Source organism: Geobacillus thermocatenulatus, assembly GCF_002217655.1.
GTDB lineage: Bacteria > Bacillota > Bacilli > Bacillales > Anoxybacillaceae > Geobacillus > Geobacillus thermocatenulatus.
In genome coordinates, this window is record NZ_NEWK01000001.1 from 67672 (window position 1) to 124655 (window position 56984).

At 50.8% G+C, this 56984-nt stretch carries 57 protein-coding genes and 1 pseudogene (1 of these 58 running past the window's edge); 34 read left to right on the plus strand and 24 right to left on the minus strand.

The genetic code is table 11. The annotated features are described in order from the left end of the window. On the minus strand, positions 1-118 hold the 5' portion of the coding sequence (locus B9L19_RS00390; protein ID WP_025949209.1) for an amino acid ABC transporter permease. 539 nt of this gene lie to the left of the window's left edge; the window shows 118 of its 657 coding nt (coding positions 1-118); the start codon lies at positions 116-118; the stop codon falls past the left edge of the window. 71 nt (positions 119-189) lie between these two features. Next, a complete protein-coding gene (locus B9L19_RS00395; RefSeq protein ID WP_025949208.1) occupies positions 190-1014 on the minus strand; it encodes a basic amino acid ABC transporter substrate-binding protein in 825 nt (274 codons plus the stop codon). Between the two features lie 388 nt (positions 1015-1402). Between B9L19_RS00395 and putP the strand changes: the two genes are divergently transcribed. Beyond that, complete coding sequence (putP, locus tag B9L19_RS00400; protein ID WP_047752465.1) at positions 1403-2860, plus strand: sodium/proline symporter PutP; 1458 nt, start codon at positions 1403-1405, stop codon at positions 2858-2860. A gap of 319 nt (positions 2861-3179) precedes the next feature. Here putP and B9L19_RS00405 read toward each other — a convergent pair whose 3' ends face one another. From B9L19_RS00405 to B9L19_RS00425, 5 genes are all read right to left on the minus strand, one after another. Beyond that, positions 3180-4040, minus strand: a complete 861-nt coding sequence (locus tag B9L19_RS00405) for a carbon-nitrogen hydrolase family protein (RefSeq protein ID WP_025949206.1) — start codon at positions 4038-4040, stop codon at positions 3180-3182. A 183-nt stretch (positions 4041-4223) separates the two neighbouring features. Continuing rightward, positions 4224-5039: a pyridoxine/pyridoxal/pyridoxamine kinase gene (gene pdxK / locus B9L19_RS00410; RefSeq protein ID WP_025949205.1), complete on the minus strand. Its 816-nt coding sequence runs from the start codon at positions 5037-5039 to the stop codon at positions 4224-4226. A gap of 45 nt (positions 5040-5084) precedes the next feature. Then, entirely contained in the window at positions 5085-5684 is a 600-nt protein-coding gene (locus B9L19_RS00415; protein WP_047752466.1) for a Uma2 family endonuclease, read from the minus strand. A 207-nt stretch (positions 5685-5891) separates the two neighbouring features. Continuing rightward, positions 5892-7025: an alanine dehydrogenase gene (gene ald / locus B9L19_RS00420; protein WP_047752467.1), complete on the minus strand. Its 1134-nt coding sequence runs from the start codon at positions 7023-7025 to the stop codon at positions 5892-5894. Positions 7026-7142: 117 nt separating this feature from the next. Next, positions 7143-8378, minus strand: a complete 1236-nt coding sequence (locus B9L19_RS00425; RefSeq protein ID WP_047752468.1) for a PucR family transcriptional regulator — start codon at positions 8376-8378, stop codon at positions 7143-7145. A 154-nt stretch (positions 8379-8532) separates the two neighbouring features. On the opposite strand from B9L19_RS00425, the gene B9L19_RS00430 reads away from it, so the two are divergent. From B9L19_RS00430 to B9L19_RS00465, 8 genes are all read left to right on the plus strand, one after another. Beyond that, positions 8533-9594 carry a tartrate dehydrogenase gene (locus B9L19_RS00430; protein WP_047752469.1) on the plus strand — a complete coding sequence of 354 codons (1062 nt, stop codon included), beginning with the start codon at positions 8533-8535 and terminating at the stop codon, positions 9592-9594. Between the two features lie 90 nt (positions 9595-9684). Next, entirely contained in the window at positions 9685-10179 is a 495-nt protein-coding gene (locus B9L19_RS00435; RefSeq protein ID WP_047752470.1) for a PTS sugar transporter subunit IIA, read from the plus strand. 19 nt (positions 10180-10198) lie between these two features. Beyond that, the gene (locus B9L19_RS00440) at positions 10199-12148 is read left to right on the plus strand and encodes a BglG family transcription antiterminator (RefSeq protein ID WP_089113810.1); all 1950 of its coding nucleotides are present in this window, start codon (positions 10199-10201) and stop codon (positions 12146-12148) included. A gap of 401 nt (positions 12149-12549) precedes the next feature. Then, positions 12550-12855: a PTS lactose/cellobiose transporter subunit IIA gene (locus tag B9L19_RS00445; RefSeq protein ID WP_198527149.1), complete on the plus strand. Its 306-nt coding sequence runs from the start codon at positions 12550-12552 to the stop codon at positions 12853-12855. A gap of 248 nt (positions 12856-13103) precedes the next feature. After that, complete coding sequence (locus tag B9L19_RS00450; protein WP_241771930.1) at positions 13104-13544, plus strand: PTS cellobiose transporter subunit IIB; 441 nt, start codon at positions 13104-13106, stop codon at positions 13542-13544. 24 nt (positions 13545-13568) lie between these two features. Then, the gene (locus B9L19_RS00455; RefSeq protein ID WP_025950163.1) at positions 13569-14090 is read left to right on the plus strand and encodes a hypothetical protein; all 522 of its coding nucleotides are present in this window, start codon (positions 13569-13571) and stop codon (positions 14088-14090) included. Next, a complete protein-coding gene (celB, locus tag B9L19_RS00460; protein WP_033024242.1) occupies positions 14090-15445 on the plus strand; it encodes a PTS cellobiose transporter subunit IIC in 1356 nt (451 codons plus the stop codon). Before B9L19_RS00455 ends, celB begins: the two co-directional genes overlap by 1 nt. Before the next feature lie 140 nt (positions 15446-15585). Further along, entirely contained in the window at positions 15586-17022 is a 1437-nt protein-coding gene (locus tag B9L19_RS00465; RefSeq protein WP_025950165.1) for a 6-phospho-beta-glucosidase, read from the plus strand. A 462-nt stretch (positions 17023-17484) separates the two neighbouring features. Here the strand turns inward: B9L19_RS00465 and pstA are convergent, their stop codons facing one another. The 5 genes from pstA to B9L19_RS00495 all read right to left on the minus strand — a co-directional run bounded on the left by pstA (position 17485) and on the right by B9L19_RS00495 (position 22617). After that, on the minus strand, positions 17485-18381 hold the full coding sequence (pstA, locus tag B9L19_RS00475) for a phosphate ABC transporter permease PstA (RefSeq protein WP_025948323.1): 897 nt from the start codon (positions 18379-18381) through the stop codon (positions 17485-17487). Next, complete coding sequence (gene pstC / locus B9L19_RS00480) at positions 18378-19313, minus strand: phosphate ABC transporter permease subunit PstC (RefSeq protein WP_025948324.1); 936 nt, start codon at positions 19311-19313, stop codon at positions 18378-18380. The genes pstA and pstC overlap by 4 nt, the downstream gene beginning before the upstream one ends. Before the next feature lie 73 nt (positions 19314-19386). Continuing rightward, the gene (locus B9L19_RS00485; protein ID WP_025948325.1) at positions 19387-20247 is read right to left on the minus strand and encodes a phosphate ABC transporter substrate-binding protein; all 861 of its coding nucleotides are present in this window, start codon (positions 20245-20247) and stop codon (positions 19387-19389) included. 16 nt (positions 20248-20263) lie between these two features. Beyond that, positions 20264-22021, minus strand: a complete 1758-nt coding sequence (locus tag B9L19_RS00490; protein WP_047752474.1) for a stalk domain-containing protein — start codon at positions 22019-22021, stop codon at positions 20264-20266. A 278-nt stretch (positions 22022-22299) separates the two neighbouring features. Next, complete coding sequence (locus B9L19_RS00495) at positions 22300-22617, minus strand: hypothetical protein (RefSeq protein WP_025948327.1); 318 nt, start codon at positions 22615-22617, stop codon at positions 22300-22302. A gap of 121 nt (positions 22618-22738) precedes the next feature. On the opposite strand from B9L19_RS00495, the gene B9L19_RS00500 reads away from it, so the two are divergent. The 6 genes from B9L19_RS00500 to B9L19_RS18875 all read left to right on the plus strand — a co-directional run bounded on the left by B9L19_RS00500 (position 22739) and on the right by B9L19_RS18875 (position 28332). Beyond that, the gene (locus tag B9L19_RS00500) at positions 22739-23935 is read left to right on the plus strand and encodes an MFS transporter (protein ID WP_047752475.1); all 1197 of its coding nucleotides are present in this window, start codon (positions 22739-22741) and stop codon (positions 23933-23935) included. A gap of 361 nt (positions 23936-24296) precedes the next feature. Continuing rightward, positions 24297-25127 (plus strand): glycosyltransferase family 2 protein, encoded by an 831-nt coding sequence (locus tag B9L19_RS00505; RefSeq protein ID WP_025948329.1) that lies wholly within the window; start codon positions 24297-24299, stop codon positions 25125-25127. 290 nt (positions 25128-25417) lie between these two features. Beyond that, positions 25418-26800: a glycine--tRNA ligase gene (locus B9L19_RS00510; protein ID WP_047752476.1), complete on the plus strand. Its 1383-nt coding sequence runs from the start codon at positions 25418-25420 to the stop codon at positions 26798-26800. 167 nt (positions 26801-26967) lie between these two features. Continuing rightward, on the plus strand, positions 26968-27117 hold the full coding sequence (locus tag B9L19_RS18870) for a hypothetical protein (RefSeq protein ID WP_167372758.1): 150 nt from the start codon (positions 26968-26970) through the stop codon (positions 27115-27117). Positions 27118-27290: 173 nt separating this feature from the next. Further along, complete coding sequence (locus B9L19_RS00515) at positions 27291-27926, plus strand: FMN-dependent NADH-azoreductase (RefSeq protein ID WP_015376094.1); 636 nt, start codon at positions 27291-27293, stop codon at positions 27924-27926. Positions 27927-28095: 169 nt separating this feature from the next. Continuing rightward, positions 28096-28332, plus strand: coding sequence for a hypothetical protein (locus B9L19_RS18875; RefSeq protein ID WP_053915478.1), 237 nt, complete (start codon positions 28096-28098; stop codon positions 28330-28332). A 434-nt stretch (positions 28333-28766) separates the two neighbouring features. Here the strand turns inward: B9L19_RS18875 and B9L19_RS00525 are convergent, their stop codons facing one another. After that, the gene (locus B9L19_RS00525; RefSeq protein WP_011232893.1) at positions 28767-29285 is read right to left on the minus strand and encodes a type II toxin-antitoxin system PemK/MazF family toxin; all 519 of its coding nucleotides are present in this window, start codon (positions 29283-29285) and stop codon (positions 28767-28769) included. 150 nt (positions 29286-29435) lie between these two features. Here B9L19_RS00525 and B9L19_RS00530 point away from each other — a divergent pair. After that, a pseudogene (locus tag B9L19_RS00530) lies at positions 29436-29531 on the plus strand (FMN-dependent NADH-azoreductase); the annotation flags it as partial. Between the two features lie 173 nt (positions 29532-29704). Next, the gene (locus B9L19_RS00535; protein WP_089113902.1) at positions 29705-31615 is read left to right on the plus strand and encodes a SpoIIE family protein phosphatase; all 1911 of its coding nucleotides are present in this window, start codon (positions 29705-29707) and stop codon (positions 31613-31615) included. A gap of 37 nt (positions 31616-31652) precedes the next feature. Here the strand turns inward: B9L19_RS00535 and B9L19_RS00540 are convergent, their stop codons facing one another. Genes B9L19_RS00540 through B9L19_RS00550 form a run of 3 tightly spaced genes read right to left on the minus strand, consistent with a single transcriptional unit; the run spans position 31653 to position 33221 of the window. Further along, the gene (locus B9L19_RS00540) at positions 31653-32426 is read right to left on the minus strand and encodes a sigma-70 family RNA polymerase sigma factor (protein WP_025948333.1); all 774 of its coding nucleotides are present in this window, start codon (positions 32424-32426) and stop codon (positions 31653-31655) included. After that, positions 32386-32874, minus strand: coding sequence for an anti-sigma B factor RsbW (gene rsbW, locus B9L19_RS00545; protein WP_025948334.1), 489 nt, complete (start codon positions 32872-32874; stop codon positions 32386-32388). The genes B9L19_RS00540 and rsbW overlap by 41 nt, the downstream gene beginning before the upstream one ends. Beyond that, complete coding sequence (locus B9L19_RS00550; protein WP_025948335.1) at positions 32871-33221, minus strand: STAS domain-containing protein; 351 nt, start codon at positions 33219-33221, stop codon at positions 32871-32873. The genes rsbW and B9L19_RS00550 overlap by 4 nt, the downstream gene beginning before the upstream one ends. Positions 33222-33368: 147 nt before the next feature. On the opposite strand from B9L19_RS00550, the gene B9L19_RS00555 reads away from it, so the two are divergent. From B9L19_RS00555 to B9L19_RS00570, 4 genes are all read left to right on the plus strand, one after another. After that, positions 33369-33764 (plus strand): YkvA family protein, encoded by a 396-nt coding sequence (locus tag B9L19_RS00555; RefSeq protein ID WP_025948336.1) that lies wholly within the window; start codon positions 33369-33371, stop codon positions 33762-33764. Positions 33765-33798: 34 nt separating this feature from the next. Further along, positions 33799-34488 carry a uracil-DNA glycosylase gene (locus tag B9L19_RS00560; RefSeq protein WP_025948337.1) on the plus strand — a complete coding sequence of 230 codons (690 nt, stop codon included), beginning with the start codon at positions 33799-33801 and terminating at the stop codon, positions 34486-34488. Positions 34489-34508: 20 nt separating this feature from the next. Further along, positions 34509-34808, plus strand: a complete 300-nt coding sequence (locus B9L19_RS00565; RefSeq protein ID WP_053915098.1) for a YwdI family protein — start codon at positions 34509-34511, stop codon at positions 34806-34808. 263 nt (positions 34809-35071) lie between these two features. After that, a complete protein-coding gene (locus B9L19_RS00570; RefSeq protein WP_047752478.1) occupies positions 35072-35443 on the plus strand; it encodes a DUF423 domain-containing protein in 372 nt (123 codons plus the stop codon). Between the two features lie 300 nt (positions 35444-35743). On the opposite strand, the gene gerQ is transcribed toward B9L19_RS00570, so the two are convergent. From gerQ to hemQ, 3 genes are all read right to left on the minus strand, one after another. Further along, a complete protein-coding gene (gerQ, locus tag B9L19_RS00575) occupies positions 35744-36319 on the minus strand; it encodes a spore coat protein GerQ (RefSeq protein ID WP_047752479.1) in 576 nt (191 codons plus the stop codon). A gap of 24 nt (positions 36320-36343) precedes the next feature. Then, the gene (locus B9L19_RS00580; RefSeq protein ID WP_025948341.1) at positions 36344-36772 is read right to left on the minus strand and encodes a cell wall hydrolase; all 429 of its coding nucleotides are present in this window, start codon (positions 36770-36772) and stop codon (positions 36344-36346) included. 318 nt (positions 36773-37090) lie between these two features. Continuing rightward, the gene (hemQ, locus tag B9L19_RS00590; RefSeq protein WP_025948342.1) at positions 37091-37837 is read right to left on the minus strand and encodes a hydrogen peroxide-dependent heme synthase; all 747 of its coding nucleotides are present in this window, start codon (positions 37835-37837) and stop codon (positions 37091-37093) included. 228 nt (positions 37838-38065) lie between these two features. Between hemQ and pta the strand changes: the two genes are divergently transcribed. Further along, positions 38066-39046 (plus strand): phosphate acetyltransferase, encoded by a 981-nt coding sequence (pta, locus tag B9L19_RS00595; RefSeq protein ID WP_089113811.1) that lies wholly within the window; start codon positions 38066-38068, stop codon positions 39044-39046. A 200-nt stretch (positions 39047-39246) separates the two neighbouring features. After that, a complete protein-coding gene (lipL, locus tag B9L19_RS00600; protein WP_047752480.1) occupies positions 39247-40098 on the plus strand; it encodes an octanoyl-[GcvH]:protein N-octanoyltransferase in 852 nt (283 codons plus the stop codon). A 142-nt stretch (positions 40099-40240) separates the two neighbouring features. On the opposite strand, the gene B9L19_RS00605 is transcribed toward lipL, so the two are convergent. Next, positions 40241-40894, minus strand: a complete 654-nt coding sequence (locus B9L19_RS00605) for an RsfA family transcriptional regulator (RefSeq protein ID WP_025948347.1) — start codon at positions 40892-40894, stop codon at positions 40241-40243. Positions 40895-41069: 175 nt separating this feature from the next. Between B9L19_RS00605 and B9L19_RS00610 the strand changes: the two genes are divergently transcribed. From B9L19_RS00610 to B9L19_RS00620, 3 genes are all read left to right on the plus strand, one after another. After that, positions 41070-41297, plus strand: a complete 228-nt coding sequence (locus B9L19_RS00610) for a YuzB family protein (protein ID WP_025948348.1) — start codon at positions 41070-41072, stop codon at positions 41295-41297. Between the two features lie 144 nt (positions 41298-41441). Next, entirely contained in the window at positions 41442-42740 is a 1299-nt protein-coding gene (locus B9L19_RS00615; RefSeq protein ID WP_025948349.1) for an HD domain-containing protein, read from the plus strand. Positions 42741-42753: 13 nt separating this feature from the next. Further along, positions 42754-43272 (plus strand): YwgA family protein, encoded by a 519-nt coding sequence (locus B9L19_RS00620; protein ID WP_025948350.1) that lies wholly within the window; start codon positions 42754-42756, stop codon positions 43270-43272. A 183-nt stretch (positions 43273-43455) separates the two neighbouring features. Here the strand turns inward: B9L19_RS00620 and B9L19_RS00625 are convergent, their stop codons facing one another. Then, positions 43456-44757 (minus strand): NCS2 family permease, encoded by a 1302-nt coding sequence (locus B9L19_RS00625; RefSeq protein ID WP_047752481.1) that lies wholly within the window; start codon positions 44755-44757, stop codon positions 43456-43458. A gap of 100 nt (positions 44758-44857) precedes the next feature. Beyond that, on the minus strand, positions 44858-45046 hold the full coding sequence (locus B9L19_RS00630; protein ID WP_025949649.1) for a 2-hydroxymuconate tautomerase: 189 nt from the start codon (positions 45044-45046) through the stop codon (positions 44858-44860). A 131-nt stretch (positions 45047-45177) separates the two neighbouring features. Here B9L19_RS00630 and B9L19_RS00635 point away from each other — a divergent pair, with 131 nt between their 5' ends. Next, positions 45178-45846 carry a site-2 protease family protein gene (locus B9L19_RS00635; RefSeq protein WP_047752482.1) on the plus strand — a complete coding sequence of 223 codons (669 nt, stop codon included), beginning with the start codon at positions 45178-45180 and terminating at the stop codon, positions 45844-45846. An 18-nt stretch (positions 45847-45864) separates the two neighbouring features. Continuing rightward, complete coding sequence (locus B9L19_RS00640; RefSeq protein ID WP_025949647.1) at positions 45865-46380, plus strand: YwhD family protein; 516 nt, start codon at positions 45865-45867, stop codon at positions 46378-46380. A gap of 131 nt (positions 46381-46511) precedes the next feature. On the opposite strand, the gene B9L19_RS00645 is transcribed toward B9L19_RS00640, so the two are convergent. Then, entirely contained in the window at positions 46512-48557 is a 2046-nt protein-coding gene (locus B9L19_RS00645; RefSeq protein WP_025949646.1) for a transglycosylase domain-containing protein, read from the minus strand. A 226-nt stretch (positions 48558-48783) separates the two neighbouring features. On the opposite strand from B9L19_RS00645, the gene speE reads away from it, so the two are divergent. The 5 genes from speE (at position 48784) to B9L19_RS00670 (ending at position 53046) form a co-directional block, all read left to right on the plus strand. Further along, on the plus strand, positions 48784-49611 hold the full coding sequence (gene speE / locus B9L19_RS00650; protein ID WP_025949645.1) for a polyamine aminopropyltransferase: 828 nt from the start codon (positions 48784-48786) through the stop codon (positions 49609-49611). 13 nt (positions 49612-49624) lie between these two features. After that, positions 49625-50500 (plus strand): agmatinase, encoded by an 876-nt coding sequence (speB, locus tag B9L19_RS00655; RefSeq protein ID WP_025949644.1) that lies wholly within the window; start codon positions 49625-49627, stop codon positions 50498-50500. Between the two features lie 195 nt (positions 50501-50695). Next, positions 50696-51127, plus strand: coding sequence for a YwiB family protein (locus B9L19_RS00660; RefSeq protein WP_025949643.1), 432 nt, complete (start codon positions 50696-50698; stop codon positions 51125-51127). A gap of 3 nt (positions 51128-51130) precedes the next feature. Continuing rightward, positions 51131-52804: an arginine--tRNA ligase gene (gene argS, locus B9L19_RS00665; protein WP_025949642.1), complete on the plus strand. Its 1674-nt coding sequence runs from the start codon at positions 51131-51133 to the stop codon at positions 52802-52804. A gap of 74 nt (positions 52805-52878) precedes the next feature. Further along, positions 52879-53046, plus strand: a complete 168-nt coding sequence (locus B9L19_RS00670; protein ID WP_013146634.1) for a XapX domain-containing protein — start codon at positions 52879-52881, stop codon at positions 53044-53046. A 128-nt stretch (positions 53047-53174) separates the two neighbouring features. On the opposite strand, the gene cls is transcribed toward B9L19_RS00670, so the two are convergent. Beyond that, a complete protein-coding gene (gene cls / locus B9L19_RS00675) occupies positions 53175-54365 on the minus strand; it encodes a cardiolipin synthase (RefSeq protein WP_089113812.1) in 1191 nt (396 codons plus the stop codon). Positions 54366-54835: 470 nt separating this feature from the next. On the opposite strand from cls, the gene B9L19_RS00680 reads away from it, so the two are divergent. Then, entirely contained in the window at positions 54836-56932 is a 2097-nt protein-coding gene (locus B9L19_RS00680; protein WP_089113813.1) for a heterodisulfide reductase-related iron-sulfur binding cluster, read from the plus strand. Positions 56933-56984 lie beyond the last annotated feature (52 nt).

Genomic DNA, 56984 nt, shown 5'->3' on the forward strand with positions numbered 1-56984 from the left:
TGAACAGCCCTAAAATGAGGCCGAAAATGATGCCGGCCAATGAAACGCCGATTGTCGCCAGCAAACCTTGGAAAAAGTAAGGGGCGTATTCCGCAATAATATCAAAACGAAAATCCATCGCTCTCAACACCTTTCTCTACGAAAAATGCGTAACTTGCGGGTAGTTACGCATTTTCTTGGTTTGCACGCCTATTGTTGTTTTAAACGGTCAAGCTTCGGTTCTTTTCCAAACCATTTTTGATAAATTTGGGTGTATTTGCCGCTGTTGATGACGTTTTTTAATGCTTCGTCCACTTTGGCTTTCAATTCGCTGTTTTTTGGGAAAATCATACCATAATATTCTGAAGCGAAGTTTTTCGAGTCCTCAATGACTTGCAGTTTTTTATTAGGATTGTTTTTGACGTATTCGTTCGCCACTGCATTGTCGGTGATCACAGCATCAACGCCGCCGTTTAAAAGCTCCATAATGGCAACGACCGTCGTTTCGAATTTTTTAATATGAGGGCCTTTCCCAAAAAGTTTTTCCGCTGCTTCTTGACCGGTTGTCGCATTTTGCACGCCGATCGTTTTCCCTTTTAAATCAAGAGCTGTTTTCACGGGGCTGCCTTGTTTAACTAAGATGACTTGCGTTGCTTCAAAATATGGATCAGAAAAGTCATACGATTGCTTCCGTTCATCTGTAATCGTAATTCCAGAAATCCCCATATCAACCTCTTTGCTTTGCAGCGAAGCGAACAGCGGATCCCAGCCGATGTTTTTTAATTCATAATCCAAACCGGCTTCTTTCATGACCGCATCCAAAAGGTCGACGTCAAACCCAACAATTTTCCCTTTTTGCATATATTCAAATGGCGCAAACGCCGCATCGGTTCCGACAACCACTTTTTTCTTTGTTGCTTCCCCACCGCCGCTCGACGACGAGCTTGTTTCCGTTGACTTGCCGCCGCAGGCAGCGAGCGCCATCAGCAATGCGGCAACAACAGCCACGAATAAACCTTTCTTCATGTTAAGCATGTGCAAATCCCCCTTTGAAATCATTGTCGATGAACGATTATCATACTATCAATATTTTTCTGGTTATGCAATAGATTTTATAAAAATAATGGTTTGAACATTTTGGCATTCACTCCTTAATAGGAAAATGTGTATTTTATCAATGGATTGATCCTAATAAAGAAAAGGGCATTGAATTTTTATGAAATAATGTTTATGAAAGGGAGTTTCGGTTATTGATCATTCTGAATTTACTAAATATTATATCAGAAAGGGGGTGTGTTGTACATCTTTATTTTCAATTCTTTTATTTTATCGGATTTGGAAAAAAATAAATACTATTGTAATTATTTGTTCCGTTATGATAATAGTGTCAGGTGACAAGACAACAAAGGAAGGGGAATATGACATGGTTTTATTTTCTGTCATTGTCTACTTAGTTGGCATGCTTTGGATTGGCTATTGGGCGTATAAACGGACGTCGAATTTGTCCGATTATATGCTTGGCGGCCGGACGCTCGGCCCGGCGGTGACGGCGCTCAGCGCCGGGGCTTCCGACATGAGCGGCTGGCTGCTCATGGGGCTGCCGGGGGCGATGTATGTCGATGGGGTGAGCGCCGCATGGATCGTCATCGGCTTGACGCTTGGCGCTTATGCAAACTGGTTGTTCGTTGCGCCGCGCTTGCGCGTCTATACAGAAGTGGCAAACGACTCGATTACGATTCCAGAGTTCTTCGAAAACCGCTTCGGCGATGCGTCGAAATTGTTGCGGATGGCATCCGGCATTGTCATTATGGTCTTTTTCACGTTTTATGTATCGTCCGGCCTTGTTTCAGGGGGCGTTCTGTTTGAAAACTCGTTTGGTGTCAGCTACCATACGGGATTGTGGATCGTCGGCGGCGTTGTCGTCGCTTACACGCTGTTTGGCGGCTTTTTGGCCGTCAGCTGGACGGACTTTGTCCAAGGGACGATTATGTTCATCGCGTTGATTCTGGTGCCGGTGGTGACGCTGTTCCATACAGGCGGGCCAGTGGATACGATGGAGACGATCCGCGACATCGATCCCAACTTGTTGAACTTATGGAAAGGAACAAGTTTTCTTGGCCTCATTTCGTTATTCGCCTGGGGGCTTGGGTATTTCGGCCAGCCGCACATTATTGTCCGCTTTATGGCGATTAAGTCGGTCAAAGAAATGAAAAGCGCCCGTCGCATCGGCATGGGTTGGATGATTTTCTCCGTTGTCGGGGCGATGTTGACCGGTCTTTTTGGAATCGCTTACTTTTCGCAACGCGGCATGAAGCTTGATGATCCGGAAACGGTGTTTATTCAACTCGGGCACATTTTGTTCCATCCGATTATTACCGGGTTTTTGCTGGCGGCGATTTTAGCGGCGATTATGAGCACCATTTCATCCCAGCTGCTCGTCACCTCGAGCTCGCTGACCGAAGATTTGTATAAAGTCGTGTTCCGCCGCGCGGCTTCGGATAAGGAGCTTGTCTTCGTCGGGCGTTTGTCGGTGCTCCTTGTCGCCATTGTCGCGACAGCGCTGGCGTATACGAAAAACGACACCATTTTAAACTTGGTCGGCTATGCGTGGGCTGGGTTTGGCGCATCGTTTGGCCCCGTCATTTTGCTTAGCTTATGCTGGCGGCGGATGACGAAATGGGGGGCGCTCGCCGGCATGGTCGCCGGGGCGGCAACGGTCATTTTGTGGACGCAGTCGGAGTATTTGAAAGGGCTGTTGTATGAGATGATCCCGGGCTTCGCTGCGAGCCTCGCCGCTATTGTCGTTGTAAGCTTGTTGACAAAAGCGCCGGAAGGGAAAGTGGCGGAACAGTTTGATCAGTTTAAGAAGTCGCTGTCATAAGCGAAATGAACAGGGTGTTCCTCGGTGGGGACACCCTGTTGTCATGATCGGCATGTTGTCCTTCATTAATATAGGCGTTGTTGCGGCTTCGCAATCTGCCCGACCGCCTCACCGTGTCGTCGCGTCGCCGTGCTGTTTCGGCTGGGCGATGGCAGTGTTGTGGCGGTGCCGCCATGATCAGCTTTAAGCCGGGACAAAGGGGTGCTGCACCCCGCTTTGGTCTGGATGCCAACACATGTCGCGGCGCCGCGCCCTTTTAGTCCGGCCGCAGACATCCCTCGGCGCCCCCGCCCGGGGTTGGGGCAAAGGGCCGCCGATGTTACGCCATCGTGTTCCAGTCCGGATACAGATCAGTGCGCCGGTCGCGCCATGTCGCGACCGATCCTTTTTCCCGCACTTTGCGAAGAAGCGACAAGTCAAGGTCAGCGGTAATGGCCATGTCGCTGTTGATCTCGCCCGCCGCAAGGACGCCGCCTTGCGGGAACGGGATGTCGTTTGGCGTGATGACGGCCGCCTGTCCGAAGTTGGCGCGCATAAAGTCGACCGTCGGAAGCGAGCCGACCGTGCCGGTTGTGACGACATACACTTCGTTTTCGACCGCCCGCGCGTGGCAGCAATACCGTACGCGGTAAAACCCGTGCCGATCGTCGGTGCACGACGGACAGAAGATGACGTCTGCCCCTTTGGCGCGCGCCAGGCGAACGATTTCCGGAAACTCGATGTCATAGCACGTCAAAATGGCGATCGTCGCTTTGTCCGTTTCAAAGACGTGCAGTCTGTCGCCCGGGGCGATGTTCCATTCGTTGGCCTCGGTCGGGGTGATGTGCAGCTTCGCCTGGCGATGGATCGTTCCGTCCGGCGCAAACAAGTGGGCGACATTGTACAGCTTGCCGTTTTCGCGGATGACATGCGTGCCGCCGATCAAATACATGCCCGTGTCTTTGGCGAGCGACACAAACAGCTCGGTGTATTTTTCGGTATAATTCGCCAAGTCATCAATCGTCGCTTGCCGTCCGTCATCAAGTGGAATGGAAAGCAATTGGGTCGTGAAAAATTCTGGGAACAAGACAAACTCGGCGTCAAACTCTTGTGCCGTTTTGACGTAATGCGTCACTTGCGCGGCAAATTCGTCAAACGAACGGATCGTATGCAAATGATATTGGACAGCGGATACGCGCAATGGCGGCACTCTCCTTTCTCCATGTTGTCGGGGCGCATAATGCCTATTTGATTATGGCCAAGCCCGTCCTGTGCATCCATTTTTTAGGCATGGGCACGCCGTTCTGTGTCTTGCAAGAGAAGCTAGCGCTATTGCTCCGGGAGCGGGCTGTCTTGTGAAAAAAGACAAGGATTGAAACGTTGCTTACTTTCCTTCATAGCGTCGGTATGCGCCGTGATGCGTCGGGCCGACGTATTCGTTTAACGGGAACGAATGGCGAATGGCGGCGGTGATGAACGCTTTGGCCGTCGCAATGGCGTCTTTCACCAGCCGGCCTTTCGCCAGTTCAGCGGCGATGGCGGCTGAGAATGTGCAGCCGGCGCCATGCGTATACGTCGTGTCAATCCGTTCCGACTCAAGCAGCTCGAACGTTTTGCCGTCATAAAGGACGTCAACTGCATAGTCGTGCGGAATTTTCCGCCCGCCTTTGACGATCACATATTGAGCTCCGAGCTCATGAATGCGCCCGGCCGCTTCTTTCATGTCTTCAACCGTTTCAATGCGCGGCAGGCCGGCTAGCTGCGCCGCCTCAAACAAGTTCGGCGTCACGACGGTTGCTTTGGGCACAAGCGTTTCCCGGTAGCACACCGTATTTTCCGGGTGGAGCGGCTCATCTGTCCCTTTGCACACCATAACCGGATCGACGACCGCATTTTTCAAACCATGTTTTTCAATCATCCGCGCGGTCAGTTCAATGATGTCCGTCGTCGGCAGCATCCCCGTTTTGAAGGCGTCGATGCCAACGCCGACGATGATCGTCTCAAGCTGGGCTTCGATCGTCGCGAGGTCGACAGGAAACACTTGATGCGCCCAACGGTTGTGCGGATCCATGGCGACGATCGTCGTGATCGCCGTCATGCCGTATACGCCAAGCTCTTGGAATGTTTTCAAGTCCGCCTGCAGCCCGGCGCCGCCGCTGCTGTCCGAGCCAGCGATCGTTAATGCTTTGGGCATCGTCATTGTCATCACTCCTTTGTTCCACAAGATGATATCATGAAGCCGCCCTCAAGGACGAAATAGTTGTTCCACATCAACAGAAAAGCCATCCAGCACACGTGAACAGGCCATGCCGGTTTCTTTCCAGACACCGGCCTGTTCATATTGTCCATCGTCATTGAGCGAGTAGACTTGCACAACAGAGTGCATCGGGTTCACGATCCAATATTCACGGACTCCGTATTGCATATATAGGTTCAATTTGAACACGAGATCATACGCCTGGTTGGAAGGACTTAAAATTTCCATGATCAACGTTGGGACGCCGACAAATTTGCTGTCTGTTAATCCGCTTCGATCGCAGATCACAGTTAAATCAGGGACGACAATTTTCTTGCCTTCGATTCGTTCGTTCTTTAGTTCGATATCAAAAGGGGCATGAAACACTTCGCACGGCTTTCCTTCTAAAAAATGGAACAGTTGGACGTGCAGCCGTCCCGATAGGCGTTGGTGCTGGGTCGAAGGGGAGGGAGACATCAACACAGCGCCATCAATATATTCTAAAATACGATCGGTTGTTTCCCGCATGCGATAAAATTCTTCAAGCGATACCGCCTGTTTTCCCGGAACGTTCACGAAATCACCTTCTTTCCAGGTTTCTATTTTCATTATACACTGGCCGCTTTGCCGAACGAAAATGATTTGGCATAACGCAATGGGTGACATACTCCCGCCGCCTACGCTCACTTGTAGAAATGGCGGCCTTGTCGGTTTAGGACGATAAAAAAAGCCGCCCGCTATGAGCGGGCGATCATGGCAATGGACAATGATGAACAGGCGGCCGGCAGCGCGCGTTGTCGGTCGTGTCCCTCATGGTTAGTTGGCGGCCAACGTTTTCCCGAGCGCTTCGCGGGCCGGGACGTAGCGGTAGCCGAGGTCGCGGGCGACGGCTTCGTACGTGATTTCGCCGTTGGCGACGTTGACGCCAAGCTCAAGCGCTGGGGTGTCTGTAATGGCTTGGATGACGCCTTTGTTGGCGATTTGCAAGGCGTATGGCATCGTGACGTTCGTCAAGGCGATCGTCGAGGTGCGCGGAACGGCTCCAGGCATGTTGGCGACCGCATAATGGACGACGCCGTGTTTGACATACGTCGGGTCGTCGTGCGTCGTGACGTGGTCGCTTGTCTCGACGATGCCCCCTTGGTCGATGGCGACATCGACGATGACCGAACCCGGTTTCATCGCTTTCACCATGTCCTCGGTGACGAGTTTCGGCGCCCGCGCTCCCGGGATGAGGACGGCGCCGATGACAAGGTCGGCTTCTGCGACTGCTTCGGCGATGTTCATTGGGTTGGACATGAGCGTCGTAATTTGGTTGCCGAAAATGTCGTCAAGCTCGCGCAGGCGATCCGCGTTCAAGTCGATAATCGTGACATCTGCCCCGAGGCCGACCGCGACTTTCGCTGCGTTCGTGCCGACGACCCCGCCGCCGATGATCGTCACTTTGCCGCGGGCGACGCCAGGGACGCCGCCAAGCAAAATGCCTTTGCCGCCGTACGGCTTTTCCAAAAATTGCGCCCCGATTTGCGCCGCCATCCGTCCGGCGACTTCGCTCATCGGCGTCAACAGCGGCAGCGTGCGGCCGACTTGCACGGTTTCATAGGCGATAGCGATAACGCCGCTTTCTTTTAAGGCGCGCGTCAACTCCGGGTCGGCGGCCAAATGCAAATAGGTGAACAAAATGAGACCTGGGCGGAAATAGCCGTATTCGCTTGGCAGCGGCTCTTTCACTTTCATCACCATATCGGCTTGCGCCCACACATCTTCCGCCCGCTCGATGATTTGTGCTCCGGCGCGGGCGTAATCGCTGTCGTTGAAACCGCTTCCAACCCCTGCCTCTTTCTCAATGAGCACCGTATGTCCTGCCTGAACGAATGACAAAACGCCAGCCGGCGTAATGGCGACACGGTTTTCGTTATTTTTGATTTCCTTTGGCACTCCAATGATCATGAATATGGTTCCTCCTCATCAAAAGTGGCCTTACTTATAGTATAAAAGAGACGGAACGGGCCGGGCATTGTTCAAAAAAGAGAAAGAAGCGCCCGGTTTTTGTGGATTTCCACAAATTCAACCGCGCGCTTCGTATTTCGCTAATTTAATATCAATGTATAATTTGATTTTTTGATTCATGTCATTGAGATCAAGCTCGGCAATGTCGGCAATCCGCTTGAGCCGATAAGCAAGTGTGTTCGGGTGAACGTTGAGGACGTCGGCGGTTTCTTGCACATTTTCGTTATGGTCAAAAAACGTTTCAAACGTTTTCACCAAGTCGCTGTGATGTTTGCGGTCATAGGCTTGCAATTTCTCGAGCGCCAGGTTGGTCCAGTCTCCTTGCCGTTTTTTTTCAAGCAAAAAGTCGAAAAACTGGTAAATGCCAAGCTGGGCATAGCCGTAGACGCCGTTGATGTCATCCCCAAGCTTCTCCTTCAACGCCAGCACGGCGAGCGCTTCGCGGTAGCTTTTTTCAATGAGGCGATAGACGCTGTACACGCCGCCAAACCCGCACTGCACATCGTGGATGTGAAATCGTTCTTTCATTTTGGCGGCGAACGATTCGATGAACGCATTCAGCTCTTTCAGCGGCTGATCAGTTTTGGGCGCCCCAAGCAAAATCACATCGCGGCCGTCGGTCGTATAAAGAAGGAGCGGGAGTTGTTGGGTTGTTTGCAGCAGGTAGGAAATTTGCCGCTCCATTTCAGCGGTCAAATCGGCGGCAAAGCGAAAGACGACAATGGCAAACTGCGGCGCGGTCGGGATTTGCATGGCAGCGAGATGGGCGCGAATCTCGTCTTCAGCCGCGATATGGCTCGTCAGCAACTTCCAAAACAGCTCCTGCACCCGCTCTTCTTTTTTGTTTTTGCGCATATACAGCTGCAACACTTTGTTTTTCGCTGCCTTGGCGGCGAGCTTGAGCCATTCCATCTCCTCAGGCGACAGCGTCCGGTTCGTTTCCAGCACCCAGATGAAACCGATCACCTCATCGTTTTTCCAGATCGAGACAGCGACGCGGCTGCCGAGGCCGACGTCATGAATCGGCGGCACGCGCACCGGCTCGCGGCTTTTGAGCAGCGCCGGGATGGCGCCTTGTTTCCATAAGCTGTTGATCACTTTTTCCGGGACGCGCCGGCTGATGATCGTCGCCGTCCGCGCCGGATCGGTGTAATCGTCATGAGCGCTGTAGGCGATGAGCCGATGATTGGCGTCTTCGATCGTCACCGGGCATTTCAGCACGTCGCTGACGCGGTCGGCAAACTCTTCAAGGCTGTCAAATTCGCCGCGGAACGGGTCGGTATAGTGAGACATATTTGTTTCCCCCGCATCGTTCATCAGATTGTAGTTTGATTTTACCACAAATAAGGGCTGCCATCGTGTATTCTATAATAGATGGAGAGGATTAGGTGCGCTTTCTGTCGAACATATAAGGATAAGGAAATGTTTCATCAGGGAGGAGACTGTTGTGAAAAAATGGGAAATCGCCGTCATCCCTGGCGACGGCATCGGCAAGGAAGTTGTACCAGCGGCGTTGGATGTGTTGAAAGCGGTTGCGGACGTCCATGGAGGGATTTCTTTTTCTTTCACTGAATTTCCATGGAGCTGCGACTATTATATGGAGCATGGAAAAATGATGCCGGATGATGGGCTTGAGACGTTGCGGAACTTTGACGCCATTTTCCTTGGAGCGGTCGGCAATCCGAAGCTTGTCCCTGACCATATTTCATTGTGGGGATTGCTTCTGAAAATCCGCCGCGAATTTGAACAAGTGATCAACATTCGCCCGGCGAAATATTTTCGCGGATTGTCGTCGCCGCTTGCCGAACCGCGCGAGTTTGATTTCATCGTCGTCCGCGAAAACAGCGAAGGGGAATACAGTGAAATCGGCGGGCGCATCCACCGCGGAGAAGACGAAATCGCCATTCAAAACGCTGTCTTTACCCGCAAAGGGACGGAGCGGGCGATGCGCTATGCATTCGAACTGGCGCGGAAGCGGAAACGGCATGTGACGAGCGCGACGAAATCGAACGGCATTTTCCATACGATGCCGTTTTGGGATGAAGTGTTCGCCGACGTCAAGCGCGACTACCCGGATGTCGCGACCGCGTCGTACCATATTGACGCGTTGGCCGCCTTTTTCGTGACAAGGCCGCATACGTTTGACGTCGTTGTCGCGAGCAACTTGTTCGGCGACATTTTGACGGACCTTGGCGGCGCCATTATGGGCAGCATCGGCATCGCCCCCGCAGCGAACATCAACGTCAACGGCAAGTATCCGTCCATGTTTGAGCCGGTGCACGGCTCGGCGCCTGATATTTACGGTCAAGGCATCGCCAACCCGATCGGGCAAATTTGGACGGCGAAACTGATGCTTGACCATTTCGGCGAAGAAGAGATTGGCGCCCTTTTGTTGCAAACGATCGAGGATGTCGCCGCTGACGGCATCAAAACGCCGGATCTCGGCGGCACGGCGACGACGAAGGAAGTGACGGAAGAAATTTGCCGGCGGTTGCGCAAACGCGGCTGATGAAGACGGGTTGGGGCGGCGCGGTTGGCACTGTCCTTTTGTTTCAGTATACTTGTTGTCAGACAAATCGAATAGAAAGGATGACGCCCGTTGTTCAAAAAATGGTTTGGCAAGCAACAGCCAAAGGAAGAGACGATCACCGCGCCGCTTGACGGGACGATTGTGCCGCTTGACGACGTGCCGGATCCGGTGTTTGCGCAAAACATGATGGGCGATGGCATCGCCATCGATCCAGCGGATGGGGATGTCGTCGCTCCGGTCGATGGCGAAATCATTCAGCTCTTTCCGACGAAACACGCCATCGGCTTGCGTTCGGAAGCGGGTGTGGAGCTGCTCATCCATGTCGGCATCGACACCGTGTCGATGAATGGGGAAGGATTCACCGCCTATGTCAAAGCCGGCGACCGAGTGAAACGGGGCGATCGGCTTCTTTCTGTCGACTTGCCGCTTGTGCGCGAGAAAGCGAAAAGCGCGGTGACGCCCATCATCATTACGAACGGGGATGCCCTCAAAAGCCTTGAGAGAAAGGCCGAGGCATCAGCCAAAAAAGGCGAGACGGTCTTATTTCATGTGAAAATGAAATAAGGGTGGGGAGGGGAAGGATATGTTTACAAAACGTCAAAAAGCAATCCTATCGTTTTTAGTTCAGAATAAAGATCCCATTCCAGCTGATTGGATGGCAAAGCAATTAGGAGTAAGCGATCGCACAGTTCGAGATGAATTAAAAGAACTCCGAATGCAAAGTCATATACTTGGTGCCACAATTGAATCTATAAGAGGAAAAGGGTACAAACTGGAGATTCAAGATGTCGAACGATTTCAGAAAATGGGGCTTCTTTGTGATAAAAAAAACCTCCATGTTGAAAATCAAACCTATCTTTTGGAACAAAATGATCGTGTTATATATATACTAAAAAAATTTTTGTTAGAGAAAAGGCCGATTAAGTTGGAAAGCTTAGAGGAAGAGCTATTTGTATCGAAGCCCACTATTCAGAGCGATCTAAAAATAGTGCGTGAAATTTTGCAAAAGTACAAACTAAAATTAACGGTTCGTCCTCGTCATGGTATGGTTGTAGAAGGAGAAGAGTACATGAAGAGGCTTTGCCTCTCCAATTATATTCTTCATCGTCATCATGATCATAATGGCGGTACAAAAATTGCTTTTTTCGAAAATGAGGATGTTTTTGATCGGAATTTATTGACCGATATTAAGGAGATCATTATTAAAAAGGTAAATGAGTATAACATTGAGATATCAGATATTGCTCTTGAAAACTTGACCATTCACATTTCCATTGCTTGTAAACGAATCCAAGAGGGGTTTATCATTGGAGATATTCAACATAATATGAATCGAAAGTATCCGCTTGAACATCTTGTTGCTACTGAAATCATAAAAGAAGTAGAACATCTAACAGGCTTAACTTTTCCTGAGGCTGAAATCAACTATGTTATCGTGCATTTGCTGGGAACTAAGCTTATACAACAAGAGATGCTGAAAGAGTTTAGTGAATATGATGAAGTGAAATCCATTGTTCAATGTATGTTGAAGCAACTGAAGGATAAACTAGGCTGGGATTTTTCAGATGATACAGAATTGATCCAAGGATTAACATTGCATATTCGTCCTGCAATGAATAGATTACGGTACAAGATGAATATAAGGAATCCACTTCTAGATGAAGTGAAGACAAAGTATACAAGCGCGTTTGAAGGGGCCGTTATCGCTAGCAAATGTATTTCGGATTATCTAGGTATGGAAGTCGGGGAACATGAAATAGCGTATATTGCCCTGCACATAGGTGTCGCTTTGGAAAAACGCAAAAAAAATGAGAAGAGAAAGTTGAGAGTGATGATTGTATGCGCGTCCGGCGTTGGCAGTGCCAAATTGCTTTTTTATCGTTTGCAAAGAATATTTGGCGATGAAATCAAAATTGTCTCTTCTACAAACTACTACCAGTTGCGAGATTGGGATTTATCTGCCATTGACCTTATTATCAGCACAATTCCTATTCAAGAGAATATAGGGGTTCCTGTTCAGGTAGTGAGTCCACTGTTAAATGAACAAGATGTTGAAGAGATTCGCCAAAGATTGTTGGATAGGAAAGTAGGGGAGAAGGAAAATTACTTAGATGAATCTAGAGTGTTTATTCACAAAGATTTTGAAGATAAGGAGAGCGTTATACGCTTTATATGTCAGGAATTATATAAACAAGGTCTTGTTTCTGAATATTATGTAAATTATGTGCTTGAAAGAGAATCATTGGCTCCAACCAACTTTGGGAATCTTGTGGCGATTCCACATCCTTTAATTCCTGAAACTGAGGAAACGTTTTGGGCGATGTGCACTCTAAAACGACCTATTGAATGGCATGGGGACCAAAAGGTTCAAGTTGTTTGCCTGCTGAATATTAAAAAAGGTCCTACGGGCAATTTAGAAAAAATGTATCAAAAGTTGCTGGATATATTAGAGGATAAGACCATTGTGCGGAAAATAGTTAAAAGCCAATCCCCTAAAGAAATAATTGAAATTATTAACTCGATGAAGAGATAGATAAATGAATTTGGATTTATTTTAGAAAGGCGCTTCAAAGATCCTTCGTGAAGTGCTTTTTTTGTTGTTGAAAAATGAATTAGGGGGTTGGTGAAAAATGGAGCATCGAGCGCAAATCAACGGCATCGGCTCAGAGCCCAAGTCCATTTGGAAAAGTTTCTCTAATTGAAAAATAAGCGGAGGCCTCAGCCTTTTTATTAGGTATACAACATTTCCGTTGAGCAACGGAAAAACTTATTCTTAAAATTAAAACGCTTTCAAATTAGTATAAAGTCATAAAGGAATTTGCATAATGAAGAGAAAAAATGACTTGAGGTGATGAAGGGGGGTCTCTATGTTCCGTTTCCATTAGAATTTAGAGGGAAGAAAAATCAACAATAAGGAGGATTAAGGTGATTCAAGTGAATTTAGAGGAAATTAGTTTTCAAATTATTCTGCATGGTGGAAATGCAAGAAACTTAGCCATGGAGGCTATTCACCACGCAAAGAATGGTGAATTTACCCTAGCTGAACAGAAAATCGAGGAAGCCCATGAGGAAATGAGGGAAGCTCATCGCTTTCAAACGGAGCTTATTCAGGGAGAAGCACGCGGAGAAAAAGTAGAGATTCGCATTTTGCTAGTTCATGCGCAAGATCATTTGATGAATGCCATGACTGTGATTGACTTAGCACAAGAAATGATTGGAATTTACAAAAAAATCCTTTAAAACAAAAAATTATGGTTATCACCAAACGTTGTACTTGGCCTTTCTATCCTGAATCCGTGATAAAGACGCGTTCAAAGCTGCCAAGAAAACTTGATCAATCAACAAAATATTGCACTCGGGGTTCTTCACCTAATAGGTGAACATTCGAAATGGAGTCGAAGTCTCGACACGATTGGGTTTCCCAGCATTTTTGATACACTTCTGTCACGGATTCAGGTTCTATATTAGTTTGTCAAGTGCTGGTTGTAATGAACGGAACAATCGCAAAGGAAATACTGGTTTCTAAATTTTGGGTGTTTAAAAATACCAAAGATGGTTTCCGTTTTGGATTTTCTAAAATATTTCTAGACGGGGGATCGATCATGAAAAAAGTATTAATCATTTGTGCAGCAGGAATGTCATCTTCTTTAATGGCTAAAAAAACAACGGAGTTTTTTAAATCGAAAGGTTATGATATTACCGTTGATGCTGTTTCTGCTAATGAAGGCAGCAAAATGATTGAAAAAGGTGAGTTCGACTTATTCTTGGTAAGCCCTCAAACGAAAATGTATTACCAAAAACTAAAAGAAGTGGGAGACCGTGTAGGAAAACCAGTCGTGAATATTCCTCCGCAAGCGTATATTCCTGTTCCGATGGGGATTGAAAAACTGGGAAACCTAATATTAAATGAATTCTCCAATCAATTATAACGATTGGAAGAAAGAGGGATTTGTATGAATGAAAGTGCAAGAGTCTTATTAGAGAGAAGGCGACAAGAGCAAAGTGTGAAATCAATGTATTATAACCGTTATCTCCTGATTCGGTACGTTATGGCAGTAATATTTTTTGCTAACTTATACTGGTTTATCTGCATGATCATGGTTCATTCATTTTTGCATGTTATTCCTTTGTTATTGATGATGATCTTAACAATAAGCATGGCAGAACAGGTTAAAATCTATAGTGCTCCTACTAATGATGCACGATATACAAAATACGTCTTTCTTGTTTTGCTTTGGATAAATGTTCTCCTGGCAGTGATGGCTTGCTTCACTGCCCCGTTTGGCCAATTGTATCCGTTTTTGATAAATGAGAACAAATCAAGGGGATTGGTTCTAGCAATCTTGTTCCTTCAAATATGTCTAATACTTGTATCTCTCAATCGTTTGCGACAAATTAAGAACAATGAAGATAAGCATTATTATCGTATTCAGCAATATGAGAAAATGCTCCAACGAAAAAGGGGGAGTTTCTAATGTCGTCGGAAAATAGGCTGTTTGTTTTGCTTGAAAAATACCTAATGGGTCCTATGGGGAAGGTTGCATCGTTTCGATTTGTTAGGGCTGTCATGGCGGCGGGAATGGCATCTATTCCGTTCACCATTGTAGGATCTATGTTTCTTGTTCTTAATGTTTTGCCACAAACCATGACATTTTTAGAGGGGTTTTTTAACAGTACTTTCTTCCGAATTAGTGATTTGTATATGTTGGCATTTAAAGCCACAATGGGCATCTTGGCTTTGTATTTCAACCTTGTTATTGGATATGAGTATACGAAACTATTTGCTGAGGAAGAAGGGCTGAATGTAAATCCGTTAAACGGCGCTTTATTGTCCATGTTTGCTTTTTTCATGACAATCCCACAATTGGTGTTAAAAGATGGGAAGATTTCTTTGGTGCAACAGATTGATGACCATGCCAAAATTATTAGCGGCTGGGAAATGGTTGATAATGGGGTAAGTCGCCTAGGTACAACGGGGATTTTTGCTGCTATTATTATGGCCGTCGTAGCTGTGCAATTGTACCGATTGTGTGTGAAACGAAATTGGGTCATTAAGATGCCGGAAGCGGTTCCTGAGGGAGTATCGAGATCGTTCACAGCGTTAATTCCAGCCTTTTTCGTTGCTTTTGTTGTATTGATGATTAACGGGATTTTAGTGGCATTAGGCACTGATATATTCAAGGTTGTGGCTGTTCCATTCAGTTTTGTGGTCAATATAGCAAATAGTTGGTTAGGACTGATGGTCATTTACTTCTTAATCCATGCACTTTGGATTGTCGGAATTCATGGAGCGAATATTATCTCCGCTTTTACCACGCCGATTGTTTTGGCGAATATGGAGGCCAACATGCATGGGGCGAATATTCCGTTCGCTGGTGAGTTTCAAAATTCATTTGTTATTATGGGCGGTTCGGGTTCAACGTTAGGATTGACGCTTTTTATCGCTTTCTTAGCGAAATCACAGCAATTAAAAATTTTGGGCAGAGCTTCTATTGCACCTGGAATTTTTAATATTAACGAACCAATCTTATTTGGTTTGCCGATCGTGTATAACCCCTATTTGGCTATCCCGTTCTTTTTAGCTCCTATGGCCACCGCAACAATTGGTTATTGGGCCATTAAGCTACATTTTATTAAACCGATTATTGCACAAGTGCCATGGCCATCTCCGATTGGTATCGGCGCCTTTATTGGTACAGGTGGAGATTTGATGGCGGTTGTGGTCGCGTTCATTTGCGGAATTGTAGCTCTTCTTATTTATTTACCATTTGTTAAATTATATGACAATAAATTGTTTGAGCAAGAAAAAGGTGGAGAGTCTGTTTTGTGATTTTTCCTTAAAAGCTAGCAAGAATACAGTTTAACGATTGGGGAAGACGGGGTCTTGGCCGTCTTCTCCATGTTTAAATGACAATGATAGGTTTCACCATATTCAATAAATATATGATTCAGGTGAGGAGCTGATTCATGATGTCAACACATGCTTTTCCCAAAAACTTTCTTTGGGGAGGGGCGGTATCCGCACATCAGTTTGAAGGGGGATGGAATCAAGGAGGAAAAGGAATGAGTATTGCTGATGTTATGACAGCGGGGAGACACGGTGTACCTCGTCAAATTACAGATGGGGTATTGGAGGGGTATTATTATCCAAATCATGAAGCTATTGATTTTTATTCTCGTTATAAAGAAGACATTAAATTGTTTGCTGAAATGGGGTTTAAATGTTTTCGAACTTCAATCGCTTGGACGAGAATCTTTCCTAATGGAGATGATCCAACGCCAAATGAAGAAGGCTTAAAGTTTTATGATGCTGTGTTTGATGAACTGCTCAAGTATGGCATTCAACCTGTGATTACATTGTCTCATTTTGAAATGCCTTATCACCTTGTAAAAAAATATGGGGGCTTTAGAAATAGAAAGTGTATTGACTTCTTTGTGAGATTTGCTGAGACAGTGATGAAACGCTATAAAGATAAAGTGAAATATTGGATGACCTTTAATGAAATCAACAATCAGGCTGATACAAGCATCGATTTCTTTTCTTTCACGAATTCAGGGATTATATATGGGGATGGAGAGAATAGAGAAGAAACGATGTATCAAGCTGCCCTTCATGAGCTGATTGCAAGCGCAAAAGTCGTAAAATTGGGTCATGCGATCAATCCCGATTTTCGCATAGGTTGTATGCTGGCTTTTGTGCCTATATATCCATATTCTTGCCATCCAGATGATGTCATGCTTGCTACCGAGGCTATGCGTAATCGTTGGTTTTTTGGAGATGTGCATGTTCGAGGGGAAATCCCTAGTTATATAAAGAAATATTGGGATCGCAAGGGATTCAATATTGAATATACACAAGAAGATGAACAAGCTTTAAAGGAAGGTACGGTTGATTATATCGGATTCAGTTATTATATGTCAAAAGTCGTGAGTGCCCGTGAAGTAGAGGGAAGTGAATTTGATGGGGAATTTGGGCGCATTGTTCGAAATCCGTATGTGAAAACAAGTGATTGGGGATGGCAAATTGATCCTGTAGGGCTGAGATATTCACTAAATGTTTTGTATGAACGATATCAACTTCCGTTATTTATTGTGGAAAACGGTTTAGGGGCTAAGGATGTCGTTGAAGAAGATGGAACGATTAACGATGACTACCGTATTCAGTATCTTCGGGATCACATTCAGGAAATGAAAAACGCAATCCAATTAGATGGAGTTGATGTTATAGGGTATACGCCATGGGGATGTATTGATTTAGTAAGTGCTGGGACAGGGGAAATGGAAAAGCGTTATGGATTTATCTATGTAGATAAAGATAATGAAGGAAAGGGAACATTAGAAAGACGAAGAAAAAAATCCTTTTATTGGTATAAAAGAGTCATTGAAACTAATGGGGAGGAGCTTTAACATCTTTCCGAAAGAAGTCTCCCACTTCGAAACGAAGTGAAAGTGGGAGATGAATGTCGGTTGGCGTTAGCCAACGAGTATGATAGAATATGGCTAGAACGGACACCTTCGGAACGAAGGGAAGCGTAAAGGGTTCTTGTGTGGGGCTTACCGTTCGGCGAACACACACAAGTCGCTTGAAGCCCCCACCTCTAAGCGAAGCGTAGGTGGTGGGTAGTTCACATATTGGATGATATAAAAGCATACACAACCCTGTAGCATTGCATCAGAAAAGAAACGTGATGTAAAATATTTTTTTTGGATAACTGTTTAGGTAGATCGTCTTTTTCGCCAAGAGGGTGTCCCAAATGCAACGGGACACCCTTTCTTCATTACAAGGTGTAGCGACAAATCACTTCAGCCACACGATATATTGTATTTCTCTTAAAGAGAGACGATCTTTTGGGACATCCTCTTTTTTTATTAATAGCGTTTCTTCCGTTGCTTGAGCCATAGCGGGAAGCGGATGATAAAACTGAGAAACAGCACCATCAGCACGAGCAGCGCCGATGTTTTATCGGCAATTTGCTGTGCATCGGCCACGAGCGCTTCAGATTGAATGTACCACAGATGGACCGGAAGAGTCGCGCCTTCGGAAAGGAGATGGAAATCCCACATCTCGCCAGATGACGATGTCCCACCAACTAGCAAAATAATGGCGGATTCGCCAAATGCTCGGCATGCGACAAGGCTGATGCCGGTCAAAATGCCTTTCATGGCTGCAGGGAGCACCGTTTTGACAATGGTTTGTGCTTTCGTTGCGCCTAAAGCGAAAGAGGCTTCCCTCCAAGCAGAGGGAACCGCTGCGATCGCTTCTTCGGAGACGCGGGCTAAAACTGGAAGATTGAGCAATGCCAATGTAATGGATGCTCCTAAAATGGTGACCCCGATTTGAAAGTATTCCACAAACAAGGCGTAACCGAATAAGCCAAACACAATTGACGGGACAGATGCCAGGCTTTCAATGGCGGCCCTCACCCATTCCATGGTTCGGTTGTTTGGGGCGTATTCTGCTAAAAAAATACCAGCTCCAATTCCGAGGGGCAACGACAGAAGTAATGATAGCGCGAGAATGTAAATCGAGTTCCATAAGAACGGCCCAATTCCTCCTCCAGCGTCGATTTCTTCGGGCAGTCCAATGAGAAAATGGGTGTCAATGTCCGGCAACCCTTTTCGCACGATCATATAAAGAAGGAATAAGATAATAAAAAAAACAGCTGCAGAAATGATACTGATCATTCCCAGTACGAGTTGATTCATGAGACGACGGATGCGGAGCCGACTCATTTTTTCGTGAAGGCCGGGGGCTTGATTGTTCATGATGACGATCCTCCTTTCAGACGCAAGCGGCGAATCATCATAATGAGAGAAATGGAGATGAAAAGCAGCAAAAGCGCCATCATATAAAGGGCGTGATTGGCCGTTGAATGAAAGTCGACGTTTAAAATTTGCATCACGATATGGCTGGTTAACACACTTGATGGCGTGATCAAATCAAATCCCCATTGCGCCACGTTGCCGATAACCATTACGACGGCCATTGTTTCGCCAAGGGCACGTGCCATGCCGAGGATGACAGCAGCGGCAATCCCAGATTTCGCGGCAGGAAGCAATACTTTGGCAATCATTTCTATTTTGGTCCCTCCAAGGGCATAGTTGGCCTCCCGCCATTCGTTGGGAACCGCGCAAAGTGCATCGTCGGTAATGCGGGTGATGGTAGGCAAGATCATCATCGATAGCACGATCGCTGCCGCAAGAATCCCATCTCCCACTGGAGCGCCTGTAAGCTTACGAATCCATGGGACGAGCAAGGTGGCTCCCAAATATCCGTAAACAATGGATGGGATGCCGACCAACAAATCAAGCAGCGTCCGAAGCCATTGTTGAAGCCGGGGAGGGGCCATCTCCGCAATAAATACGGCTGTCAAAATGGAAATCGGTGTGGCCATCAACAGCGTCACGAACGTTACATATAGTGTTCCAGTGATAAAAACGGCGGCGCCGTATCGATGATGTTCTGGATCCCATCGGGAGGAGAAGAAAAATTCCCACGGAGATACATCTCGAAACACGAGAAGGCCCGTTTTGCTGACGAATAGAACGATGGCGCTCAATACGACGATCAGAAATACGATGCTCGCCAAGCAAAAAAAACGAAACAGGCGGTCGGATCGATATTTTGTGATCCAGTGTTGACGGTGAGCAGTCCACAAGCGGGTAGCCTCAGTCCAATCAGGAGACAGCTTTTCCATTTTCCTTTCCCCTTTCTTTCATCGAACGGAAAATCAGCCTCTCCGCCAATAAAGGAGAGGCTGAAAGAGGTCGTTATTTCACAGGAATGAATTTTAATTTTTTCAAGGAGCCATTTTGGAATTTTTTGCTTAAAATATAATCGATAAAGGCTTTGTCCGCACCTTTGGCTTCCCCTTTGGTCAGTAAGTATCCATAGCCGTAAAAAATGTATTTGCCGCTTTGGGCATTAGCTGTGGTTGCTTTGACACCGTTGATGCTGACGGCTTTAATTCCGCCTTTCACATAAGCCAAATCAACAAATCCAATGGCGTTCGGATTGGACGCAACGGCATTCACCATATCTCCTGATTTTTGCACTTCTTTGTAGTTGTCTCCTGTTGTTTTGATCGTATGACCGTCCATGATTTTGTCTTCAAAATTGACGCGTGTTCCAGATCCTTTGGCTCGGTTGATGACAACGATTTCCTCATTCTTACCACCTAATTGTTTCCAATTTTTGATTTTCCCTTCATAGATGTCTTGGATTTGTTCGACGGACAGGTTGCTGACGGGATTGTCTTTGTTGACAATGACAGCGAACGGAATTTTGGCAATTTTGTATGCTTTTAATCCTTTGTAAGCAGGGAACCCTCCGACCGCTTTAGTGGCATCCCAGTCGCATGCTCCAATGGTGGCGACTCCTTTTGTGACAGACTGCGGACCGGCGATGGAAGAAGAGCCGGAAACCACAATTTTGACTTTTGGATGGCTCTTTTTAAATTCTTTTGCCGCTTGTTGAGTTAACGGCAACAAAGCTGTGGAGCCGGCAATCACGATTTTTCCGGATACTTCAGCGGCATCGGCGCGATGCTCGGTGGCCAAGGCGGCTCCAAGCAACAAGGTAGATGACAGAACAGCAGAAATGACTCTTTTCCATAATGTGCTGCGTTTCATAAATCTCCCTCCATCCTCATTTTGTAAGATTCATCCATGAACCATGGCGAAGAAGAGATACGTTTTCTCCACCGTCGGTTGCCATCGTTACCGCGATTTGATCGTCATAAGGTGATGGCGCAATCGAGGTAATTTCATGTTTCGTACTTCCCATTGTTGTCCACGATTTGGTAGATGGATCGAAGCGGCGGATGGTGTAAAGTCCATTTGCTTCAACCACAACGTAAATGCGGCTTTTGACAACCGCCATGTCTATGATGTTCTGCTTGTCAAGCAATGTTTGTTCTACTCTATTTTGGATCACTTTCAATGATGGCGGACTCGTTTCATCATCCGTTGCGCTGACATACACGATGTCATGGTTTGATAGAAACGCGCTGTCAACCTTATTGTCTGGCGATGAAGTTAATGGTGTCGGCTGTTTTGTTGGTGAAGACAGGTCGACAAGAATCAGCTGCGGATCGGTTCCGTTTGTATCAATGGAATCGACATCGGTTTTTTGATCGTCCGTGTAATTCGTTTTCCCTTCATTCGCTACTGTGTATAACAACTTTGTTCCATCGGGAGAAAGACGAAGATCTGTTTTGTACTTCACTTTGTCATCAATGAGCTTGGTGACGGTTCCATTGTCTAAGGCAACGACCGCGACCGCCTCATTGTTGCTGCCGTAAATGCAATAGAGTGAGCGGCCATCGCGGGACCAAACGAGATCGGTTTTGACCTCATCGTCTTCGCCGATTTGTTGGACCGTGTTGGAAACGAAGTCTATGACAAACAAATGACCGTTTTCATCGACGTAAGCCGCTTTTTTTCCGTCAGGCGATAGCGTAAGATCCATTTCGTTGATGGAACGGATGGCCGTTCGCGAGCGAATGTCCAAAAGCAGTGAAGAGGCTTCATCCGGTCGGCTGATGAGCAAGGTGTTTTGATCGATCCATTGTGGATGGATGCTCGTTCCTTTGATGAAACCAGATGTGGCGATAAATCGCTCTTGCTCTTCGATCTCTCCCCCTAGTGCATAGACGATGGCGGACAGATTGATGTACGGCACCCCGTTTTGAATGAACGGGGCGGTCGGCAAGGAGGTTTTTATGCCGCCGGCGTTCAATACATAACTAAACGGGTGGAAGAGAATTGTCCGATTGCCTTTTTTGACCTTAACCATGCTCGTTTTTTTGTCAACATGCACAGTGGCGCCAAAAGCAACGGCAACATCATTGACTGAATAAAAAGATGTTTGTCCTAACACGAGACCGTGAAGCGTAGCTGTGGAGCCGTTCACTTGCCATGTCTCGCGAAAAGGGCGAAAGCTGCCGGATGTCGACACGATGGCGACGCCAGCTTCTGTTTTCCATTGTCCACCTAAAAGAGCGGCGATTTGCTTGGCATCGACGTACAGTTCGTGACCAAAACGCTGTGGGGCGACAGACAATGAAACGGATTTGCCATTCACCAATGCCGCTTTTTTCCCTGTCTGAAGCACGATCCGTACGTTGGGAGATGTGCGTCGAATTTCATAATATTGGTGCTTTTGATCATACCGATAATCAGCTGAAAACAGCTTGGCTATATCGCTCCCCGCCAATAAAACAGTTCCCGAACGATGGAGAGAACGGATCGTCATCAACTTGCCGTTGACATTGACAATATAGTGAGATGTGGCTGTATTCTTTTCTGCTGCGGCATAGGCATGTCCATCGAGAGCCGTCCATGGTGAGGGGGAAGCCGCCAGCAAAGCTGTCGCCATGACAGTTCCGGCAATGATTTTTTTCACGAGATCCTCTCCTTTCTATTTTCCCTTTTGCATGAGAAGCGGGTTTCATGGTTTGATGGAAGGCGATCCTCCTTTCCATTCAAAGGATTTATGAAATTTTTCCTAAGCATAAACGATTATATGAGAAAATTGTAAAAGGAATATTTTGTTTTATTTAAAGTGTATTAATATTTTGTTTTTTGTACGTTAACTTTGCTATGTCATGCATTTCTATGACAGATGAATTTTAGATGTTTTGAAGAAAAATAAACCCGCCTCGACATGGACGGGTTTTTCTGTCAATCCAAATACTTCTCGCATAACGATACAAACTTTCCATCTGACTTCAGCCCTTCCAAAATGCTTCTCAACATTGCACTTCTTTTGGGAAGTTGCTTCTCGAACTCTGCCACAAATGTGTCCTTGTCCCACTGTGATTGGCCGGCCTGATAAAACAGCTTTTCCAGGCGTTCCAACTCGTCGGCGGTAAAACCAGTGGCTAAGGCCAGAATCGCAAAGCTTTTGTGCTCCTTGTTCACCATATCTAACAGTAGCGTAATTGCGTCGGTGGCTAGACTTAATTTTGCTTCAAGATCCTTGATTCTTTCCTCGCTCATAAGCACCGTCCTTTTATGGATTTATTTATTCCAATGAATACTATAACAAAGTAAGTGCACAGGTGGGTGATTTCTTTTATAATAGATATGTCTTTACACTGATAATGACAGGGGGATACACATGAACCAAACCGCCATTTCCCAGCGCAGGCTGTTAGGCATTGCCGGGCTCGGTTGGCTGTTTGACGCGATGGACGTCGGGATGCTGTCGTTTTTGATGGCCGCCTTGCAAAAAGATTGGAACTTGACCGCCGAACAAGTCGGTTGGATCGGCAGCGTCAACTCGATCGGCATGGCGGTCGGGGCGCTTTTGTTCGGGTTGCTGGCCGACCGGATCGGGCGGAAAAAGGTTTTCATTGTCACATTGTTATTATTCTCGATCGGCAGCGGGCTGTCGGCGCTGACGACGACGTTGGCGACGTTTTTGGCGCTCCGCTTTTTGATCGGCATGGGGCTTGGCGGCGAGCTGCCGGTCGCGTCGACGCTCGTCTCGGAAGCGGTGCCGGCTAAAGACCGCGGCCGGGTCGTCGTGCTGCTTGAGAGCTTTTGGGCGGGCGGCTGGCTGTTGGCGGCGCTCATCTCGTATTTCGTCATACCAGCTTACGGATGGCGGACGGCGTTATGGCTGGCGGCGATTCCGGCGCTGTATGCGATCTATTTGCGCCTCCGTCTGCCTGATTCCCCGCGGTTTGCGGCCGCGCGAAAAGAAGAGACGGTATGGAAAAACATCATCCACGTATGGTCCGCTCCTTATCGGAAAGAGACGGTCATGCTTTGGCTGCTTTGGTTTTGCGTCGTCTTTTCGTATTACGGCATGTTTTTATGGCTGCCGAGCGTCATGGTCATGAAAGGGTTCAGCTTGATTAAAAGTTTTGAGTACGTGCTTATCATGACGCTGGCGCAGCTGCCGGGCTATTTCAGCGCCGCATGGCTGATCGAACGGGCGGGGCGGAAATTTGTCTTGGTTGCGTACTTGCTTGGCACCGCATTGAGCGCCTACTTTTTCGGCACGGCCGAGTCGCTCGCCGCGCTGATGGCTTCTGGCATTTTCTTGTCGTTTTTCAACTTGGGCGCTTGGGGGGCGCTGTACGCGTACACGCCGGAGCAGTATCCGACATCGATCCGCGCGACAGGCGCCGGCATGGCGGCAGCGTTTGGCCGCATCGGCGGCATTTTTGGCCCACTGTTGGTCGGCTCGCTTGTTGCCCAAGGGGTATCGGTGACGGCCATTTTCACGCTGTTTTGTCTATCGGTCCTTGTCGCCGTTTTGGCGGTTGCGGTGTTGGGCAGCGAGACGAAGCAGCAGGAGCTTGCATGAGTAAAATCGTTGTAAGGGACATTCTAAGAGGCTGGTGAAAAACGACTGATTTTGCCGAACCCATTGTTTTCGGCCGACAGAGAAACGTTGATTTTGCAAAACTTCTCTATTTGAGAAAAAAGTCCATTTTCCGAGATTTTTCACTAAATCACCGGCCTTCTAAGACAGATCTCTAATGAGAGTTGCGGGCTTTGGTTCGTGGCGCTCGTTAGGGGAGGCAAGACAAAATTGACAAACAAACGGCAGGGGCGGTACCTTAGGGGTAAGCCCCTTTTTTGATTGGACAAGCTTTCTGTGGGTGTGCGCATCGACGCCCGCGGACGCCAAGGGGAAAGCCAGTGCGAGAGGCGGTGAATCAATCTTGCGTCCGTCCGTGTCCGTGGTTATTCCGACGTACAATCGCCCGTATCCGCTTGCCGAGCTGCTTGAGTCGTTAAGCCGGCAGACGTACAAGCCGTCTGAGGTCATCATTGTCAACGACGGCGGCGTCCCGGTTCATGATGTCGTCGCCTTGTACCCGGAGCTTGACGTTCGTCTCATCGACCGCCGCGACAACGAAGGACATGTCGCCGCCCGCAACATCGGCGTCAAGGCGGCGCGCGGGGAATACATCATGCTTTGCGACGACGATGACCTCGTGCTGCCGTGCCATCTCGAGCGGATGGCCGCGGCGCTCGAGCATGCGGACTTCGCCTATGCCGATGCGGAAATTGTTCAGTATCGAACCGAAAACGACCGACGCATCCCGTCTGCACGGTTTTTGTTCGCTTATGAGTATGATTTGGAGGCGATGCGGACGTTTTCGACGTATGTGCCGTCCGGGAGCGTTTATCGGAAGGCGCTTCATGACAACATTGGCGATTTTGACCCGTCCGTTCACCATTATTGGGACTGGGACTTCTTTTTGCGCGCGGCGGCCGCCTGTCGCGTCACCCGTGTCGCGGCGGCGACGGTCTTGTATGCGTTCAGCCCGGACGGCGACAACGTGTCGCGACATATGAACGACAAGCGGCGCCAATATTTGCGGCGGCTGTGTGAGAAGCATGGGCTTGGGGACTTGCCGATGAAAAATTTTTGGCTCTTGCTTGACGAGCCGGAAGTCGCGAAGCGCCGGGCGAAAAGCGAAGTCATCTGGGACGGGAAGCCCGTCGTGTCGCGGTTTTGGGCGCAAAAAAATGCCAGCGACCATTGACATAGGTCTTTCTGGTTTGCTATGATAGTGAACAAAATCGTATAATGGATCGCGATGACGGATCAATAGTAGTTAACCCTCTCTTCCCAAGCGAGCCGGGGACGGTGGGAGCCCGGTGAAGACGGTTAATGAAACGGCAGTCCGGAGCGAACTCGACGAAAGTGGGTGCGCGTTTGGCGCATCAACTAGGGTGGAACCGCGGGAGCTACGCTCTCGTCCCTAGGCGTGAGGCCTAGGGGCGAGGGCGTTTTTCATTGTGATTAGGATGATGAATGGAGGAGGATGAACAGATGGCTGCGACAATGGAAGAAATCGTTGCCCATGCCAAGCATCGCGGCTTCGTGTTTCCGGGCTCGGAAATTTACGGCGGGTTGGCGAACACGTGGGATTACGGCCCGCTTGGCGTCGAGCTGAAAAACAATATTAAACGGGCGTGGTGGAAGAAGTTTGTCCAAGAGTCGCCGTACAATGTCGGGCTTGACGCCGCCATTTTAATGAACCCGAGAACGTGGGAAGCGTCCGGCCACCTAGGCAACTTCAACGATCCCATGGTCGACTGCAAACAGTGCAAAGCGCGCCACCGCGCCGATAAGTTGATTGAGAAGGCGCTCGAGGAAAAAGGGATCGAGATGATCGTTGACGGGTTGCCGCTGGCCCAAATGGATGAACTCATCAAGGAATACGACATCGCCTGCCCGGAATGCGGCAGCCGGGATTTTACGAACGTGCGCCAGTTCAACTTAATGTTCAAAACATACCAAGGCGTCACCGAGTCGAGCGCCAATGAAATTTATTTGCGCCCAGAGACAGCGCAAGGCATTTTCGTCAACTTCAAAAACGTCCAGCGCACCATGCGCAAGAAGCTGCCGTTTGGCATCGCGCAAATCGGCAAAAGCTTTCGCAATGAAATTACGCCGGGCAACTTCACGTTCCGCACGCGCGAATTTGAACAGATGGAGCTCGAGTTTTTCTGCAAGCCCGGTGAGGAGCTGCAATGGTTTGACTATTGGAAGCAGTTTTGCAAGGGCTGGCTGTTGTCGCTCGGCATGAACGAAGAACATATCCGCCTGCGCGACCATACAAAAGAAGAGTTGTCCCACTACAGCAACGCCACGACTGACATCGAGTACCATTTCCCGTTCGGCTGGGGTGAGCTGTGGGGCATCGCGTCGCGCACCGATTACGACTTAAAGCGGCATATGGAATACTCCGGAGAGGACTTCCATTATCTCGACCAAGAAACGAACGAGCGCTACATCCCGTACTGCATTGAGCCGTCGCTTGGCGCCGACCGCGTCACGCTGGCGTTTATGATCGACGCCTATGACGAAGAAGAGCTGGAAGACGGCACGACGAGAACGGTGATGCACTTGCATCCGGCGCTTGCGCCGTACAAAGCGGCTGTCTTGCCGCTGTCGAAAAAGCTCGCGGACGGGGCGCGCCGCATTTACGAAGAGCTGGCGAAACATTTCATGGTCGACTATGATGAAACCGGCTCGATCGGCAAGCGGTACCGCCGCCAAGATGAAATCGGCACGCCGTTTTGCATCACGTACGATTTCGAGTCCGAACAAGACGGCCAAGTGACCGTTCGCGACCGCGACACGATGGAACAAGTGCGGGTGCCGATTGGGGAGCTCAAAGCCTTTTTAGAGGAAAAAATTGCCTTTTGATGCCATGAACGCCGGGGCGTCGACGAACCCCCCGGCGTTTTTTGGAATATGCATGGAAACGGAAACGCTTTTTTAGGATAAATTTCAAAAAAATCGCTGAATGTTCGCTGCATAAATGATAAAATAGGAGTGTAGACTAGTTCCTGCATGGATCAAGGGGGTCCACCATGATGGAAGGAAAACCGATCTACTACGATGGAAGCGGCCATCCGCCTGGCAATGGCGAAAACGCTTCTAAAAACGAGCCGTTTACGCTCACCGATGAAATAAGAAAACAAATCAGCGGCAACCCGTTTGTCGTGGAACAAAGCGAGTAACATTGCCTTGGAGAAAGGCAATTTTTTTTTGCGGTCAAATCGTTTGCCAAATGTGTTGGATCTTTATATAATTATCTCTTGTTAGAGATATTTGAATTCAAAATAAGTGAATGCCGCTTGGACAAAGCGCAAACACTAAAGTGCCGAGATCATCGCGAAAGGGAGTATGCATCATGACGAAAGTATTGTACATCACCGCCCATCCGCACGACGATACGCAGTCTTACAGCATGGCGGTCGGAAAAGCGTTTATCGACACATACAAACAAGTGCATCCGGATCATGAAGTGATTCATCTCGATTTATACAAGGAATACATTCCGGAAATTGACGTCGACGTGTTCAGCGGCTGGGGCAAACTTCGCTCCGGGAAATCGTTTGAAGAGCTGTCTGACGAAGAAAAAGCGAAAGTCGGGCGCATGAACGAGCTGTGCGAGCAGTTTATTTCCGCCGACAAATACGTATTCGTCACGCCGATGTGGAACTTTTCATTCCCACCTGTGTTGAAAGCGTACATTGATGCCGTGGCGGTCGCCGGCAAGACGTTTAAATATACGGAACAAGGGCCGGTCGGATTGCTGACCGATAAAAAAGCGCTCCACATTCAAGCGCGCGGCGGTTTTTATTCTGAGGGCCCGGCGGCGGAGATGGAGATGGGGCATCGGTACTTAAGCGTCATTATGCAATTTTTCGGTGTTCCGTCATTTGAAGGGTTGTTTGTCGAAGGGCATGCGGCGGTGCCGGAAAAGGCGGAAGAAATCAAAGCGAACGCCATCGCCCGGGCGAAAGACTTGGCGCACACGTTTTAACGGGAGGCCGAGAATGGCGCGGGAAATGGCCGCAAACTGGGCTTGGGAGCCTCTTCATTCGGAGAGGCTCCTTTTTATTGGACAACCAAACGGCCATCACGTTCATATACGCTGGCGGGGAGCCGTATGGTATAATAAACCATATAGAATGAAGAGTGGAGGTTCCCCGTTGGTGAAGGAATACGAACGATATCGCCTGGTGCGTCCGCACAGCGCGATGGCCGTGCTGGCGGCCGGAATGTTTGGCTTGCTTCTGTTTGCGGCCGGCCGGCTGCCTGTTTCGCCCGGATTCTATCATTCTTTTTTCATCTTTCCTGAGAGGGCTGGTGAAAAACGACCAATTTCGCCGAAATCGTTGCTTTCGACTGAAAGAGAAGCGGTCATTTTGCAGAACTTCTCCATTTGAGAAAGAAGCTGTTTGCCGCGACTTTTCACTAAATCACCAGCCTTATAGATTATATTCGTTAAGGAAAACGAATGATGAAAGAAAAGCCTGATCAATAAAGTCCCTATTTCTTCGTGAGAAATTTTCCTCGATAAATACATAAAACCCCAGCACCGAAGTACTGGGGCAAAAACCATGAATCCCCCGCTGACGGGGTGAAATGGCCTGCGACGCGGCAGGCAACTTATCATTAGGTTATGATTCTCTTGGCGATAATATGCAAAGAGAGGAACCATTTAGGCTCCTCTCCGTTGTAAAAACAAACGAATCCACGTTTTTTCACGTGTGAAATGGTCTGTGACGAGACAGACAACTTATTTTGTACTCTAAGTATAGAAAAAAACTAGGGAAATGTCAATACGTCATAAATACGTCGTCAATACATTGTAAATACGTTACAGGTCAAATACCCATTTTACACGGTTCATAATCTTATTTAAGTCATCCTCGTTTATATTGCCGATATGTTGCTTTAATCGTACTTTGTTTACGGTCGTTAATTCTTCTACCTTTACCGTGGAAGTCTGAGCTAAAAAAGGATAAACTTCCTTTCGAAGAAAGTAATGTGTCTTTAAACGAGGCACTACTTTGGTTTTCCCTTTCCGATCTGTAACGGTTTTGGTTTTTAATTTTGTAGATAAAGGAGCTACCTTAACGTTTCCGGATGTGCGGTTAATCCAGTCATTAGAAAGAACAAGCACCGGCCGCTCTCCGTTTTGTTCTGTGCCGATATTTTCCCCGAGTTCACAAGTGAAAATAGCTCCTCGTATGATCGGGCGCTTCATTTGCGTTTGCTCATTCTCAATCCATTCGTTTGCTAAAGCAATCTTCTTTGGATGCCATTCATCTAGTTTTGCCTTTTTGTCCACTTTTTTTAAACGTAATCGTTCGCGTTGAATAGCATCTGATTCCATTTTATTCCCCCTTTCCCTTCGTTTTATACCGCCACGCTCATGATTGTATCACATCTTGTCCTTAAAGTTCGGCCACGCTGCAATATTTTTTGGCGCTATACATTCCCATTATTTTGTCGTTTCGGGATATCTCCCGCCACCAATAGAATGATATTTGTCGAAGGGCATGCGGCGGTGCCGGAAAAGGCGGAAGAAATTAAGGCGAACGCCATCGCCCGGGCGAAAGACTTGGCGCACACGTTTTAACGGGAGGGCGAGTATTGCGCGGGAAATGGCCGCAAACTGGGCTTGGGAGCCTCTTCATTCGGAGAGGCTCCTTTTTTATTGGACAACCAAACGGCCATCACGTTCATATACGCTGGCGGGGAGCCGTATGGTATAATAAACCATATAGAATGAAGAGTGGAGGTTCTCCGTTGGTGAAGGAATACGAACGATATCGCCTGGTGCGTCCGCACAGCGCGATGGCCGTGCTGGCGGCCGGAATGTTTGGCTTGCTTCTGTTTGCGGCCGGCCGGCTGCCTGTTTCGCCCGGATTCTATCATTCTATTCATCTTGCCTTAGGGCTCGCCGTGATGGTCGTTTGCTGGCTTGTCGCCGTGCAAGGATGGTCTGTGTTTCCGCATACGTTGTCAATGGAGCGGCTGATGATGGGGGCGCTGTTTTTCTCCTCAGGCTTGTTGTTTTCGCTGCATGTTGTCTTGTCTTTTGCGTCTGATGGCGTGGAGGCGTCCCCTTTTTCGCTCTCTGCCCGATTGACGCTTGCCTTTGGGCTTCTTTTTCTGTTTTCGCGCCGCGATGAGGTGATGGAGCGGAGGAGCGGGCAACGGTGGCAAGCGTTTTTCGCCGCTTTTGCTTATGCGGCGGTCGTTGGGCTATTCATCCATTGGATAGCGCCGCTTTGGCCGGGAGACGGGACAAGCCGCTGGCCACTCTGGTGGAAGGCCGGCGAGGGAATGATCGGGTTGCTCGATGCGGGCGCCGCTTTGCTTGTATGGCGTCGTTGGCGGCAAGGGAGTTCCCGATCCTTCCTGTACTGGCTGCTGGCGTTATGGTGGTTTGCCCTCGGCCAATGGCTGCTTATGCTTGGCGGCGGCCATGCGTTATGGGGGCAGCTGTATGAAATGGCCGGATTTTTGTATATCGTGCGTGCAATGTACGTCGAGACGGTCGAAAAACCGTACGTGGAGCTGAAACAGCACGAACAGCAACTGGAAATGATGGCAAACGCCCTTGGCGAGGGATTGATGATGTTAAACCGCGACGGCCGGATCGTGTGGATGAACCCGGAAGCCGGCCGTTTGCTTGGCCTTGATCCGGAGGAAGCGAAAGGGAAGCCGCTGTTTTCCTTTGTCATGCTCGCCGGGCCAGATGGGGCCGCGTGGGATTGGAAGCGGCTGCGCCGCGTTGTCAAACGGCTGAAAAGCGGCGAGGTGATTCGCGTCGAGGAGGAGCCGTTCCGCCGTCATGATGGCGTGTGCCTGCCGGTCGGCTACACGCTGGCGCCGGTGATGGAAAACGGTGCGTTGACAGGGCTTGTCGCCGTTTTGCGCGACATGACGGAGAAAAAAGAGAAGGAGCGGCTCGAGCGCGAGCGCGAACAGCTCGACTTTGAACTGTCGCTTGCCGCGAATATGCAGCGGGCGCTTTTGCAGACGTCGTCGAAGGCGGACTTGCCTTCGTATGTCGACATCGGCGTCCTCAGCGTCCCGGCGCGGGTGTTGAGCGGCGATTTCTACCATTTTGCTGTCCATCAAACATCCGTCTCAGCCGGCATTGCCGATGTGTCGGGAAAAGGCATTCCAGCCGCGATGCTGATGACATTGATGAAATTTATTCTGGACCGAACCGTCCATTACGGGACGCAGCCGCACGTGTATCTTGACCTGCTGAACCGATTCGTCTACGACTACACCGAGCCGTCGATGTTTGTCACGATGTTTGTCGGCAATTACAACGAAAAGACGCATACGTTCTCGTACGCCTGCGCTGGGCACGAACCGGCGCTTTGGTACCGGGCGAAAACGAAACAATGTGTGCCGCTTCATGCGAAAGGGTGCGCGCTCGGGTTGTTTCCGCAATTTTCGTTTGAGACGAAGTCGGTAGTGCTCGAGCCGGGTGATTTTGTGCTGCTGTACACCGACGGGGTGACGGAAAAACGCGGCGAAGAGGCGGACGATGATTTTTCCGTCCTCGCCTCGATGGTTGTACGCGTCAATTTGGACCAGCCAGCAGCGCAAATCGTCCGCGATTTGTACGAGCAAGTTAAGGCGTACCACCAATACGAACAAAAAGACGACCAGACGTTATTGTTGCTCCGCCGCCGCTGATGCCGCCCTAGTCAGCCGGTGGCGGCGTTTTTGGCTGTTACGACGGGGAGGCAGCGGCCAGCTGCCGTTTCAGCTTTTCGATCGCCCGCTTTTGAATGCGGCTGATCGTCATTTGCGAGACGCCGAGCCGTTCAGCGAGCGACCGCTGCGTCTCGCCGCGCCGGAAGATGGCGTCGATGACGATTTGTTCTTGCTCGCTCAGTTTGCCGATCGCCTGCTCTAAATCCATTCGCTCGATCAGCGACTCGATTTCGTTCGCTTCATCAGCGACGAATTCACCGATCGTCGTCGCATCCTTTCCCCCGTCTTGCACCGGGGCGTCGAGCGAAATGGCCTGGTAATGGTCGCGGCCAGCTAAAATCTCGATCGTTTCTTCGACCGATAAGCCTAAGTGGCCGGCGATCTCATCGATCGTTGGCGACCGCTCGAGCTTGACGGTCAGTTCATCGATGGCTTGCTGCACTTTGCTTCCTTTCTCTTTCACCCGGCGCGGCACTTGGATATACCACGCTTTGTCGCGCAAATAGTTTTTCATATAGCCGATTAAACTTTTCATCGCATACGATTCAAAGTTTGTTCCCTGGTTCGGGTCGTAATGGTCAAGAAGGCGCAAAAACGACAGCCGGCCGACTTGAAACAAGTCTTCGTAAAAATCAGGGCGGCTGCGCGCCATTTTTTTCGCTGCCGTCGCAATGAGCGGCTCGAAGCGCACAAGCAAGGCGGTCGCCGCTTCTTCCGTCTTCGTTTGCTGATAGGCGGAAATAAGGGCGTCAAGCTTGCTCTTGGACAGAGGAGGGGGATATACAGTCATGGGCATGCTCTCCTTCGCCGTGATGGCGGAATTTCGTCAGGCGGACTTCCGTTCCGCCTTTGGTCGTGACGCGGACGTCATCCATGAGCGCTTCCATTAAAAAGAGGCCGAGGCCGCCGACTTTCACATCTTTGAGCGGCTTGCCGGACAGCGACGCCGCCTGTTTTGCCGCCCGTTCGTAGTCAAACCCTTTTCCCTCATCTTTAATGACGATGGAAAGCGCATCAGCGCTCATCTCAAAACGGAGGTGAATATCGCCGCTTCTTCCGTTGTAGGCGTGAAGCACGACGTTGTTGCACGCTTCGGAGACGGCGACTTTCATATCTTCGATTTCTTCATAGGAAAATCCCATTTTGGCAGCCAGCCCGTATAACGTCAAACGCGCAATGTCAAGAAACTGCGCATCGGCTGGAATCGACAGCTGTACGATCATTTCGTGCTCTTTCATGATTGGCCTCCGATCCTTTCTGTCGCATCGTTCATTTCGGAAAAAAAGTAGGATACTCCAGTTAAATCGAACAGACGCCGCACTTTCGGCGGCACGTTTTCAATGGCAAACGGCGCCCCGAGTTGATGCCGCGTTTTTAACAGCGCCACAAACATGCCGATTCCGGTGCTGTCAATATACGTTAAATCTTCGAGGCGAAGAACGAGCGGTTTGGACGCATCGCTGGCGAGCGGTTCGACGGTGCGTTGAAATTGCTCGGCTGCCGCCAGGTCCAGTTCGCCTTTTATGTATACAACATGCCGATCCGGCTGTTCGTCATGAACAAGATGGAATCGTTTCTGATCCATTTCTTTCACCCCACTGTGCGTTTGATGGATATCCCGGTGCTGCGTTGGCGCCGACGGCTTAGCTTGTCCGGCCTTTGGCGTTTACGCTTTCTATACCCATATTTTATACTTGTTGAAACAGAGAATGTCGAATGAAAAGGGGACATGATGATGGAAAGATGGAAACAATGGGCTAAAAGGATAAAAAAGGAAATCTTTGTCCTCTATTCCGCCTGCCGCGACCGGCGCGTTCCGGTTTGGCTGCGCCTGTTTATGCTGGCCGTTGCGGCGTATGCGTTCAGCCCGATCGATTTGATCCCTGATTTTGTTCCGGTGCTGGGGTATATCGATGATTTGCTGCTTTTGCCACTTGGCATTTACATATCGCTCAAATGGCTGCCGAAAGACGTCGCGGCCGAACATCGAGCGCGGGCGGAAGAGCTCGCTAGGCGCGGCAAGCCGACCAACTGGGCCACCGGGGCGTTGATCATCTTGTTATATGTATGGCTTTCGGTTTGGCTGCTGCGTTGGTTTCTTTCTCGGCTTGGATTTGGTACATTGTAATAAGGGAAAAGTCAGTGCAAAAGGAGTGGCTGCCATGCCGATTTTAAAAAACGATTGGGCTCCGTTGCTTGACGAAGAGTTTCAAAAGCCGTACTACTTAAAGCTGCGCGAGTTTTTAAAAGAGGAGTACCGGACGCGGACGATTTATCCGGATATGCACGATATTTTCAACGCCCTTCATTACACGCCGTACGCGAACGTCAAAGTCGTGCTGCTCGGGCAAGATCCGTACCACGGCCCGGGGCAGGCGCACGGGCTTAGTTTTTCCGTCAAGCCGGGCGTGCCGGTGCCGCCGTCCTTGGTGAATATTTTTAAAGAGCTGCATGACGACCTCGGCTGCTACATACCGGATAACGGCTATCTCGTCAAATGGGCCGAGCAAGGGGTGCTATTGTTGAACACCGTGCTGACCGTCCGCCGCGGCCAAGCGAATTCCCACCGTGGCAAAGGATGGGAATATTTCACCGACCGCGTCATTGAACTCGTCAACGAAAAAGACGATCCGGTCGTCTTTTTGCTTTGGGGCCGGAACGCGCAAGAGAAAAAAGAACGGATTACGAATCCGCGCCATCTCATTATTGAAGCGCCGCACCCGAGCCCGTTTTCCGCCGCGCGCGGCTTTTTCGGGCATCGCCCGTTTTCGCGGACGAACGCGTTTTTAACCAAGCACGGACGCGAACCGATCGACTGGCAAATTGAGAACATCGGCGCCCGCGCTACATGAACAAGGGGGGGGGGAACACCATGTCCATTTCTTTTACCGCCGTTGTCGCCAAAATGGAAGACGAGCTTCGAAAAGCGAAGGCCGCGAACAACCCGCAGCGGATGCGTGAACACATCGCCGCTGTTCGTGCTTTATGCGACTTAATGCTGGAAACGACAGGCCAGCCGCAGCCGTCCGTTTCGTCTGTCTCGACAGAGCCGCTTGTCGTCGGCGGGCCGATTTCGGTTGCTGGCGGGCTTTCGCTTGGAGCTGTTTCTGTCCAGGGACGCTCCCCTGACATTGACGATGAGGCGAACGGGGAGTCGTTGTTGGATTTTTGAGAGGGGGTAACGAACTCTCGCGGAACGGTCTTCTCCACGGGGATTGTTGATCAACAGAACTCCTTTAAACTGCTTGTCCTTGTTTGCGCCAAAAAACAAGAAGCGGTTCTCCGGCTTGGATGCGGGTCTTGTCGGTGGCGCTCCCGATTTGATCGGTTCTGCTGAGTGAAGTGGCTGACATCCATTCGTCATTTGTTGTCGGGGAACATTCCCATTATAATGAATGAGGGAAAACAATCTTGAATGAGAAAGGCGGAACAGCAATGAAAACATTCATTCTTCTTGGCGCACTCAATGCGTTTTTAGCCGTCGCATTGGGAGCGTTTGGCGCGCACGGGCTTGAAGGGAAGATTCCGGATCGGTATTTGGAGATTTGGAAAACGGCGGTGCAGTATCAGATGTTTCACGCATTGGGGCTGTTTGTGATCGGATTGCTCATTGGCAAGGCGCCAAATGTCGGGCTGATCGGTGCGGCGGGCTGGGTGATGTTGGCGGGGATTGTGTTGTTTTCCGGCAGTTTATATGTATTGAGTGTCACGCAGATCAAGCCGCTCGGCGCGATCACCCCGTTTGGCGGCGTCGCCTTTTTGGTCGCCTGGGTGATGATCGGGTATGCGGCGTTGAAATGGCTGTAAACGGAGCGCGGGCAAGGTGTGTTCCGAACAGGAAATTACGCGCCGTCCCAATCATAGAAGGCACTTCTTTTGGTTCATTTGCCACCATGATAGGCAACTGGACGTCGGCAACATAGGGATGGCCATCACATAAGATGAAATAAAGAAGAGAGGGGCTTCCAAGAGGGGAATGCTCCTTGAACGAAACACAACATATTGTTTCTTATCGGTCATTTTGCTGCTATATACGGTAAAGAAAAGGGTGTCCCGAGTTTTTGGGACACCCTTTCTGCTCATCGAACATCGGTTTTGCGCTTGCACTCAGCGCGGCGAATAGGAGGCGAGCGGCGTGGCGGAAGCGCCGGCAAACGGATATTCGTAAGCGATTTCGCCTTCAAACGTGACGTAATCGACATAAATCATCGGGATCAAATAGCGCGTTCCCGTTTGCGGATCGCTTAAGATGACATGGTCGCGCCCGGCCGCTTCAATGACGCCACGGAACACTTTCGCATTCCACTCGCGGTTGTTTTCGAACGTTGCATAGACGGTGGCGATTTTTCCTTTATTTAACCGCAAAATGTTTTCAATGTACGACTCTTCGATCGGCAGCATCCCCGGAGCGGTCGGGCCGGCGGTGGCGGGTGCGGCAGCGGTGGTCGGTGTCGGCGTCGGGGCGGCAAACATCGGTGCTTGCAAGCCAAAAGCCGGTGCACTAGCGGCCGTCGGCTGGTAATAGGCATACGGGTAGGCTGCCGGATAGTACGGCTGCGGATACGGGTAACCGTACGGATAAGCTGCATACGGTTGTTGCCGCTCCGGGTCGAACGAGCCATAATAATAGTTTGGTTGTTGTTCATCATGGGGATAATAGTTGTTGTCGGTATGGTTGGACATAACAAAACCTCCTCAGCAAAAATGTTAATACACGCGCGGACAATCGGATGGAGTCGGCGCGAAGAAGCAATGCGACTTGTAGCGGCCGACGTTCCATTGGTTGAACCATTGCGGCGGGCAATCTTGGCCTTCAGGCGGCTTGAAAAACCAGAGGGCATTTGTCGCGGGGTGATAGCGCCAGCCGCGGATCACTTGGCGCGCCAGCCCGATATCCACTTCGCGCGCCCGCTGGTAAAAATACCCTTTCTGCACCGCCTCAAAGCCCCCCGGGCTTTGAAACACCATTTGCCGGATAGAGCGGATGCCGCGGAAGTCCAGGCAGTCGGCGATGACGCGGTTGACGCCGACGTTGCCGACCATGAGCATCCCAAGCCGCCCGTCTCCTTCCGCTTCAGCTCGCATGAGCCGAGCTAACAGTTTCACGTCTTCTTCTGTATGGGCAACAACTGCCATATCGTCACCTCGGTTTTCCATCAAAGTCGACAGTAATAGGCTATTGATGGATCCGGGAAATGGTGACAGACGGACGGGCGATTTCTTGGAGGAATTTCTGATTTTATATGTATGGGGCGATTGGGCGTGATATGACAGGGCGGTTGGCCAAAAAGGGAAACCCGTTGCGCAAGAAAGACCCGTAACATGGCGTGCAAAGGAATGATGGAGGAAGAAATCGCTCATTTGGTTGACATTTCGGAGGAAGAAGTTCGCCGGTTGCTTGAAGAATAGGAAAATAAGCAAAGGGGCCATGCTGCGTTTGGGCCCCCTCTTTTTTTATACACGGAAGAACGAAGAAACATTTTCGGCCGACAGACGGGTGCCGACGAAAAACGAGCCAAACTCGCCAAAGCGGGCGCTCACTTCGTCAAAGCGCATTTCATAGACGAGCTTTTTGAACTGGAGTGCATCATCCGAAAACAAGGTGACGCCCCATTCGAAGTCATCCAAACCGACGGAGCCGGTGATGATTTGCGTCACTTTGCCGGCGTATTTCCGGCCGGTCATGCCGTGGGCGCGCATCAGTTCGCGCCGCTGTTCCATGGAAAGCATATACCAGTTGTCCTCGCCTTGGCGCCGCTTGTCCATCGGGTAGAAGCAAATGTAGTTCGTTTTTGGCAATATCGGATACAAACGGCGGCGCACCTCTGGAATTTGGTACGGGTCTTCGCTGCCGGACGCCAAGTAGTTGCTCAACTCGACGACCGAGACGTACGAGTATGCAGGTAATAAATAGTCGGCGAGTTTCGTTTTGTTTATGGCTGTTTCGATTTCATGCAGTTCATCCAGCGTCGGTCGCAAAATCATGAACAGAATGTCCGCTTTTTGCCCGACGATCGTGTAGACGGCATGGCTTCCTTGCTTCTCGCTTTCCGTCGTCTCCCATTGGTCGACAAGCGCTAAAAACTCACTGATCGCCGCCTCGCGCTCTTCAGTCGGAAGCGTTTTCCACGTGCTCCAGTCGATCGTGCGGAAATCGTGCAAACAATACCAACCGTCCAACGTTTGGGCCGCTTCGCTCATCATCGTCACTCCTTTATTCAATCAATCGTACAGTACCACTATATCATAGTTTGGCCAAAAAAGCGGGTGTTTGTGCATAAGGAAAAAGATACTGAATTGTTCCAAAAGATGAATTATTCATTGGAAGGGCTTACGAGCGTTGCGTTTTCGTATCGAAGCGGTATGCTTAATGTAGAGAAAGGCTGATGCTTGGAAACAGGCGGGCCAACCGTGAAGGAGGCATGAATCGTGGCAAACGATTTATTTGCGGCATTAAAGATGAAAGTAGCCGGCACCGGACGGAAAATCGTATTTCCGGAAGGGACTGATGACCGCATCTTAACGGCGGCGAGCCGTTTGGCGGCGGAGCAAGTGCTTCAGCCGATCGTCCTTGGCGATGAGCAAGCGGTAAGGGTGAAAGCAGCGGCGCTTGGTTTGCCGCTTGAAGGGGTGGAGATTGTCAACCCGCGCCGCTACGGCGGGTTTGATGAGCTCGTTTCGGCGTTTGTGGAGCGCCGGAAAGGAAAAATGACCGAAGAGGCGGCGCGCGAGTTGCTTTTGGATGAAAACTATTTTGGGACGATGCTCGTTTACACGGGCGCAGCGGACGGCCTTGTCAGCGGGGCGGCCCACTCAACGGCCGATACGGTCCGCCCGGCGCTGCAAATCATTAAAACGAAGCCAGGCGTTCGCAAAACGTCCGGCGTGTTCATCATGGTGCGCGGCGACGAAAAATATGTGTTTGCCGATTGCGCCATTAACATTGCCCCAGACAGCCAGGACTTAGCTGAAATTGCGGTCGAGAGCGCCCGGACGGCCAAAATGTTCGGCCTTACGCCGCGCGTCGCGATGCTCAGCTTCTCAACAAAAGGATCGGCCTCGTCGCCGGAGACGGAAAAAGTGGCCGAAGCGGTGCGGCTGGCGAAAGAAATGGCGCCGGATCTGATCCTTGACGGGGAGTTTCAATTTGACGCCGCGTTTGTGCCAGAGGTGGCGAGAAAGAAAGCGCCGGATTCAGTCATTCAAGGGGACGCAAATGTCTTTATTTTCCCGAGCCTTGAGGCGGGCAACATCGGCTACAAAATCGCCCAGCGCCTCGGCGGCTTCGAAGCGGTCGGCCCGATTTTGCAAGGGCTGAACAAGCCGGTCAACGACTTATCGCGCGGATGCAGCGCCGAAGACACCTACAAGCTCGCACTCATCACCGCGGTGCAGTCGCTTGGGGAGTAAAGAGGCTGTTGAACTGAGCAAGAGGAGTCTGAAACGGTTCGTTTTGCCAAAGAATGGGCGACACCTTGTTTCATGCATGGATCCGTGTCAAAGAAGGCGGCTGGCTGCTGTTTAGCCGCTTTCTTTTTTAATGGCCGTAATTGTGCCAGTTTGATGTGGTATAATGGGAGCGGAACGTTCAACGTAAGGGGTTTGCTGAGATGAGCCATGAACTGTTGCGGCAGCCGAGGTGGCGGGTGATCGATCAGTCGCACCTCGGGCCGCTGTTTGATGCGAAACAGTCGTTTGCGATTGATGACACGCTATGCACCGCGGTTGGCGCCGGGTGTTCCGATGCTGTCGTCCGCACATGGGTGCATGACGACACCATCGTGTTGGGCATTGCGGACACAAAGCTTCCGCATTTCCACGAAGCGGTTTCGTTTTTGCATAAGGAAGGGTACCGCGTCGTCGTCCGCAATTCCGGCGGGCTGGCCGTTGTCCTTGACAGCGGGGTGCTCAATATTTCACTCATTTTTCCGGAAGCTACCCACCAGATTGCGATCGAGCAAGGGTATGAGGCGATGTATGCACTCATCGCTGCCATGCTTGCGCCATACGGTGTCCGCGTTGAGGCGGGGGAAGTCGTCGGTTCGTATTGCCCGGGGAGCTATGACTTGGGCATTGGCGGCAAAAAATTTGCCGGCATTTCGCAGCGACGGGTGCGCGGCGGCGTTGCCGTGCAAATCTACCTTTGCGTCGATGGGAGCGGAGCCGCGCGGGCTGAGCTTATTCGCCGCTTTTATGAGCTCGGCCGCCAAGGAGAGAAAACGAAATTCGCCTACCCCGATGTTGTCCCTGCTGTCATGGCGTCGCTGTCTGAGCTTCTCGGCTGCGAGTTGTCGATCGATGAGCTGCTTGTCGCCCTTTGGCGCACGCTGCAGTCGTTTGGCGGCGAGCTATATTCGTCTGCCCTCGAGAGCGGCGAATGGAATTGGTATGAGCAGTATTGGGCGCGCATCGTTGAACGGAATGAAACGGCGCTCAGCGGTGCGCTTTCAGCAGGGGAGTAAGGGAAGCAGCCGTCCGGCGGCAGGCAAAGAGCCTGTGTTCATCGTTTGACGCCGCCGGCGGACAAAAAGGATGCCCCGGTCTTGGCCGCACTGGAGAGAGTGCGATCAAGGCGCAGCCATGGACAGGGCATCCTTATTTTGTTTATTCTGCTATTTTTTCCAAGTTGCCGTTCGGGTCCATGCGGAAGGTCAGCCCCCGCTCTTCTTCTTCCTTTAACACCATTTTGCGCGCTCGGTTGATGATTTTCACGAGCGTCTCGAAATCTTCTTGCACCGTTGACGAGTTTTCTTCTAATTTCGCAACCTTTTCTTCAAGCTCTTTATTTTTTTGCTTTAATTCTTCAATTTCGCGGCGCAGCCGCTCGTTTTCTTTGATCAGCGTCTCCCGTTTCCGTTCATGGGATTGGAACGTTTTCAAAAAAGCGATCACTTGATCCAGCGTCACTTGTTGCGGCGGGGAGGATGGGATGACGGCAGGCAGCTGCATCACCTCTCCCAGCTCTTCGAGTGATGGCATCGGCGGCTCGTACAGACGCCGTTTTTTTGCGCCGCCTTGTTTGGCCAGCAGCCTCATCCGCTCTTTCCGCTGCATTTTTGCCAGCTGAAGCGCCTCTTCATATCGATGGCGGACGACGGCGTTCCAGCGAAAGCCGCAGGCGGCCGATGTCCGGTTTAACTTGTCGCCGACTTCCTCAAAGGCGTTGAGCTGGGTGCTCCCTTCACGCACATGGCGCAATACGGTCTCCGCTAACAATAAATCGTCTTCTTCCGTCCAAGCGTCTTGCCGTTGTTTCATTGTTCTCCACTCCTTTTTCCCATGCTAGTAAAAGGGTGGACCAAAAGGAAAAAAATTATACGTTGCAAGTTTATGGGATTGGCAAATTACAAGGGTGAAAGCATGCCAGCTTGCAATTTTTTCACGAAAGCGGTAGAATACACAAAGCAAACGCTGCGGAAAGGGATGACGAGTGATGGCGAATGAGTTTCGCGTTTGCGACGACTGCAAGGCGCCGAATTTAAAAACATTGATTCCGCGCTTGAAAAAGCTTGATCCGGACGCGGTCATCAAAATCGGCTGCCAGTCGTATTGCGGCCCAGGGCGGAAAAAAACGTTCGCCTTCGTCAACAACCGCCCGGTGGCGGCGCTGACGGAGGATGAGCTGATCGAAAAAGTGGCTGAAAAGCTGAAAAAACGGTGACGAATCACCTTCTTTGCCGAAAGAAGGTGATTTTTTGTTTTTTCCGTCAATAATGGAGAAAGACGGAGAAAAAAGTCAACTATTTCTTTGCCAAAAGAAACGGCGTATAATAGATGTATGTTGGAGACGGAAGAGGAGGATGCGATGTATTCCGGCGGGCAGCTTGACGAAGAAAAAGTGTTTAAAGATCCGGTGCACCGATACATACATGTTCGCGACAAAGTGATCTGGGATTTGATCGGCACAAAAGAATTTCAGCGCCTGCGCCGCATCAAGCAGCTCGGCACGACGTATTTGACGTTCCACGGCGCCGAGCACAGCCGATTCAACCATTCGCTTGGCGTTTATGAAATCATCCGCCGCATCATCGACGATGTGTTCGTCGGCCGCGACCATTGGGATCATAACGAGCGCCTTCTTTGCCTATGCGCGGCGCTCTTGCACGATTTAGGGCACGGCCCGTTTTCCCATTCATTTGAAAAAGTGTTCCGCCTCGACCACGAAGATTTTACACAGGCCATCATTTTAGGCGATACGGAAGTGAACGCCGCCTTGCGCGAAGTGGGCGACGATTTTCCGCAAAAAGTGGCGGAAGTGATCGCCAAAACGTACCCGAACAAGCTTGTTGTGAGCCTCATTTCAAGCCAAATTGACGCCGACCGGATGGATTATTTGTTGCGTGATGCGTACTACACCGGCGTCAGCTACGGCTATTTTGACATGGAGCGCATTTTGCGCGTCATGCGCCCGCGCGAAGACCAAGTCGTCATCAAACGAAGCGGCATGCATGCGGTCGAGGATTACATTATGAGCCGCTACCAAATGTACTGGCAAGTGTACTTTCATCCCGTGACGCGCAGTGCGGAAGTCATTTTGACGAAAATTTTGCATCGGGCGAAAAAGCTGTACGAGGACGGGTATACGTTTGCGACGAAGCCGACCCATTTTTTATCGTTTTTTGCCGGCCATGTAACGCTCGGCGACTATTTGGCGCTCGACGAGGCGATCATTCTGTTTTACTTCCAGCAATGGCAATACGAGCGGGATCCGGTCTTAAGCGATCTGTGCCGGCGGTTTGTCCACCGCCGCCTGTTCAAATATACGGAGTTCCATCCGACGAACGAGCAAATGGCGAAGCTCATTGAGCTGCGGGAGCTGTTTAAAAAAGCGGGCATCGACCCGGACTACTACTTGGTCGTCGATTCGTCGTCCGATTTGCCGTATGACTTTTATCGGCCGGGCGAGGAAGGCGAGCGCCTGCCGATTTACCTGTTGATGCCAAACGGGGAGCTGCGCGAGCTGTCACGCGAATCGGTGTTGGTTGACGCCATTTCCGGCAAGCGGCGCACCGACCATAAGCTCTATTTCCCCGCTGATTTTCTTGAAGACTTGTCGACGAAGCGGACAGTGAAGAAAAAGATTATGGAAATTTTAAAGGGTTAGGAGATGACGGAGAGTGCTCACAGAGCATGCGAAAGTAATGAAGGCGTTGGCGGCTGCCGGGGAAATTGCTGGCCGCAAAAAGCTGCAAAAAATGATCTACATCGCGAAAAAGCTCGACTTTCCGTTTTACGAGAAGTTCGACTTCCACTTTTACGGCCCGTATTCGGAAGAGTTGACATGCCGCATCGAAGAGCTGTGCGCGCTCGGCTTTTTGCATGAAGTGAAAGAGAAAAAGAGCGGTTATGTGCAATATCGCTATACGCTCACGGAGGCGGGCGAACAGTTTTTGCGCCATTATGACTGGGACATGCCGGGCCTTGCCGAATGCATGCAGGCGATGAACGGACAAAACGCGCGCTTTTTAGAGCTTGTCTCCACGGTGCTCTATTTTGAACATTTGTCAAAAGATGAGGTAAAAGAGAAAATCGCTGTCGTAAAAAGCAAGCAGCGCTATACGGAGGACGAGATCGAAGAGGCGTATGCCTATATTGAGGCGCTGCGGAGCCGTTGCAACAAGGGTGCTTGTGTGTAAGCGGGAGGAAAAAGTTTCCTCAACGTATCATCAGTTGGCCATAGACGAAAAGGGGCTGACCCAAAAGGCCGTCTGTCTTCAGGATAGACACAAAATATAGTGCGAAAGAGGCAGTTAGTGCGTATATATAGAGACGAAAGAGGGTGTCCCGATCCTTTTGGGACACCTCCTTCTTCTTTTTGGTTAATGCGGCAAAAACGCCAGCTGCAAAACGAACAGCACGGCAAGCACGTACAGCAGCGGGTGCACGTCGCGCCAGCGGCCGCGGGCGATTTTTAAGAGCGGGTACGAGATGAAGCCGAGCGCGATGCCGGTCGCGATGCTGGACGTGAGCGGCATGCTTAACACGATCAAAAAAGCGGGGAATGCTTCGTCTAATTCGCTCCAGTTGATATGGGCGATGTTGCTGATCATCAAGCTGCCGACGACAATGAGCGCCGGAGCGGTGATGGCGGAAAGCCCGGCGACGGCGCCGACAAGCGGGCTGAAAAAGGCGGCCGCGATGAACAAGACGGCGACCGTGAGCGCCGTCCAACCGGTGCGGCCGCCGGCGGCGACGCCAGTCGATGACTCGATGTACGCCGATGTCGGGCTCGTGCCGAACATGGCGCCGATCGTGGTCGCGACCGAGTCGGCCAAGAGCGCCTCGCGAGCGCGCGGCAGCGTGTTTCCTTTCATCAGCCCGGCTTGCTGGGCGACGCCGATCATCGTGCCGGTTGTGTCAAAGAGCGTGACGAGCAAAAAAGAAAAGACGACAGCGTACAAGCTGTGGCTGATGACATCGCCAATGGCCGCCAACGGATTGGCGGCGACAAGCCCTTCCGGCAGCGACGGCAGCGAGACGATGCCTTTGTCAAAGTGAAGCTGCCCGGTCGCGTAGGCGATGACGCCGGTCGCGACCATGCCGTAAAAGAGGGCGCCGTTGACGCCGCGCATCATGAAAACGAGCGTCACCGCCAGGCCGATGAGCGTCAACACGGCCGATGGGGCATGCAAGTTGCCAAGCGCGACCAAATTTTGCGGATGGGCTTGGATGATTCCGGTCAGCCGCAGGCCGATGAAAGCGATAAACAGCCCGATGCCGGCGGTGATGCCGTGCTTCAAGCTGTCGGGGATCACTTCGATCAGCTTGCTGCGGAGCGGGGTGAGCGACAGCAACAAAAACAGCAATCCCGCGACAAACACAGCGGAAAACGCGGTTTCGTACGAAATGCCGCCGTGCGAGCCGACGACCGAATAGGCGAAATAGGCGTTCAGCCCCATGCCGGGGGCAATGGCGATCGGATAGTTGGCGAAGATGGCCATCCATAGCGTGCCGACGACGGTCGCGATGACGGTGGCGGTGAACGCCTGTTCAAACGGGACGCCGGCATCTGATAAGATGACCGGATTGACGACGATGATGTACACCATGGTAAAAAAAGTCGTCAGGCCAGCGAGAACCTCTGTTTTGCGATTGCGGGCATGGTGCGGAAGACGAATCATAGGCAACCTCCTAAAGACGAACAATATGAAAGACAACTATAATAATATTCGTTTTTATTCCAAAAAGCAACGGGGACGCCCGATGGCGCCCCCCTGTTTGTTACTCCGCATCGCTCAGCCGTTTTCCAGCGATGGCGTAATGGTCTTTTGTCATTTCCTCGATGAACACAACAACGCTCTCTTTTTTCGCCCCGGTTGTCTCTACAACGGCGTCGGTCACTTTTTCCACCAGCGCTTTCTTTTGCTCGTCCGTGCGGCCGGCGAGCATTTTGATCGTGACATACGGCATCATCATTCCCCCATTTCCTTGTCGAGTGCTGTCGCGTTTATTATACCATGGAACGGTGAAGTTCAGTCCACTTTTGGCGGTAAATCATGTATACTAAGGATAGTGAATACAGGGGAAAAGGAGCTAATCAAGTGGAACACATTTTGCCGTATTCGTTAAGCGAAATTCCGTACGTGCTGTTGACGCTGGCGCTGGCGTTTTCCGCGCATGAGTTCGCTCATGCCTACGTCGCCTACAAGTTCGGCGATCCGACGGCGAAAAACGAGGGACGTCTGACATTGTCACCGTTTGCCCATTTGGATTTGCTTGGAACTTTGCTGATCTTTCTCGCCGGGTTTGGCTGGGCGCGCCCGGTGCCAGTCAATCGCTTTTATTTCAAAAATCCGCGCCTTGCCGGCATTCTTGTCTCGGTAGCCGGACCGCTGAGCAACCTCATGCTTGCCGCGCTTGGATTTGTCATTTGGTACGCGATGATCGATTTCGGCCTCATGCGGGCGCTGCCAGATTGGTTTGCGGCCGGGTTTGATCTGTTTTTCCAAATTTTTATCAGCTTGAACGCTGTCTTGTTTGTGTTTAATTTATTGCCGTTTCCGCCGCTTGACGGGTATCGTATTATTGAAGACTTGGCCCCGGATGGGCTGCGGGCGAAAATGACGCAGTGGGAAACGTACGGGGCGCTCATTTTTCTTGTTCTTGTGCTCACGCCGCTCGACCGCTATACGATTGAGCCGGTGTTTCAAGTGGCGCTGCCGTTTGTATTGGAACATTTGCAGTCGTTGGTCGCCAATTTGTTTATGTAAGGAAGGAGGAACAAGCGGATGGAGCAAAAAAAGAAAAAAAACATCGGCTTTAATATCATCAAAGACGACCCGACCGACGGGCACCGCGGCTTTGGCGCCGGGGCGTTGAGCCTAGAAAACGTGTCGCCGGTCATCATTGACGTCGAAGCGGGCGAAGCGTTCGTCGATATGGGGGCGATGCATGCCCGCAGCGCCGTTGAGCGCGGCATCAAGTTTTTGCCGGACCGTTCCGCCGTGCCAAACGGCAAGCCGTATTGGATCGTCTGGGTGACGATCGAGCGCAGCGCCGACGGCCCGTATTACGCCGGGGTGACGGCGTGCGAAATGACGGTCGACCGTGAGGCGCGCCGCGGCTATAAGTTATTGCCGGAACATGTGAACCGGCTCGATAAATCGCTAAAGCGGCACATTATTGTCGATCATATGGACGCGAAATCAAAACGGGTGCTCGCCGACTTTTTGAAAGGGCACGACATTGGGATGTGGAACCGTTCGAGCGATGAACTGAAAAAAGGGCTTGAAGGCGAATTGTGACGGTTTTGTGAACATGTTTGCTCAAGGGCTTGTTCTTATCTGGAAAAAAGGATAAACTAAATCTACATGTATAACACAGGAAAACTAGGACAAGAAAATCCCCTGCGTCTGAACGCAGGGGATTTTCTTGTTTAAAACCATGGGAACCATTTCTCGAACCAGCTTTTTCCGTCTTCTTGTTTCTTCTTTTTCTTTTCCAAATGGTCGGTGCAATAGTCGGTCGGTTCTGTACCAATGAGATAGTACGTTTTTCGTTTCACCGGACAGGAGTCGGTGGCCAGCTTGCCGTTTTGCGGGTCGATGTAGACGCCGATGACGCCTTTGGTCGGTTTAAACGATTTTTTCGGCTCGCCCGCGAGGCTTTGTTCCATAAAGTGAACCCATATTTGTTTGGCATATTGCCTTTCGGCAGGACGATCCATCGTTTCTCCGCGGTCGTAGCCGGTCCAGACGCCGGCGACTAGCTGCGGGGCGAACCCGATCATCCAACTGTCCGTTTTCGTCGTTCCAGACTTGCCGGCGTACGGACGCGTGATGTCATCGATGATGGACTGCCCGGTGACGGTTGTATAGCCGTTAAGCTTTGGGTCGAACATCCCGGTCATTAAATGGGTCGTCACAAACGCCGCGTCGCGGTCGAGCACTTGCCGGCTCTCTGGCTTATGTTCATACAGCACGTTTCCGCTTGCATCCACGACTTTTTTAATGAACACCGGATCAGTTTGTTTGCCGTAGTTGGCGAGCGTGCTGTACGCGGCCACCATGTCGATCACTTTCACGGGCGAGGTGCCGAGCGCCAATGACGGCACTGCTTTCAATCTGCTTGTAATGCCGAGCGCTTTCGCTGTTTCGACGAGTTTGTCGGCGCCGATGAACTGGAGCGTTTTCACCGCAAAGACGTTGTCGGATACAGCGAGCGCCTCGGCGAGCGTGATCGGGCCGTTGGCATAGTAGTCGTTGTAATTATGTGGCGTATACGATGATCGGCCGCCGTTAAACGTAAATGTCGTCAGCTCGCTGCGCAGTTGGGTCGATGGGGTGAATCCTTGCTCGATCGCCGCGTAATACAAAAACGGCTTAAATGTCGACCCCGGCTGGCGTTCCGCTTGCACCGCCCGGTTGAACGGGCTCTCTTCGTAGTTGCGTCCGCCGACGAGCGCCTTTACTTCCCCGGTGCGTGGATCCATCGCCACAAGCGCTGCTTGAATGGCGGAGTGCGGGTCGATGATGCGACTGATTTGCTCTTCGGCAATCCGCTGCAGGCGCCGATCCAGCGTCGTATAGACGCGCAGCCCCCCGAGCTCAATCGTCCGCTCATCAAGACCAAGCTTCGTGCGCAGCTGCTGTTTCACGACATCTTGGAAATACGGGGCCACGGGTTGCTCTCGTTCGCGGTGGCGGACGTAAACGAGCTTGTCGCGGTACGCCTGCTCCGCTTCTTGGCGGCTGATGTAGCCGGCTTCCACCATGGAGGTGAGCACGATTTTTTGCCGCGCTTTCGCCCGCTGTTCATTGACAAACGGCGAGTAGTAATACGGCCCTTTCGGAATGCCGGCGAGCATCGCTGCCTCGCTGAGCGTCAGCTCGCTCGCGTGCTTGCCGAAATAGTAGCGAGCCGCCGCCTCGATGCCGTAGGCCCCATGACCGTAGTAAATCGTGTTTAAATAGCCTTCCAAAATTTGATCTTTGCTGTAGTTGGCTTCAAGGCGGATCGTGTACAGCGCTTCTTGGATTTTCCGCGACCACGTTTTCTCATGCGTCAAAAACAAGTTGCGGGCATATTGCTGGGTGATTGTGCTCGCTCCTTGCACTTTGTCCATGGCCTCGATATTGACGAGCACCGCGCCGGCGATCCGTTTCAAGTCGAATCCGTGATGTTCGTAAAACTTTCGATCCTCAACGGCAATCGTCGCTTCGATGACGTACGGGGAAATGTCATCGAGATGAACCCAGTACCGCTTTTGCCCATGATCGCTTTCCCCGATTTTGCTGCCGTCAGCGGCATAAAAAGTCGTCGTCTGCGGCACGGCGACCGGCGGGGCGCCTTCGATTTTGGCAAACAAAAGAAAGCTCCCGAGAGCGGCGAAGGCAAAGATGGCGAGAAAAAAGCCGATAAAGACGGCGGCGCGCACATATTTCCACGTGCCGCGAAAACGGCTGCCCGGGATCGGTTCCATTGCGCATCACCTCGGTGATGTTGGCGGAAAAGCGCATCGTTTGGCCCTCTGGCGAAATGCGGCAGGCGCTTTCCGCTTTTCTTACTAGTATGAAAAAAATTTTTTTATTTTAAACTTGTTCCCCTTGCATTTTTGCTAGATTGCTCTATACTTTTTCATGTTTAGTTTTTCGTTGGCAAGGGAAACTTGTATAGTAACCAATGATTCGGAGAAAGGATGTTACCGAATGGAACTATGGTTTACGGAAAAGCAAACGGAGCATTTTGGCATCACCGCACGCATCATCCGCACTTTACATACAGAACAGACGCCGTTTCAAAAGCTTGATATGGTCGAAACGGCGGAGTTTGGCAACATGCTCATTTTAGACGGCATGGTGATGACGACGCAAAAGGATGAATTCGTCTATCATGAAATGGTCGCCCACGTGCCGTTGTTCACCCACCCCAATCCGGAAAACGTGCTTGTCGTCGGCGGCGGCGACGGCGGCGTCATTCGTGAAGTGCTGAAGCACCCAAGTGTCAAAAAAGCGACGCTTGTCGAAATTGACGGCAAAGTGATCGAGTGCTCGAAAACCTACTTGCCAGAGATTGCCGGCAAACTCGATGATCCGCGCGTCGAAGTGAAAGTCGATGACGGGTTTATGCACATCGCGCAAAGCGAAAACGAATACGACGTCATCATGGTTGACTCGACGGAACCAGTCGGCCCGGCGGTCAACTTGTTCACAAAAGGGTTTTACGCCGGCATCGCCAACGCGTTGAAGGAAGACGGCATTTTCGTCGCCCAAACGGACAACCCGTGGTTTAAAGCGGACTTGATCCGCAACGTCTACCGCGATGTGAAGGAAATTTTCCCGATCACTCGTTTGTATACGGCGAACATTCCGACGTATCCGAGCGGGCTCTGGACGTTTACACTCGGCTCGAAACAATACGACCCGCTCGCTGTGAGCGACGACCGGTTCCATGATATTGATACGAAATATTACACGAAAGAATTGCACAAAGCGTGTTTCGTCTTGCCGAAATTTGTCGCGGATTTAACGAAGTAAGGGGGCGCAGGCGATGCGATTTGATGAAGCCTATTCGGGCAACGTGTTTATCGGCAGCCATCCGAATTTTGAAGAAAGCGAAGCCGTCATTTACGGGATGCCGATGGACTGGACGGTCAGCTACCGGCCTGGCTCGCGGTTTGGCCCGGCCCGCATCCGCGAAGTGTCAATCGGGCTTGAGGAGTACAGCCCATATTTGGACCGCGAACTCAAAGATATCCGCTACTTTGACGCTGGGGACATTCCGCTGCCGTTTGGCAATGCGGCCCGCAGTTTGGAGCTGATTGAACAGTTCGTGAAAAAGGTGCTTGACGCCGGCAAATTTCCGCTCGGCCTTGGCGGAGAACATCTCGTCTCTTGGCCGGTCATCAAAGCGGTGCACGACTATTATCCAGATTTAGCTGTCATTCATATGGACGCCCATACCGACTTGCGCGAACATTACGAAGGCGAGCCGCTGTCGCACGCGACGCCAATCCGCAAGGTCGCTGACCTGATCGGCCCGACGAATGTCTTTTCGTTCGGCATCCGTTCCGGCATGAAGGAAGAGTTTGAATGGGCGAAAGAAAACGGCATGTACATCGCCAAGTTTGAGGTGCTTGAACCGCTCCGCTCCGTGCTGCCGAAGCTCGCTGGCCGTCCGGTGTATGTGACGATTGACATTGATGTGCTCGACCCGGCCCACGCCCCTGGAACGGGCACGGTCGATGCGGGCGGCATTACATCGAAAGAGCTGCTAGCCGCGATCCATGAGATCGCCCGCTCCGACGTGCGAGTCGTTGGCGCCGATTTGGTGGAAGTCGCACCGATTTACGACCATTCCGAACAAACGGCCAATACGGCGAGCAAGCTTGTGAGAGAAATGCTGCTTGGCTGGGTGGCGAAGTGAAATAATGAGAAAAAGCGCCTAAATCGCAAGTTTGCGAGGGCGCTTTTTTCAAGTTCCAAGGCTTCGGCTTTGGGATTTTTTTCTTTTAGGCGGGGGACAAAAACCTGCCATTAGGCTTGTCCCCCTTGAATCGGACGGGGCAGTTCTTTATACTTAATGTTATGACTGTTTGTTCGCAAAGGTGTGTTCATCGATATGAAGGAAACAAACGGCATTCCGGTGCGCCTTCGCCAAGTGGCTGTCATGCGCGATAGTGCGCGCCGGGAGACGGTCGTGCTTGAGGCGGACGGTGTGTATTACATAAAAGGGACAACAGGGTATTTGCAATTTGAGGAAGAAAACGAACTCGGGCGGGTAAAAACGACAGTGAAAATCGCCCCTGACGAGGTGACCGTCCTTCGTTCCGGAGCGGTCGAGATGCGGCAAACGTTCCGCCGCCGCCAAGAAACATCGGGCCATTATGGGACGGTGTTTGGACGATGGGCGCTGGCGGCCAAAACGAGCTCCATGGAGTTTCACTATGATGAGCAGCGGAAAAAGGGGCGGCTCTTTCTTTCCTATGAACTGATGCTAGGCGATGAGCGAAGCGGGCGCCATACGTTGACGTTGACATTTAAGGGGGTATAAGCGGTGAACATTGTCGGACAAATCAAGGAAAAGATGAAAGAAGAAATCCGCCAGGCGGCGGTAAGAGCAGGGCTGGCTTCGGCCGACGAGCTGCCGGATGTGCTGCTTGAGGTGCCGCGCGACAAGGCGCATGGCGACTACTCGACGAACATCGCCATGCAGCTCGCCCGCATTGCGAAAAAGCCGCCGCGGGCGATCGCCGAAGCCATCGTCGGACAGCTTGACCGCGAACGCATGTCGGTGGCCCGCATCGAGATCGCCGGGCCAGGATTTATTAACTTTTACATGGACAACCGCTATTTGACGGCGGTCGTGCCGACGATTTTGCAGGCGGGGCAAGCGTACGGCGAATCGAACGTCGGCGACGGGGAAAAAGTGCAAGTCGAGTTCGTCTCGGCCAATCCAACCGGAGATCTGCATTTAGGCCATGCCCGCGGCGCGGCGGTCGGCGATTCGCTTTGCAACATTTTGGCGAAAGCCGGGTTTGACGTGACGCGTGAATACTATATTAATGACGCCGGCAAGCAAATTTACAACTTGGCGAAATCGGTCGAAGCCCGTTATTTTCAGGCGCTCGGTGTCGATATGCCGTTGCCGGAGGACGGCTATTACGGCGACGATATCGTCGAAATCGGCAAAAAGCTTGCCGAAGAGTACGGCGACCGGTTTGTCGAAATGGAGGAAGAGGAGAGGCTTGCCTTTTTCCGCGACTATGGGCTCCGCTATGAGCTTGAAAAAATCAAAAAAGACTTGGCCGACTTCCGTGTGCCGTTTGACGTCTGGTATTCGGAAACATCGCTCTATGAAAGCGGAAAAATCGATGAGGCGCTCGCAACGCTGCGCGAGCGCGGCTACATTTACGAGCAGGACGGGGCGACATGGTTCCGTTCGACGGCGTTTGGGGACGACAAAGACCGCGTCTTAATTAAGCAGGACGGCACATATACGTACTTGCTTCCGGACATCGCCTACCATCAAGACAAGCTGCGGCGCGGGTTCCAAAAGCTCATCAACATTTGGGGGGCGGACCATCACGGCTACATTCCGCGCATGAAGGCGGCGATCGCCGCGCTCGGCTACGATCCGGAGGCGCTCGAAGTCGAAATCATCCAAATGGTGAACTTATATCAAAACGGCGAGCGTGTCAAAATGAGCAAGCGCACCGGCAAGGCGGTGACGATGCGCGAGCTCATGGAAGAAGTCGGCGTCGATGCCGTCCGCTATTTCTTTGCGATGCGCTCGGGCGATACGCATTTGGATTTTGACATGGACTTGGCCGTGTCGCAGTCGAATGAAAACCCGGTTTACTACGTCCAATACGCGCACGCCCGCGTCTCAAGCATTCTCCGCCAAGCGGAAGAGCAAAACGTGTCGTACGAAGGCGACCTCGCTTTGCATCATTTAGTGGAGACGGAAAAAGAAATCGAGCTGCTCAAAGTGCTCGGCGATTTCCCTGACGTCGTCGCCGAGGCGGCGCTCAAGCGGATGCCGCATCGCGTCACCGCCTATGCATTCGATTTGGCTTCCGCGCTCCATAGCTTTTATAACGCGGAAAAAGTGCTTGATCTGGACAACATCGAAAAAACAAAAGCCCGCCTCGCGCTTGTCAAGGCGGTGCAAATTACGTTGCAAAATGCGTTAGCGCTCATTGGCGTGTCAGCGCCGGAACAAATGTAAACGAACGAGGGGGAGCGACTGCCCCCTCTTTTGTTTGGGCATTCTAAAGAAAAACAGTGGTGGAGGATCAACAAATGAAAGAAGTTGTACTATCGCTCATCACCGGCATCGTTGTCGGTTTTTTATTCACCTTGCTTCGGTTGCCGATTCCCGCTCCCCCGGCGTTGGCCGGCATCGCCGGCATCGTCGGGGTGTATCTCGGCATGCGGTTGTTTCAATGGTTCACAGTGTTTTGGAAGTAAGCACTTGCATGATCAAACGGGGAACAAAACCCGGTTGGCGCCATTTTGGCAGCATCAAGCCGCCGGAAGCGCCGGCCGGGTTTTTTGCTTCTTCTGTTGTTTGGGAGGGAAATGGAACTTCGGACCGGTCAAAGCCAGGCGGAGATGAGCTGGGAAATCGACTGTTTGCCGCGGTCAAGAAGCGAACGTTTTTGCCAAAAGTCGACCGTCAGCGGCTCGGCGCGCAACAAATCACGCTCGATCGCCCGTTTGACGAGGCGGGTAAACGCTCGGTCAAACACATAGCAGTTGATTTCGCCGTTCAAAAACAAGCTGCGCTGATCGAAATTGGCTGTGCCGACGTCGCACCATTCCTCATCGATGACGAGCGTTTTGGCATGGTAAAATCCTTGGTAAAAGCGGTAAATGCGCGCGCCGGCTTTCAAGAGTCGATAAAAGTACGGATAGGCAGCCTCTTTGACAAATAAATGGTCCGCCTTCAGCGGCACAAGGACGGTCACACGCACCCCGCGCCGAAGCGCTTGCATCAGCTCGCGAAACAGCGGCCGGCTTGGGATGAAGTATGGGCTTCCGATCATAATTTCTTTTTTCGCCTGGCGGATGACCTCGATAAACTGTTCCTCAAGGGCAGCGCCGTTGGTGGCGACGAGCTGGTGGCGAATGGCGCCGGCTGGAAGCGGCGGGAAGTAGCGATGTTTGTCAGGCACCGTCCGGCCTGTTGCTTCTTCCCAGTCATGCAAAAACTGTTCTTGCAAGTCGTGAACCCCTTCGCCGTTCAGTTTTAAGTGGTAATCGCGCCATTCGCCGAAGTTGGCGTCTTTTCCGTTGTATTCGCGGCCGATGTTAAAGCCGCCGATGTAGCCGACTTGTCCGTCGATGACTGTAATTTTCCGATGGTTGCGGCGGTTGAGGCGGTACATGAAAAACGGAAAGCGCGGCTTTCGGGCATAGGCGAACTCCACCCCGCTTTCCTCGAGTGAACGGATGAGCGCTTTCGGCAGTCCAAAGCTGCCGACCCAATCGGTCAATACTCGCACTTTCACGCCGGCAGCTGCTTTTTCCTTTAAAATTTGGAAAAATGGCGCGCTCGTTTCGTCATTTTTTATAATGTAAAACAAGACGTGAATATGATCGCGGGCGCGGCCTAGTTCAGCGAAGTAATCAGAAAATAAATGCCTGCCGTTGATATAGAGGGAAATATCGCTTCTCCGCTCCGGATAGACGACGTTTTTGCGCTCATGGCGGAAGATGAACTGTCCAAGCTTGTCATCAAGATAAACGAGCAGCAATACGATGGCAATGACGGAAATGACGACCATGTCTTTTCCTCCTATGTCGATTCGGTATGTATTAATGTGCCCGAGAACGCGCAAAACGTTTCAAATTTCATCTACCGTGAACATCCCCAAACTCCCAATGAATCAAATTTCCATATTGATGAATGTTTTTCGTCAAGGGAGTCTATAAGGTCGGTGAAAAACGGCTGTCACGAGCCAATCAGCGGCATTTCGCCAAAAAAGAAGGCTGATTTCGCAAGGTTTTTCTAATTGAGAAATAGCTGGAACTAGCAGCATTTTGTACTAAATCACCAGCCTCCTATAGAGGGCTGAACAAATCGATGATTCTCCCCGAATCGCTCCGTTGCAAAGGGAAAGTTTTCGCGGCTGGGATGAAAAAAGGCTATTGACTGAATGCTCATTCATTTGTAAAATAGACATAAAGCGAATTCTGAAAATTTCTTTTGTTATGGCAACACATTCGCTCGAAAAACGGGGGAAGGGGAGAGAAGATGAACGCCTTGTTGGTGGTGAACTGGCTCGCGTTTTTGCTTGTAACCGCTTACGCAATTTACTTGTTTGCCTATGTCGTCAAAACGCGGGCGGTGTACATCAAACTCGGCAAAAAAGTCGAGTTTGACCGCAAAGTAAAAGAGCGGCTGCGAAACATCTGGGTCAACGTGTTCGGCCAGAAAAAGCTGCTCAAGGACAAAAAAAGCGGACTGATCCACGTCGTCTTTTTCTATGGTTTTATTCTCGTCCAATTTGGCGCGATTGATTTCATCATCAAAGGGCTTGCGCCGGGGGCGCATTTGCCGCTTGGGCCGCTGTATGCGGGATTTACGTTTTTTCAAGAAATCGTCACCTTGCTGATTTTGATCGCGGTGCTTGCCGCCTTTTACCGCCGTTACATTGAAAAGCTCGTCCGTTTAAAGCGCGACTTGAAAGCTGGGCTTGTCCTCATCTTCATCGCCGGGCTCATGCTATCGGTGTTGTTCGGCAACGGCATGAGCATGATTTGGCATGGCGAGGAAGCGACATGGAGCGAACCGGTCGCCTCGCTCATCGCCGGCGCGTTTTCCTGGGTCGGGGAAACGGGGGCTGCGGCGCTGTTCTTTATCGCCTGGTGGGTGCATTTGTTGATTTTGCTGACGTTCCTTGTGTACGTGCCGCAGTCGAAGCACGCCCACTTGATCGCGGCGCCGATCAACGTCTTTTTCAGCCGGCTGACGCGGCCGAAGCTTTCGCCGATCAACTTTGAAGACGAAAGCCAAGAGTCGTTTGGCGTCGGCAAAATTGAGGATTTCACGCAAAAGCAATTGATCGACTTGTATGCCTGTGTCGAGTGCGGCCGCTGTACGAGCATGTGCCCGGCGACCGGCACCGGGAAAATGTTGTCGCCGATGGATTTGATTTTAAAATTGCGCGACCATTTGACCGAAAAAGGAGCGGTCGTTACATCGCGCGCGCCGTGGGTGCCCGCGTTCGCTTTCAAACATACAAGGGGCAATCAGCTCGCGTTCGCTGCGGCATCCGAGCAGGCGGCGGCGATTGAAATGCCAAGCCTCATCGGCGACGTGATCACCGAAGAAGAAATTTGGGCCTGTACGACGTGCCGCAACTGTGAAGACCAATGCCCGGTCATGAACGAGCACGTCGATAAAATCATCGATTTGCGCCGCTATCTCGTGTTGACGGAAGGGCGGATGAATCCGGATGCGCAACGGGCAATGACGAACATCGAGCGCCAAGGCAACCCGTGGGGCTTGAACCGGAAAGAGCGAGAAAGCTGGCGAGAGTTGCGCGATGATGTGCATGTGCCGACCGTCAAAGAGGCGGCGAAAGCGGGAGAGGAAATCGAGTACTTGTTCTGGGTGGGCTCGATGGGGTCGTATGACAGCCGGAGCCAAAAAATTGCCCTTGCGTTTGCCAAGCTGTTGAACGAAGCAGGCGTCAAGTTTGCGATTTTGGGCAACAAGGAGAAAAACTCGGGCGACACGCCGCGCCGGTTAGGGAATGAATTTTTATTCCAAGAGCTGGCAACGAACAATATCGCCGAGTTTGAAAAAGCGGGCGTCAAGAAAATCGTGACGATCGACCCGCACGCTTACAACACGTTCAAAAACGAATATCCGGACTTCGGGTTTGAGGCGGAAGTGTACCACCATACCGAGCTGCTCGCCAAGCTCATCGAAGAAGGTCGCTTAGTGCCCAAATATCCGGTAAATGAACGCATTACGTTCCATGACTCGTGTTACTTAGGGCGCTACAATGACGTCTATGACGCGCCGCGGAAAATTTTGCGCGCCATCCCGGGCGTCGAGCTTGTTGAAATGGAGCGCAACCGCGAGCGAGGAATGTGCTGTGGAGCCGGCGGCGGCCTCATGTGGATGGAGGAGACGACCGGCAACCGGATCAACGTCGCCCGCACGGAGCAGGCGCTCGCTGTCAATCCGACGGTCATCAGCTCCGGCTGTCCGTACTGTCTGACCATGTTGTCAGACGGCACGAAGGCCAAGGAAGTGGAAGACCGTGTCGCGACGTATGATGTCGCTGAACTGTTGGCGAAATCGGTGTTTGGTGAAGAAAAAGAGGAAGCAGCATCGTAAAAATAGTTGCATAGACAATTTTTATTTTTTAAAATAGTGAATAAGGGTAGAG

Bases quoted from the DNA above. Each gene is read 5' to 3' on its own strand.
- B9L19_RS00395 (WP_025949208.1), bottom strand. From the start codon at position 1,014: ATGCTTAACATGAAGAAAGGTTTATTCGTGGCTGTTGTTGCCGCATTG.
- putP (WP_047752465.1), top strand. From the start codon at position 1,403: ATGGTTTTATTTTCTGTCATTGTCTACTTAGTTGGCATGCTTTGGATT.
- pdxK (WP_025949205.1), bottom strand. From the start codon at position 5,039: ATGACGATGCCCAAAGCATTAACGATCGCTGGCTCGGACAGCAGCGGC.
- B9L19_RS00415 (WP_047752466.1), bottom strand. From the start codon at position 5,684: ATGAAAATAGAAACCTGGAAAGAAGGTGATTTCGTGAACGTTCCGGGA.
- ald (WP_047752467.1), bottom strand. From the start codon at position 7,025: ATGATCATTGGAGTGCCAAAGGAAATCAAAAATAACGAAAACCGTGTC.
- B9L19_RS00425 (WP_047752468.1), bottom strand. From the start codon at position 8,378: ATGTCTCACTATACCGACCCGTTCCGCGGCGAATTTGACAGCCTTGAA.
- B9L19_RS00440 (WP_089113810.1), top strand. From the start codon at position 10,199: ATGTTTACAAAACGTCAAAAAGCAATCCTATCGTTTTTAGTTCAGAAT.
- B9L19_RS00450 (WP_241771930.1), top strand. From the start codon at position 13,104: ATGAACGGAACAATCGCAAAGGAAATACTGGTTTCTAAATTTTGGGTG.
- B9L19_RS00455 (WP_025950163.1), top strand. From the start codon at position 13,569: ATGAATGAAAGTGCAAGAGTCTTATTAGAGAGAAGGCGACAAGAGCAA.
- celB (WP_033024242.1), top strand. From the start codon at position 14,090: ATGTCGTCGGAAAATAGGCTGTTTGTTTTGCTTGAAAAATACCTAATG.
- B9L19_RS00465 (WP_025950165.1), top strand. From the start codon at position 15,586: ATGTCAACACATGCTTTTCCCAAAAACTTTCTTTGGGGAGGGGCGGTA.
- pstA (WP_025948323.1), bottom strand. From the start codon at position 18,381: ATGAACAATCAAGCCCCCGGCCTTCACGAAAAAATGAGTCGGCTCCGC.
- pstC (WP_025948324.1), bottom strand. From the start codon at position 19,313: ATGGAAAAGCTGTCTCCTGATTGGACTGAGGCTACCCGCTTGTGGACT.
- B9L19_RS00485 (WP_025948325.1), bottom strand. From the start codon at position 20,247: ATGAAACGCAGCACATTATGGAAAAGAGTCATTTCTGCTGTTCTGTCA.
- B9L19_RS00495 (WP_025948327.1), bottom strand. From the start codon at position 22,617: ATGAGCGAGGAAAGAATCAAGGATCTTGAAGCAAAATTAAGTCTAGCC.
- B9L19_RS00500 (WP_047752475.1), top strand. From the start codon at position 22,739: ATGAACCAAACCGCCATTTCCCAGCGCAGGCTGTTAGGCATTGCCGGG.
- B9L19_RS00510 (WP_047752476.1), top strand. From the start codon at position 25,418: ATGGCTGCGACAATGGAAGAAATCGTTGCCCATGCCAAGCATCGCGGC.
- B9L19_RS18870 (WP_167372758.1), top strand. From the start codon at position 26,968: ATGATGGAAGGAAAACCGATCTACTACGATGGAAGCGGCCATCCGCCT.
- B9L19_RS00515 (WP_015376094.1), top strand. From the start codon at position 27,291: ATGACGAAAGTATTGTACATCACCGCCCATCCGCACGACGATACGCAG.
- B9L19_RS00525 (WP_011232893.1), bottom strand. From the start codon at position 29,285: ATGGAATCAGATGCTATTCAACGCGAACGATTACGTTTAAAAAAAGTG.
- B9L19_RS00540 (WP_025948333.1), bottom strand. From the start codon at position 32,426: ATGACTGTATATCCCCCTCCTCTGTCCAAGAGCAAGCTTGACGCCCTT.
- rsbW (WP_025948334.1), bottom strand. From the start codon at position 32,874: ATGAAAGAGCACGAAATGATCGTACAGCTGTCGATTCCAGCCGATGCG.
- B9L19_RS00550 (WP_025948335.1), bottom strand. From the start codon at position 33,221: ATGGATCAGAAACGATTCCATCTTGTTCATGACGAACAGCCGGATCGG.
- B9L19_RS00555 (WP_025948336.1), top strand. From the start codon at position 33,369: ATGATGGAAAGATGGAAACAATGGGCTAAAAGGATAAAAAAGGAAATC.
- B9L19_RS00560 (WP_025948337.1), top strand. From the start codon at position 33,799: ATGCCGATTTTAAAAAACGATTGGGCTCCGTTGCTTGACGAAGAGTTT.
- B9L19_RS00565 (WP_053915098.1), top strand. From the start codon at position 34,509: ATGTCCATTTCTTTTACCGCCGTTGTCGCCAAAATGGAAGACGAGCTT.
- B9L19_RS00570 (WP_047752478.1), top strand. From the start codon at position 35,072: ATGAAAACATTCATTCTTCTTGGCGCACTCAATGCGTTTTTAGCCGTC.
- gerQ (WP_047752479.1), bottom strand. From the start codon at position 36,319: ATGTCCAACCATACCGACAACAACTATTATCCCCATGATGAACAACAA.
- B9L19_RS00580 (WP_025948341.1), bottom strand. From the start codon at position 36,772: ATGGCAGTTGTTGCCCATACAGAAGAAGACGTGAAACTGTTAGCTCGG.
- hemQ (WP_025948342.1), bottom strand. From the start codon at position 37,837: ATGAGCGAAGCGGCCCAAACGTTGGACGGTTGGTATTGTTTGCACGAT.
- lipL (WP_047752480.1), top strand. From the start codon at position 39,247: ATGAGCCATGAACTGTTGCGGCAGCCGAGGTGGCGGGTGATCGATCAG.
- B9L19_RS00605 (WP_025948347.1), bottom strand. From the start codon at position 40,894: ATGAAACAACGGCAAGACGCTTGGACGGAAGAAGACGATTTATTGTTA.
- B9L19_RS00610 (WP_025948348.1), top strand. From the start codon at position 41,070: ATGGCGAATGAGTTTCGCGTTTGCGACGACTGCAAGGCGCCGAATTTA.
- B9L19_RS00615 (WP_025948349.1), top strand. From the start codon at position 41,442: ATGTATTCCGGCGGGCAGCTTGACGAAGAAAAAGTGTTTAAAGATCCG.
- B9L19_RS00625 (WP_047752481.1), bottom strand. From the start codon at position 44,757: ATGATTCGTCTTCCGCACCATGCCCGCAATCGCAAAACAGAGGTTCTC.
- B9L19_RS00630 (WP_025949649.1), bottom strand. From the start codon at position 45,046: ATGCCGTATGTCACGATCAAAATGCTCGCCGGCCGCACGGACGAGCAA.
- B9L19_RS00640 (WP_025949647.1), top strand. From the start codon at position 45,865: ATGGAGCAAAAAAAGAAAAAAAACATCGGCTTTAATATCATCAAAGAC.
- B9L19_RS00645 (WP_025949646.1), bottom strand. From the start codon at position 48,557: ATGGAACCGATCCCGGGCAGCCGTTTTCGCGGCACGTGGAAATATGTG.
- speE (WP_025949645.1), top strand. From the start codon at position 48,784: ATGGAACTATGGTTTACGGAAAAGCAAACGGAGCATTTTGGCATCACC.
- speB (WP_025949644.1), top strand. From the start codon at position 49,625: ATGCGATTTGATGAAGCCTATTCGGGCAACGTGTTTATCGGCAGCCAT.
- B9L19_RS00660 (WP_025949643.1), top strand. From the start codon at position 50,696: ATGAAGGAAACAAACGGCATTCCGGTGCGCCTTCGCCAAGTGGCTGTC.
- B9L19_RS00670 (WP_013146634.1), top strand. From the start codon at position 52,879: ATGAAAGAAGTTGTACTATCGCTCATCACCGGCATCGTTGTCGGTTTT.
- cls (WP_089113812.1), bottom strand. From the start codon at position 54,365: ATGGTCGTCATTTCCGTCATTGCCATCGTATTGCTGCTCGTTTATCTT.
- B9L19_RS00680 (WP_089113813.1), top strand. From the start codon at position 54,836: ATGAACGCCTTGTTGGTGGTGAACTGGCTCGCGTTTTTGCTTGTAACC.